The organism is Nocardioides iriomotensis, from assembly GCF_004168035.1.
In the GTDB taxonomy this organism is placed as follows: Bacteria; Actinomycetota; Actinomycetes; order Propionibacteriales; family Nocardioidaceae; genus Nocardioides_B; species Nocardioides_B iriomotensis.
The window spans coordinates 1-56,159 of sequence record NZ_SDPU01000030.1 but is presented as its reverse complement, the minus strand read 5'-3'; the positions used below and the strand labels follow the sequence as shown (position 1 = coordinate 56,159).

At 72.4% G+C, this 56,159-nt stretch carries 55 protein-coding genes (1 of these 55 running past the window's edge); 33 read left to right on the top strand and 22 right to left on the bottom strand.

The annotated features are described in order from the left end of the window. The 3 genes in view from ETU37_RS17065 to ETU37_RS17055 are tightly spaced (at most 50 nt apart) and all read left to right on the top strand, a layout consistent with a single transcriptional unit that may run on beyond the window. Positions 1–1,640: the 3' portion of a SpoIIE family protein phosphatase gene (locus ETU37_RS17065; RefSeq protein WP_129988560.1), read on the top strand. 799 nt of this gene lie to the left of the window's left edge; 1,640 of the gene's 2,439 nt are visible here — the last part of the coding sequence; the start codon falls outside the window, past its left edge; the stop codon is at positions 1,638–1,640. A gap of 50 nt (positions 1,641–1,690) precedes the next feature. Further along, entirely contained in the window at positions 1,691–2,407 is a 717-nt protein-coding gene (locus ETU37_RS17060; protein WP_129988559.1) for an ABC transporter ATP-binding protein, read from the top strand. Next, on the top strand, positions 2,382–3,953 hold the full coding sequence (locus ETU37_RS17055; protein WP_129988558.1) for a hypothetical protein: 1,572 nt from the start codon (positions 2,382–2,384) through the stop codon (positions 3,951–3,953). Before ETU37_RS17060 ends, ETU37_RS17055 begins: the two co-directional genes overlap by 26 nt. Positions 3,954–3,969: 16 nt before the next feature. Here ETU37_RS17055 and ETU37_RS17050 read toward each other — a convergent pair whose 3' ends face one another. Beyond that, positions 3,970–4,497: a hypothetical protein gene (locus ETU37_RS17050; RefSeq protein WP_129988557.1), complete on the bottom strand. Its 528-nt coding sequence runs from the start codon at positions 4,495–4,497 to the stop codon at positions 3,970–3,972. 10 nt (positions 4,498–4,507) lie between these two features. Then, the gene (locus tag ETU37_RS17045) at positions 4,508–5,071 is read right to left on the bottom strand and encodes a TetR/AcrR family transcriptional regulator (RefSeq protein WP_129988556.1); all 564 of its coding nucleotides are present in this window, start codon (positions 5,069–5,071) and stop codon (positions 4,508–4,510) included. Between the two features lie 67 nt (positions 5,072–5,138). Here ETU37_RS17045 and ETU37_RS17040 point away from each other — a divergent pair, with 67 nt between their 5' ends. The 6 genes from ETU37_RS17040 to ETU37_RS17015 are packed head-to-tail and all read left to right on the top strand — an operon-like array spanning position 5,139 to position 10,037. Continuing rightward, positions 5,139–6,389 (top strand): acyl-CoA dehydrogenase family protein, encoded by a 1,251-nt coding sequence (locus tag ETU37_RS17040; RefSeq protein WP_129988555.1) that lies wholly within the window; start codon positions 5,139–5,141, stop codon positions 6,387–6,389. Then, positions 6,386–7,141 (top strand): SDR family NAD(P)-dependent oxidoreductase, encoded by a 756-nt coding sequence (locus ETU37_RS17035; RefSeq protein WP_129988554.1) that lies wholly within the window; start codon positions 6,386–6,388, stop codon positions 7,139–7,141. The genes ETU37_RS17040 and ETU37_RS17035 overlap by 4 nt, the downstream gene beginning before the upstream one ends. Beyond that, positions 7,138–8,229 (top strand): phosphotransferase family protein, encoded by a 1,092-nt coding sequence (locus tag ETU37_RS17030; protein ID WP_129988553.1) that lies wholly within the window; start codon positions 7,138–7,140, stop codon positions 8,227–8,229. The genes ETU37_RS17035 and ETU37_RS17030 overlap by 4 nt, the downstream gene beginning before the upstream one ends. After that, positions 8,229–8,888, top strand: coding sequence for a histidine phosphatase family protein (locus ETU37_RS17025; protein WP_129988552.1), 660 nt, complete (start codon positions 8,229–8,231; stop codon positions 8,886–8,888). The genes ETU37_RS17030 and ETU37_RS17025 overlap by 1 nt, the downstream gene beginning before the upstream one ends. A gap of 8 nt (positions 8,889–8,896) precedes the next feature. Continuing rightward, positions 8,897–9,646 (top strand): SDR family oxidoreductase, encoded by a 750-nt coding sequence (locus ETU37_RS17020; RefSeq protein ID WP_129988551.1) that lies wholly within the window; start codon positions 8,897–8,899, stop codon positions 9,644–9,646. Between the two features lie 7 nt (positions 9,647–9,653). Next, positions 9,654–10,037: a VOC family protein gene (locus tag ETU37_RS17015; RefSeq protein WP_129988550.1), complete on the top strand. Its 384-nt coding sequence runs from the start codon at positions 9,654–9,656 to the stop codon at positions 10,035–10,037. A gap of 93 nt (positions 10,038–10,130) precedes the next feature. Here the strand turns inward: ETU37_RS17015 and ETU37_RS17010 are convergent, their stop codons facing one another. Then, positions 10,131–11,684, bottom strand: a complete 1,554-nt coding sequence (locus ETU37_RS17010) for an amino acid permease (protein WP_129988549.1) — start codon at positions 11,682–11,684, stop codon at positions 10,131–10,133. A gap of 228 nt (positions 11,685–11,912) precedes the next feature. Between ETU37_RS17010 and ETU37_RS17005 the strand changes: the two genes are divergently transcribed. Genes ETU37_RS17005 through ETU37_RS16980 form a run of 6 tightly spaced genes read left to right on the top strand, consistent with a single transcriptional unit; the run spans position 11,913 to position 17,643 of the window. Beyond that, entirely contained in the window at positions 11,913–13,283 is a 1,371-nt protein-coding gene (locus ETU37_RS17005) for a glutamine synthetase family protein (RefSeq protein WP_129988548.1), read from the top strand. Next, a complete protein-coding gene (locus ETU37_RS17000; RefSeq protein WP_129988547.1) occupies positions 13,270–14,064 on the top strand; it encodes a gamma-glutamyl-gamma-aminobutyrate hydrolase family protein in 795 nt (264 codons plus the stop codon). The genes ETU37_RS17005 and ETU37_RS17000 overlap by 14 nt, the downstream gene beginning before the upstream one ends. Continuing rightward, positions 14,061–15,437, top strand: coding sequence for an aldehyde dehydrogenase family protein (locus ETU37_RS16995; RefSeq protein WP_129988546.1), 1,377 nt, complete (start codon positions 14,061–14,063; stop codon positions 15,435–15,437). Before ETU37_RS17000 ends, ETU37_RS16995 begins: the two co-directional genes overlap by 4 nt. Beyond that, the gene (locus tag ETU37_RS16990; protein ID WP_129988545.1) at positions 15,434–16,225 is read left to right on the top strand and encodes a 3-oxoacyl-ACP reductase; all 792 of its coding nucleotides are present in this window, start codon (positions 15,434–15,436) and stop codon (positions 16,223–16,225) included. Before ETU37_RS16995 ends, ETU37_RS16990 begins: the two co-directional genes overlap by 4 nt. Before the next feature lie 11 nt (positions 16,226–16,236). Next, a complete protein-coding gene (locus tag ETU37_RS16985) occupies positions 16,237–16,962 on the top strand; it encodes a FadR/GntR family transcriptional regulator (protein ID WP_129988544.1) in 726 nt (241 codons plus the stop codon). Between the two features lie 60 nt (positions 16,963–17,022). Then, on the top strand, positions 17,023–17,643 hold the full coding sequence (locus tag ETU37_RS16980) for a dihydrofolate reductase family protein (protein ID WP_129988543.1): 621 nt from the start codon (positions 17,023–17,025) through the stop codon (positions 17,641–17,643). Positions 17,644–17,646: 3 nt separating this feature from the next. Here ETU37_RS16980 and ETU37_RS16975 read toward each other — a convergent pair whose 3' ends face one another. After that, a complete protein-coding gene (locus tag ETU37_RS16975; protein ID WP_165372575.1) occupies positions 17,647–18,231 on the bottom strand; it encodes an acetoacetate decarboxylase family protein in 585 nt (194 codons plus the stop codon). Positions 18,232–18,277: 46 nt separating this feature from the next. On the opposite strand from ETU37_RS16975, the gene ETU37_RS16970 reads away from it, so the two are divergent. Next, positions 18,278–19,693, top strand: coding sequence for a flavin-containing monooxygenase (locus ETU37_RS16970; RefSeq protein WP_129988541.1), 1,416 nt, complete (start codon positions 18,278–18,280; stop codon positions 19,691–19,693). On the opposite strand, the gene ETU37_RS16965 is transcribed toward ETU37_RS16970, so the two are convergent. Both ETU37_RS16965 and ETU37_RS16960 read right to left on the bottom strand, forming a co-directional pair. Next, positions 19,644–21,071 carry an MFS transporter gene (locus ETU37_RS16965; protein WP_129988540.1) on the bottom strand — a complete coding sequence of 476 codons (1,428 nt, stop codon included), beginning with the start codon at positions 21,069–21,071 and terminating at the stop codon, positions 19,644–19,646. The genes ETU37_RS16970 and ETU37_RS16965 overlap by 50 nt on opposite strands. After that, complete coding sequence (locus tag ETU37_RS16960; RefSeq protein ID WP_165372574.1) at positions 21,068–21,565, bottom strand: GNAT family N-acetyltransferase; 498 nt, start codon at positions 21,563–21,565, stop codon at positions 21,068–21,070. Before ETU37_RS16960 ends, ETU37_RS16965 begins: the two co-directional genes overlap by 4 nt. A gap of 87 nt (positions 21,566–21,652) precedes the next feature. Here ETU37_RS16960 and ETU37_RS16955 point away from each other — a divergent pair, with 87 nt between their 5' ends. From ETU37_RS16955 to ETU37_RS16920, 8 genes are read left to right on the top strand one after another with little or no spacing between them, the layout of a single operon-like run. Beyond that, positions 21,653–22,291, top strand: a complete 639-nt coding sequence (locus ETU37_RS16955; protein ID WP_338068622.1) for a TetR/AcrR family transcriptional regulator — start codon at positions 21,653–21,655, stop codon at positions 22,289–22,291. After that, on the top strand, positions 22,288–23,085 hold the full coding sequence (locus ETU37_RS16950; RefSeq protein ID WP_129988538.1) for a TIGR03084 family metal-binding protein: 798 nt from the start codon (positions 22,288–22,290) through the stop codon (positions 23,083–23,085). The genes ETU37_RS16955 and ETU37_RS16950 overlap by 4 nt, the downstream gene beginning before the upstream one ends. Then, the gene (locus ETU37_RS16945) at positions 23,082–24,851 is read left to right on the top strand and encodes an acyclic terpene utilization AtuA family protein (protein ID WP_129988537.1); all 1,770 of its coding nucleotides are present in this window, start codon (positions 23,082–23,084) and stop codon (positions 24,849–24,851) included. The genes ETU37_RS16950 and ETU37_RS16945 overlap by 4 nt, the downstream gene beginning before the upstream one ends. Next, the gene (locus tag ETU37_RS16940) at positions 24,848–26,011 is read left to right on the top strand and encodes an acyl-CoA dehydrogenase family protein (protein WP_240755793.1); all 1,164 of its coding nucleotides are present in this window, start codon (positions 24,848–24,850) and stop codon (positions 26,009–26,011) included. The genes ETU37_RS16945 and ETU37_RS16940 overlap by 4 nt, the downstream gene beginning before the upstream one ends. Further along, the gene (locus ETU37_RS16935; protein WP_129988535.1) at positions 26,008–27,639 is read left to right on the top strand and encodes an acyl-CoA carboxylase subunit beta; all 1,632 of its coding nucleotides are present in this window, start codon (positions 26,008–26,010) and stop codon (positions 27,637–27,639) included. Before ETU37_RS16940 ends, ETU37_RS16935 begins: the two co-directional genes overlap by 4 nt. Positions 27,640–27,643: 4 nt before the next feature. After that, positions 27,644–29,545, top strand: a complete 1,902-nt coding sequence (locus ETU37_RS16930) for an acetyl/propionyl/methylcrotonyl-CoA carboxylase subunit alpha (RefSeq protein WP_129988534.1) — start codon at positions 27,644–27,646, stop codon at positions 29,543–29,545. Beyond that, on the top strand, positions 29,542–30,708 hold the full coding sequence (locus tag ETU37_RS16925) for an acyl-CoA dehydrogenase family protein (RefSeq protein ID WP_129988533.1): 1,167 nt from the start codon (positions 29,542–29,544) through the stop codon (positions 30,706–30,708). Before ETU37_RS16930 ends, ETU37_RS16925 begins: the two co-directional genes overlap by 4 nt. A 15-nt stretch (positions 30,709–30,723) precedes the next feature. Beyond that, positions 30,724–31,473, top strand: coding sequence for an enoyl-CoA hydratase-related protein (locus tag ETU37_RS16920; protein ID WP_129988532.1), 750 nt, complete (start codon positions 30,724–30,726; stop codon positions 31,471–31,473). An 82-nt stretch (positions 31,474–31,555) separates the two neighbouring features. Here ETU37_RS16920 and ETU37_RS16915 read toward each other — a convergent pair whose 3' ends face one another. The 3 genes from ETU37_RS16915 to ETU37_RS16905 all read right to left on the bottom strand — a co-directional run bounded on the left by ETU37_RS16915 (position 31,556) and on the right by ETU37_RS16905 (position 34,204). Continuing rightward, positions 31,556–32,836 carry an Ig-like domain repeat protein gene (locus ETU37_RS16915; RefSeq protein ID WP_129988531.1) on the bottom strand — a complete coding sequence of 427 codons (1,281 nt, stop codon included), beginning with the start codon at positions 32,834–32,836 and terminating at the stop codon, positions 31,556–31,558. A 142-nt stretch (positions 32,837–32,978) separates the two neighbouring features. Then, positions 32,979–33,947 (bottom strand): SPFH domain-containing protein, encoded by a 969-nt coding sequence (locus tag ETU37_RS16910; RefSeq protein WP_165372573.1) that lies wholly within the window; start codon positions 33,945–33,947, stop codon positions 32,979–32,981. After that, on the bottom strand, positions 33,944–34,204 hold the full coding sequence (locus tag ETU37_RS16905) for a hypothetical protein (RefSeq protein WP_129988529.1): 261 nt from the start codon (positions 34,202–34,204) through the stop codon (positions 33,944–33,946). The genes ETU37_RS16910 and ETU37_RS16905 overlap by 4 nt, the downstream gene beginning before the upstream one ends. 82 nt (positions 34,205–34,286) lie before the next feature. Here ETU37_RS16905 and ETU37_RS16900 point away from each other — a divergent pair, with 82 nt between their 5' ends. After that, positions 34,287–34,745, top strand: a complete 459-nt coding sequence (locus ETU37_RS16900; protein WP_129988528.1) for a DUF1801 domain-containing protein — start codon at positions 34,287–34,289, stop codon at positions 34,743–34,745. 123 nt (positions 34,746–34,868) lie between these two features. Next, positions 34,869–37,070: a HelD family protein gene (locus tag ETU37_RS16895; RefSeq protein WP_240755792.1), complete on the top strand. Its 2,202-nt coding sequence runs from the start codon at positions 34,869–34,871 to the stop codon at positions 37,068–37,070. Here the strand turns inward: ETU37_RS16895 and ETU37_RS16890 are convergent. Then, positions 37,048–37,629 carry a DUF6226 family protein gene (locus tag ETU37_RS16890; protein WP_129988527.1) on the bottom strand — a complete coding sequence of 194 codons (582 nt, stop codon included), beginning with the start codon at positions 37,627–37,629 and terminating at the stop codon, positions 37,048–37,050. The genes ETU37_RS16895 and ETU37_RS16890 overlap by 23 nt on opposite strands. Positions 37,630–37,726: 97 nt before the next feature. Here ETU37_RS16890 and ETU37_RS16885 point away from each other — a divergent pair, with 97 nt between their 5' ends. Genes ETU37_RS16885 through ETU37_RS16875 form a run of 3 tightly spaced genes read left to right on the top strand, consistent with a single transcriptional unit; the run spans position 37,727 to position 41,527 of the window. Then, positions 37,727–39,682, top strand: coding sequence for an anthranilate synthase family protein (locus tag ETU37_RS16885; RefSeq protein ID WP_129988526.1), 1,956 nt, complete (start codon positions 37,727–37,729; stop codon positions 39,680–39,682). A gap of 7 nt (positions 39,683–39,689) precedes the next feature. Continuing rightward, positions 39,690–40,271, top strand: coding sequence for an anthranilate synthase component II (locus tag ETU37_RS16880; RefSeq protein WP_129988525.1), 582 nt, complete (start codon positions 39,690–39,692; stop codon positions 40,269–40,271). After that, positions 40,268–41,527: an anthranilate synthase component I family protein gene (locus ETU37_RS16875; RefSeq protein ID WP_240755791.1), complete on the top strand. Its 1,260-nt coding sequence runs from the start codon at positions 40,268–40,270 to the stop codon at positions 41,525–41,527. Before ETU37_RS16880 ends, ETU37_RS16875 begins: the two co-directional genes overlap by 4 nt. A 143-nt stretch (positions 41,528–41,670) precedes the next feature. On the opposite strand, the gene ETU37_RS16870 is transcribed toward ETU37_RS16875, so the two are convergent. The 7 genes from ETU37_RS16870 to ETU37_RS16840 form a co-directional block, all read right to left on the bottom strand. Then, on the bottom strand, positions 41,671–42,999 hold the full coding sequence (locus ETU37_RS16870) for a S1C family serine protease (protein ID WP_129988524.1): 1,329 nt from the start codon (positions 42,997–42,999) through the stop codon (positions 41,671–41,673). A gap of 98 nt (positions 43,000–43,097) precedes the next feature. Beyond that, positions 43,098–44,519: a sensor histidine kinase gene (locus ETU37_RS16865; protein WP_129988523.1), complete on the bottom strand. Its 1,422-nt coding sequence runs from the start codon at positions 44,517–44,519 to the stop codon at positions 43,098–43,100. Further along, on the bottom strand, positions 44,519–45,232 hold the full coding sequence (locus ETU37_RS16860; RefSeq protein WP_129988522.1) for a response regulator transcription factor: 714 nt from the start codon (positions 45,230–45,232) through the stop codon (positions 44,519–44,521). The genes ETU37_RS16865 and ETU37_RS16860 overlap by 1 nt, the downstream gene beginning before the upstream one ends. A 41-nt stretch (positions 45,233–45,273) precedes the next feature. Then, entirely contained in the window at positions 45,274–46,311 is a 1,038-nt protein-coding gene (locus tag ETU37_RS16855) for an EAL domain-containing protein (protein ID WP_129988521.1), read from the bottom strand. Positions 46,312–46,460: 149 nt separating this feature from the next. Further along, the gene (locus ETU37_RS16850; protein ID WP_338068621.1) at positions 46,461–47,327 is read right to left on the bottom strand and encodes a fructosamine kinase family protein; all 867 of its coding nucleotides are present in this window, start codon (positions 47,325–47,327) and stop codon (positions 46,461–46,463) included. 10 nt (positions 47,328–47,337) lie between these two features. Next, positions 47,338–47,868, bottom strand: coding sequence for a low molecular weight protein-tyrosine-phosphatase (locus ETU37_RS16845; RefSeq protein ID WP_240755790.1), 531 nt, complete (start codon positions 47,866–47,868; stop codon positions 47,338–47,340). A gap of 2 nt (positions 47,869–47,870) precedes the next feature. Further along, entirely contained in the window at positions 47,871–48,245 is a 375-nt protein-coding gene (locus ETU37_RS16840) for a phage holin family protein (protein ID WP_129988519.1), read from the bottom strand. A 96-nt stretch (positions 48,246–48,341) separates the two neighbouring features. Here ETU37_RS16840 and ETU37_RS16835 point away from each other — a divergent pair, with 96 nt between their 5' ends. Together ETU37_RS16835 and ETU37_RS16830 are read left to right on the top strand one after the other, a co-directional pair. After that, positions 48,342–49,361 carry a PIG-L deacetylase family protein gene (locus ETU37_RS16835; RefSeq protein WP_129988518.1) on the top strand — a complete coding sequence of 340 codons (1,020 nt, stop codon included), beginning with the start codon at positions 48,342–48,344 and terminating at the stop codon, positions 49,359–49,361. After that, the gene (locus ETU37_RS16830) at positions 49,358–50,101 is read left to right on the top strand and encodes a sensor histidine kinase (RefSeq protein ID WP_165372572.1); all 744 of its coding nucleotides are present in this window, start codon (positions 49,358–49,360) and stop codon (positions 50,099–50,101) included. The genes ETU37_RS16835 and ETU37_RS16830 overlap by 4 nt, the downstream gene beginning before the upstream one ends. Before the next feature lie 238 nt (positions 50,102–50,339). Here ETU37_RS16830 and csrA read toward each other — a convergent pair whose 3' ends face one another. From csrA to ETU37_RS16805, 5 genes are all read right to left on the bottom strand, one after another. Next, positions 50,340–50,615, bottom strand: a complete 276-nt coding sequence (csrA, locus tag ETU37_RS23870) for a carbon storage regulator CsrA (protein ID WP_129988516.1) — start codon at positions 50,613–50,615, stop codon at positions 50,340–50,342. 109 nt (positions 50,616–50,724) lie between these two features. Continuing rightward, a complete protein-coding gene (gene fliW / locus ETU37_RS16820; protein ID WP_240755789.1) occupies positions 50,725–51,123 on the bottom strand; it encodes a flagellar assembly protein FliW in 399 nt (132 codons plus the stop codon). 59 nt (positions 51,124–51,182) lie between these two features. Beyond that, positions 51,183–52,055, bottom strand: a complete 873-nt coding sequence (flgL, locus tag ETU37_RS16815; RefSeq protein WP_165372571.1) for a flagellar hook-associated protein FlgL — start codon at positions 52,053–52,055, stop codon at positions 51,183–51,185. Between the two features lie 14 nt (positions 52,056–52,069). Continuing rightward, positions 52,070–53,440 carry a flagellar hook-associated protein FlgK gene (gene flgK, locus ETU37_RS16810; RefSeq protein ID WP_129988514.1) on the bottom strand — a complete coding sequence of 457 codons (1,371 nt, stop codon included), beginning with the start codon at positions 53,438–53,440 and terminating at the stop codon, positions 52,070–52,072. A 4-nt stretch (positions 53,441–53,444) separates the two neighbouring features. Next, positions 53,445–53,936 (bottom strand): flagellar protein FlgN, encoded by a 492-nt coding sequence (locus tag ETU37_RS16805; protein ID WP_129988513.1) that lies wholly within the window; start codon positions 53,934–53,936, stop codon positions 53,445–53,447. 302 nt (positions 53,937–54,238) lie between these two features. Here ETU37_RS16805 and ETU37_RS16800 point away from each other — a divergent pair, with 302 nt between their 5' ends. Both ETU37_RS16800 and ETU37_RS16795 read left to right on the top strand, forming a co-directional pair. Continuing rightward, positions 54,239–55,132, top strand: coding sequence for a sigma-70 family RNA polymerase sigma factor (locus ETU37_RS16800; protein WP_129988512.1), 894 nt, complete (start codon positions 54,239–54,241; stop codon positions 55,130–55,132). 216 nt (positions 55,133–55,348) lie between these two features. Beyond that, positions 55,349–56,159: flagellin N-terminal helical domain-containing protein (locus ETU37_RS16795; protein WP_129988511.1), on the top strand; the 811-nt coding region annotated here is incomplete at its 3' end.

Below are 56,159 nucleotides of genomic sequence, written 5' to 3'. Positions count from 1 at the left end.
CCTCCGACCCGGTCGGGCTGCGGGACGAGGCGCTGACCCAGCTCGGGCTCGACGACTACCTCGACCTCGCGGTCGAGCGCTGCCGCGACGTGGTCGGGGCCGACGCGACGTACCTGCTGCTCGCCCGCGACTTCGACACCGAGCTCGAGATCGTGGCTGTGAGCGGCCTCGACGCCCGGCTGCGCGGGCTCCGGACGGACCGCGACGCGCGCGGGACCCTGAACCGGTCCGACCCCCGGCTGCCGCTGGTCGAGCTCGACCTCGCCGAGGGGGAGGTGCCCCTCCTTGAGGGCACCCGCTGCCGCTCGCTGCTGGTCGTGCCCGTGGTGGTGGAGGGTCGCGTGGTCGGCGCGCTCGGCGCGGGCCTGGCGCACCCGGCGGGCCCCGACGACGGGCAGGCGGCGCTGCTGGTCCGGGCCGCCGCCTCGCTGGCGATGGCCACCGACCGGGCGCGGCTGCGCGCCGCGAACCTGGAGCGGCGGCACTGGCTCGGGCTGATCGACGAGGCGGGCGTGCTGCTCGCCGGCTCCCTGGACCAGGAGATGACGATGGCGCTGGCCGGGCAGGTCGTCGTACCCCAGCTGGCGTCCTGGTGCGCGATCCACCTCCGCGACGAGCGGGGTCATCTCGCGCTGGCACAGGTCTGGCACGAGGACGAGCTGCAGGTCGGTCTGCTGCGCGAGGTGCTGGAGGTGACCGAGGCCGAGAAGCTCCAGAGCTCCCGCGAGGAGGCGCTCCGGGGACCGTTGCAGACCCTTCCCCTGACGGTGCGTGGGCGCGAGATCGGCTGGCTGACCCTCGGCCGGCCCGACGCCGCGCCGCTGACCGGCGAGATCCTCCAGGTGGCCGAGTCGCTGGCCCGCCGGGCGGCGATGGCGATCGACAACGCCCGCGCGCACGGCGAGCTGCAGGCGTCCGGCCAGGCGCTGCAGCGCAGCCTGCTGCCCCCGTCGATCGAGGTCCCGCCAGGGATCGACGTCGGCGTGGTCTACGAGCCGGCGGGGGAGAGCGCCACCGCCGGCGGCGACTTCTACGACCTGTTCCCGCTCGGCGACGGCCGCTGGTGCTGGGTGGTCGGCGACGTCTGCGGCACCGGCGCCGAGGCCGCGGCCGTCACCGGGCTGGCCCGGCACACGATCCGCGCGCTCGCGCTGGCCGGCTTCCCGACGGGCGTGACCCTGGAGCGGCTCAACTCCGCCATCCTCGACGAGGGGGAGCGGGCGCGGTTCCTCACCCTCGTCTGCGGCGTGATCGAGCCGGTGCGCGACGGCCGGGCCCGGCTCGACCTGGTCGTCGCCGGGCACCCGCCGCCGTTCCTGGTGCGCGACGGGCGGGTCGAGCAGGTCGGCCGCCCGCAGTCGCTGCTCGGCGTCGAGGAGCGGGTGGCGTACGCCGAGGACCACCTCGAGCTGCGCCGCGGCGACCTCCTCGTCGCCGTCACCGACGGCGTGCTGGAGCGTCGCGACGGCACCCGGATGCTCGGCGAGGAGGGCGTGATGGAGGCCGAGCTCGTGGCGGCCGCCGGCTGGCCGGCCCAGGCGGTCGCCGACCGGGTGCTCCGCCTGGTCCTGGACTTCGTGCCGGGCGCGCACCGCGACGACATGGCGATCCTCGCCCTCCGCGTGCCGGACGGCTCCTGATTCCCGCGAATCCGGGGCGCGGCAGTAACGCAACAGGGACAATGAGCCAGGTGAGCAGCACCGCCCCCCTCGTCGACGTCGACGCCCTCTGGGTCCGCTTCGGGCCCGTGGACGCCGTCCAGGGCATCGACCTGTCCGTCCCCGCCGGTACGGCGACCGCCCTCCTCGGCCGCAACGGCGCCGGCAAGTCGACCACGATGCGCGTGCTCGCCGGTGTCATCCCGCCGACCGGAGGCCTGGTGCGCGTCGCCGGGCTCGACATCCGGCAGGACACCCTCGCGGTGAAGCGGCTCACCGGCTACTGCCCCGACGTCGGCGGCCTCGTTCCGCGCGCGACGCCGTGGGAGCACCTCCAGCTCGCCGCCCGGCTGCGCCGCATGGAGGTCGGCTGGGAGGCCCGCGCCCGCGACATGCTCGAGCGCTTCGACCTCGGCGCCGCCACGCACCGCGTCACCGCCGGCTTCTCCCACGGCATGGGCCGCCGCATGTCGGTGATCCTCGCCGCGTTCCACAAGCCCAAGGTCCTGCTCCTCGACGAGCCCTTCGACGGCGTCGACCCGCTCGGTGTCGAGGCGACGATGGAGGTCATCGCCGACGCGCGCGCCGAGGGTGCCGCCGTCCTCGTCTCCACCCACCTGCGCGAGCTCGCGGTCGAGGCGTGCCAGGACACCTACGTCCTGCGCGGCGGCCAGGCCGTGGCGCAGCTTCCCGCCGCCCAGATGTCCGGGGAGGAAGGTGCGCGTGCCTACCGCAGTCTCCTCGACTGAGGCGCCGCCCTCCGCGAGCCGCCGCACGTCATGGCTGCGCGAGCAGCGCCGTGCCGTCGGCGACGTCGGCCCGCTGCTGCGCTTCCGGGCCGCGTCCGTGCGCGGCCGGTCGCGCACCGCGCTGGTCCTGGTCACCTCGACCATGCTGGCGCTGACCGTCGTCGCCGCGTGGTTCCCGGCGTTCCTGCCCGAGGGTGACGAGCGCCGGTCCGACGTGCTGCTCCTGCTGCCCTCCGGCTACGTCGGCGTCCTCGTCATCGCCATGATCTCCGCCGCCGCCTCCGGGGGCGGGCGCGAGCTGCTCCCGCGCGAGCAGGGCGTCGCGTACCCGGTCAGCGCGACCACCGACCACCTCGGCGCGCTGCTCATGGCGCCGCTCAACATCGCCTGGATCGTCCAGGCGTGGACCCTGCTGGGCGCGACGGCGTACGTCGTCGGCCCCCGCTGGACGCTGCCGCTCGCCCTGGCGCCCACGCTCATCTGGCTCGCCGCGGCGACCGCGATCGCCCAGGTAGCGGCCTGGACCATCGAGTGGATCCGTCGTGGCTACCGCGGTGTCCTCACCGTGCGGCTGATCACGATCGCGCTGGCCCTCGGCCTCGGCCTGCTCATCGTCACCGACAACCTGGTCAAGGTCCTCGACAAGAGCCCGACCGTACGGATCCTGTTCGGCGTCCTGTACGGCGCTGACGCGCAGGTCTGGCCGTGGCTCCAGGTCGTGGCTGCCCTGCTCGCGATCACCCTCGTGGCGGTCTCCCTGGGTGCGATCGCGGCCGGAGCGGTGGTGCGCCGACCCGCGCGCGACGAGCTGCGCGAGGAGAGCTCCGTCCGGGAGGCGAGGGGCAACCCCACCTCCGACTTCGTCGCGCTGCTGCGCACCGACCGCGTGGCGATCTGGCGGTCCGTGCCGCTGCGCCGCGGTCTCGCGGTGCTGGCCCTTCTGCCGGGGCTGGTCGCCCTCGCCGGCGGCCTGGACTGGCTGATGCTCAGCATCCTGCCCGGGCTGGTCGCGTCCGGCGGTGCACTGCTCTTCGGCGTCAACGCCTGGTGCCTCGACGGCCGCGGAGCGCTCTGGCGCGACAGCGTGCCGGTCTCGCCCCGGCTCGGGTTCGCGTCCCGCGCGGTGGTGCTGATGGAGGTGCTCCTCCTCGTCACCACCCTCACGCTGCTGATGGGTGCGGTGCGCGCGGGTGAGCCGACCCTGTCCCGGGTGCTCGCGGTGGTCTGCTGCGGGATCGTCGTGACGATCCAGGTGGTCGCGACCGCGCTGCGGTGGTCGGTGAAGGCGCCGTTCGCCGTCGACCTGCGCAGCGCCCGCGCGACCCCGGCCCCGCCGGTCGTGATGGTCGGCTACTCGGCGCGCCTGGCTTTCTCGACCACGCTCACCGGGATGGTCTTCGGGGTCGCGACCTTCGCCCCGTGGTACTGGTCGCTGCTGCTCTCGGTCCCGTTCGTGCTGTTCTCGACACGCAAGCTGATCTCCACGTCGAACGCGTGGGCCGACCCCGAGACCCGAAGCCGGGTCGTCGCGACGGTCGCCAGCTAGCCCCGGTCAGTCCCGGCTAGTCCTGCGGCTGAAGGCCGGCGGTCGCGCACTCCGTGAGCGGCTGGATGACCTCCTGGTTGGCCTTCTCCTGCTCGCCGCTGAACATCAGCGTGAACATCGACTTCAGCTTGTCCTCGGTCAGCACCTTGTCGAGGCAGGCCTTCGTCTTCTCGTCCATCTGACCCCCGGAGGCCAGCGCCTCGTTCATCAGGGCCGGGACGTCGGCGCACTCGAACAGCACGTCCGTGGCCGCCTCGGCGTCGTCGGGCTCCATCACGACGTTGGTCATCGGCTTGGCCTTGAGGTTCTCGTCGAGGAACTTGTACTCCTTCAGCTTGTCGACGCCGATCTCGTCGACGAAGCCCTCGCCGATGCAGTCGGCCTCCTCGCGCTTCATCGTGAACACGCTCTGCTGCGCGCCCTCCTGCTCCTTCATGATCGAGTCGGAGATCGCCTTCGAGGCGGCCTCGTCGTCGCCACCCCCGCAGGCGGTCAGGGACAGGAGCAGTCCGGCGAGCACGGCGAGGCGGGGAGCGGGAGACATGCCTTCGACCCTAGCGACGGCCGACCGCGAGGAGCGCGGCGAGGGCGTCGGTGCAGTGCGCGACCAGCGCCGCCTCGGACGTCGTACGGCGGGCCGGCGGCTCTGCCGACCAGGTCAGGGCGTGGTCCTCGACGTACGCCCACCAGGCGTGCACCACCCGCGCCTGCTCCGGCGCGACGCCGAGCGCGGCGACCACCCGGTCGGTGGCCTCCGCCCAGATCGCGTCGTACACCTCGACCAGCGACACGTCCGCGGACCCGGTGCCGTGCACGAGGGACAGGTAGAAGTCGCGGCGCCGGTCGATCTGCTCGACGAACAGCCGCACCATCTCCGCCACCTGGGCGTCGGGGGCGAGTGCGTCGTCGGCCCGCGTGTTGCGCAGGATGCGCCGGCCGGCGGCCTCGATGCACGCGCGGTGGAAGTCACGCTTGGTCGGGAAGTAGTGGAACAGCAGCCCGCGCGAGATCCCGGCCTCGGCGGCGACCTCGTCGAGGGACAGGTCCTGGATCGGCTTCTCGACCAGCTTGGACAGTCCGATGCCGAGCAGCTGGCGACGACGGTCGTCTCGCGACATCCGTGTCCTCGTCGTCCCGACCGTCACGCTGTTGAGCATTGCTCAACAAGGCTCTAGGGTCAACCGCATGGACTTCAGCCCCTCGCCCCGGGCCGCCGACCTCGCCGCGCGCGTCCGCACCTTCGTCGACACCGAGATCGCGCCGATCGAGCACGACTACCACCGCGAGATCACGCGGCTCCGCGAGTCCGGCGGCGACCCGTGGCAGCCGCTGCCGGTGCTCGATGAGCTCAAGACCAAGGCCCGGGCGCAGGGCCTCTGGAACCTCTTCCTCCCGGCCGGTCACGAGGGCGACTACGCCGAGCGGTTCGGCACCGACGGCGGCACCGGCCTGAGCAACGTCGACTACGCCTCGGTCGCGGAGGAGACCGGCCGGTCGTTCATCGCGCCGCTCGTCCTCAACTGCAACGCGCCCGACACCGGCAACATGGAGGTGCTGCTCAAGTACGGCACCCCCGAGCAGCGCGAGCGGTGGCTCGAGCCGCTGCTGGACGGGCGGATCCGGTCGGCGTTCACGATGACCGAGCCCGACGTCGCCTCCTCCGACGCCACCAACATGGCCGCGACGGCGGTGCTCGACGGCGACGAGGTCGTGGTCAACGGCCGCAAGTGGTGGTCGACCGGTGCGGGCAACCCCGACTGCAAGATCTTCGTGTTCATGGGCCTGACGGACCCCGACGCCGATCGGCACAGCCGGCACACGATGGTGCTCGTGCCGCGCGACACCCCGGGCGTCACGATCGAGCGCCGGCTCACGGCCATGGGGCTGTACGACGAGCCGCTCGGCCACGCCGAGATCTCCTTCGACGACGTCCGGGTCCCGGCGAGCAACATCCTGCTCGGCCCAGGCCGTGCCTTCGAGATCGCGCAGGGCCGGCTCGGGCCCGGCCGCGTGCACCACTGCATGCGCCTGATCGGCCTCGCCGAGCAGGCCCTCGAGCTGGCCTGCCGCCGGGCGACCGAGCGGGTCGCGTTCGGCCGCCCGCTCGCCAAGCTCGGCGGCAACGCCGAGCGCATCGCCGACGCCCGGATCGCCATCGACCAGGCCCGGCTGCTGGTCCTGCACGCCGCCTGGAAGCTCGACACCCAGGGCAGCCGCGCCGCGCTCTCGGAGGTCAGCCAGATCAAGGTCGCGGTCCCGCTGATGGCCCAGCAGGTGATCGACATGGCGATCCAGCTGCACGGCGCCGGCGGCGTCTCCGACGACTTCCCGCTCGCCGCGGCCTGGACCAGCGCCCGCACCCTGCGGCTCGCCGACGGTCCCGACGAGGTGCACCGCGGCGTCGTGGCGAAGCTCGAGCTCGCGAAGTACCGATGAGGGTCCTCGTCACCGGCGCCGCCTCCGGGCTCGGCGCGGCACTCACCGCGGCCTTCCGAGCCCGCGGCGACGACGTGCTGGCCACCGACCGCACGCCGCCCGAGGGCGGCCTCGCCCTCGACGTCACCCACGACGCCGACTGGGCGGTCGCCCTCGAGCGCGTCGAAGGCGACTGGGGCGGTCTGGACGTGCTGGTCAACAACGCCGGCATCGCCGGCGGCGGTCGGGTCGACGTCTGCACGATCGAGGAGTGGCAGCGGCTCGTCGACGTGAACCTGCTCGGCGTCGTTCGCGGCAGCCGCGCCTTCGCGCCGCTGCTCAAGCGGCAGGGCAGCGGCCGGATCGTCAACATCGCCTCGCTGGCGGGGCTCGTGCACCCGCCCGGCATGGGCTCCTACAACGCCGTCAAGGCCGCGGTCGTCGCGTTCTCCGAGACGCTGTCGCACGAGCTGGCGCCGTACGGCGTGGGCTGCACCGCCGTGTGCCCGTCGTACTTCCGCACCGACCTGATGCGGCACGGCGCCGGCTCCGACACCGACGTCGCCGCCAAGGTCGCGCAGCTCGTCGAGCAGTCGCCGATCACCGCCGACGACATCGCCGCCGCGGTGCTGCGGGGCATCGATGAGGGAGCGGACCTCGTGGTCCCGGACGAGCCCGCCCGCCAGGCGGTCGCCCTCAAGCAGCACGACCGGGCGGCCTACGACGCCGAGATGCGGCGGACCGCCGCGCGGCTCAAGGAGAGAAAGGCATGACGACCGAGCACAACCCGGCCGGTGCGGTCAGGGACGAGGACGCCTTCGACGTCGACGCGGTGGCCTCGTGGCTGCGTGAGCACGCCGACGACGCGACCGGGCTCGACGGCACCCCGGACGTCACGCAGTTCGCCGGCGGTGCCTCCAACCTCACCTACCGGCTCGACTGGCCGAGCGGGCGCTCGCTGATCCTGCGCCGCCCGCCGGCGGGCGTGAAGGCCAAGGGCGCCCACGACATGGGCCGCGAGCACACCATCCAGTCCCGGCTCGCCCCGGTCTTCCCCTACGTCCCCGCGATGGTCGCGTTCTGCCAGGACGAGGCCGTCATCGGCTCGGACTTCTACGTCATGGAGCGGTTGCCCGGCACGATCGTCCGCGCCGACCTGCCGCGTGACGTCGCGCTGGACGAGGCGGCCGCCCGCGCCCTGTGCGAGACCTTCCTCGACGTGCTCGCCGAGCTGCACCAGGTCGACGTGCACGCCGCCGGTCTCGACGACCTCGGCAAGGGCGAGGGGTACGTCGCCCGCCAGGTCGGCGGCTGGTCCGAGCGCTACCGGCGCGCCCGCACCGACGACGTCGGCGACCTCGAGGCCGTGATGGCGTGGCTCGACGCGCAGCAGCCGGCCGACGTCGCGACGACCGTGATCCACAACGACTACCGCCTCGACAACGTGGTGCTCGACGGGCTCGGCACCGGTGCCGCCCGCATCACCGGCGTCCTCGACTGGGAGATGGCCACCCTCGGCGACCCGCTGATGGACCTCGGCGGCGCGATGGCCTACTGGATCCAGGCCGACGACGAACCGGCGTACCTCGCCATCCGCCGCCAGCCCAGCCACCTCCCGGGCATGCTCACGCGTGCGGAGATGGTGGCCGGCTACGCCGCGCGCACCGGTCACGAGGTGCCGCCGGAGCGGTGGCGCTTCTACGAGGTGTTCGGGCTCTTCCGGCTGGCGGTGATCGCCCAGCAGATCTACTACCGCTTCCACCACGGGCAGACCACCAACCCGGCGTACGGCGAGTTCCTGCAGGTGGTCCGCTACCTCGACACCCGCTGCACGCGGCTCGTCCAGGAGGCGGGCGGCTGATGGGTGTGCTGTTGCTGGTCCGGCACGGCCAGGCGTCGTTCGAGGCCGACGACTACGACGTGCTCTCCGACACCGGGCACGCGCAGGGACGCGCGTTGGGCCGGGCGCTGGCCGCGCGCGGGGTCCGGCCCGACCTCGTCGTGCGCGGGGCGCTGCGCCGGCACCGCGAGACCGCCGACGCCACGATCGAGGCCGCCGGCTGGACCGCGGCCGTCGAGGAGGACGACGGCTGGGACGAGTTCGACCACGTCACCACGATCGCCGGGATGCCCGACTTCGCCTTCGTCCCCGGCGAGACCTACGAGCAACGCGTTGCCCGCGCCGACGACCTCATCTCCCGGTGGGCGTCGGGCGAGCACGACGCGGACTACCACGAGGACTTCCCGACGTTCTGCTCCCGGATCGACGCGGCCCTGGCCCGTGCGCTCGCCCGGGTCGACGCGTCCGGAACCGCTGTCGTGTTCACCTCCGGCGGGCCGGTGTCCTGGGTCACCGCGTCGCTGCTCGACGGCGGCGTGCCCGTCTGGGCGCGGCTCTCCCGCGTCGTCGTGAACTCCTCGGTCACCAAGGTGGTCCACGGCCGCCGCGGCGCCTCCCTCGTGACTTTCAACGACCACAGCCACCTGGAGGCCGAGCCGAGCCTCCTCACCTACCGCTAGGACCTCCCATGGCGAAGACGACCCTGATCACCGGCGCGTCCTCGGGCCTCGGCGCCGAGATGGCCCGCCAGCTCGCGGCGCGCGGCCACGACCTCGCGCTCTGCGCCCGCCGTACCGAACGGCTCGACGAGCTCAAGGCGGAGATCGCCGCGGCCCACCCGGACGTCCGGGTCGAGGTGCGCGCGCTGGACGTCGACGACCACGACGCGGTGTTCGAGGTGTTCCGGGCGTTCCGCGCGGACTTCGGCACGCTCGACCGCGTCGTCGTCAACGCCGGTCTCGGCAAGGGCGCCCCGCTCGGCACCGGTGGCTTCGAGGCCAACCGCGCCACCGCCGTCACCAACTTCGTCGGCGCGCTGGCCCAGACCGAGGCGGCCCTGGAGGCGTTCCGTGCCCAGGGGTTCGGGCATCTCGTGATGATCTCCTCGATGTCCGCGGCGCGCGGCCTGCCCAAGAACGGCACGACGTACGCCGCCACCAAGGCCGGCGTCGCGCACCTGGCCGAGGGCGTCCGCGCCGAGATGTACGGCTCGCGGATCAAGGTGTCGGTGATCTACCCCGGCTACATCCGCTCGGAGATGAACGAGCGGGTCCGGCGCGTCCCGTTCATCGTCTCGACGGAGAAGGGCGTCGCCGCGATCGTGGACGCCGTCGAGAAGGAGAAGCCGCGCGCGCAGGTGCCCGCCTGGCCGTGGGTGCCGGTCGGGTTCGCGCTACGTCATCTGCCCCTGCCGCTGGCCCGCCGCTTCATGGGATAGTCCGGCCATGAGCGGACGCGTCGTTCACTTCGAGATCCCGTTCGACGACGGGGAGCGCGCCAGGACCTTCTACCAGGAGGCCTTCGGCTGGGACCTCGCCGAGGTGCCCGGCATGGACTACACGATGGTCTCGACCGGCCCGGCCACGGAGACCGGACCGACCGAGCCCGGCTTCATCAACGGCGGGATGGCCGAGCGCAGCGAGGCGTTGCCGGCGCCCAACGTGGTGCTCGACGTCCCCGACATCGACACCGCGCTGGCCCGGATCGCCGACCTCGGCGGCAGCACGGTCCTCGGCCGGACCCCCGTCGGCGACATGGGCTTCTCGGCCGTCTTCCGGGACTCCGAGGGCAACGTCCTCGGCCTGTGGGAGAGCCCGCCCGGCTCCTGACGCCGACCCGGCTCGAACCTCCCGCGCTGCGTCGCCGACCGGCTCGAACCTCCCGCGCTGCGTCGCCGAACCGGCTCGAACCTCCCGCCGGGACTACTCCGTGTGGCCCTTGAGGATCTCGTCCTCGATCGTGCCGCCGAGGCCCTCCTTGTCGGGGTCGTAGCCGTGCAGGCCGCCGGTGACGGCGTACTCCTCCTCGGGCGAGAGCACCAGCCGGTGCCGGCCGACGAAGCCGAACAGCAGCAGGCCGATCGCGTACACCACCGCGATCGCGATGATCGCCGGACGGAAGTCGGGGTTGATGAAGACGCCGATGAACGTGATCGCGGCGATCACCCCGGCCACCACGGCGCCGGCGACGCCGGTCGGGCTCACGTACGGGCGGCGGGCCGTCGGGAACTTCCGCCGGAGCAGGACGAACGACACCATCTGCAGCAGGTAGGCGAGCACCGCGCCCCACACCGCGATGTTCAGCACGATCGCGTTGGCGTTCTCGGCGAGCTGGCCACCGCGCCGGGCGAGGAAGTCGACGACCAGCAGCACCACGAAGCCGAAGACGGCGCCGGCGAGCAGCGACACCCAGGGGGTACGGCGGGCGCCGGTGACCGACAGGAACTTCGGGTAGTAGCCGGCGCGGCTCAGGGAGTACATGTTGCGGCCGTAGGCGAACATGATGCCCTGCAGCGAGGCCAGCAGGCCGATCAGCGCGAACAGCGAGAGCAGCGCCGCCAGGTCGGCGGAGAGGAACTCCCGGAAGCCGTCGAGCAGCGGCTCGCCCGAGCCGCCCAGTGCGGCGGAGCCGGTCACGGCGGGGTTCAGGAAGAACACCAGCGCGCCGCAGCCGACCAGCGTGAGCAGGCCGATGATCCCGGCGCGCGGAATGTCGCGCTGCGGGTCGTGCGCCTCCTCGGCGGCCAGCGGCAGCTCCTCGATGCCGAGGAAGAACCACATCGCGAACGGCAGCGCGTAGAGCACCCCGGCCCAGCCGAACGGCAGGAACGTGCTGTTGCCCGCCTCGGGCTCGATGTCCAGGAGCTGGCCGAAGTCGACGGCGCCGTTGGCGAACGCCAGGACACCGAACAGCACGAGGATGCCGATGGAGAGGATCGACACGACGATCGCGAACTTGAAGGAGATCTCGGCTCCGGCGGCGTTCAGCCCGACGAAGATCGCGTAGAGGACGATCCACCAGATCCACATCTGGCCGTCGCTCAGGTCGAGGCCGACCAGCTCGTCGGTGACCGCGTTGAGGTAGCCGGCGGAGAAGAGCACGATCACGCCGGTGGTGAAGACGTACTCGATCGTCTCGGCGAGCCCGGTGACGAAGCCGCCCCACGGCCCCATCGCCGCGCGGGCGAAGGAGTAGGCGCCACCGGTGTGCGGCATCGCCGCCGACATCTCACCGATGGAGAACAGCATGCCGAAGTACATGATGACGATGACCACGCTGGCGACGGCGAGGCCGCCCCAGCCCGCCTCGCCGATGCCGAGGTTCCACCCGGAGAAGTCGCCCGAGATGACGGCGGCGACACCGATGCCCCACAACCCCCAGAAGCCGGCGGCCCGCTGGAGCTGCCGCTTCTCGAAGTAGTCGTCGGCGGCGTGGCTGTACTGCACACCCGAGACGTTGAGGGATTCCTTGCTCATCGGAGTCGCTCCTCACCTGAGTCGTGCGGCGTGACAAGCCGCCTGCGCCGGAGCCTAGACCGATCAAAGGCAGGAGGGCTATACCTTTGGAGATGTCGAGCAGGCCATCTTCCCCCACAAGTGGAGCCCGGGAACTGACCCGAGCGTCGACGTACAAAGTCTCCAATGGTTGACTCTGCCCCAGTTAGCGACGGATCGGCTCCCACCCGGAGCCCCGCAGGAGGTCCGATGAGCACACCCCGCGCCGGCAACCTCACGGTCGAGGAGCTGAAGGCCCTGATCGCCCAGGACGAGATCGACACCGTCATCGTCGCCTTCGCCGACATGCAGGGCCGGCTCGTCGGCAAGCGGGTGTCGTCCCGGCTGTTCCTCGAGGAGGTGCTCGCGCACGGCGCCGAGTGCTGCAACTACCTCCTCGCCGTCGACGTCGAGATGAACACCGTCTCCGGCTACGCGATGTCGGCGTGGGAGAAGGGCTACGGCGACATGGTGATGACGCCCGACCTCGCGACGCTGCGCCGCCTGCCGTGGCTGCCGGGCACCGCGATGGTCACCGCCGACCTCGGCTGGGACGACGGCAGCCCGGTCGTCGCCTCGCCACGGCAGATCCTGGCCCGCCAGGTCGAGCGCCTCGCCGAGCGCGGGCTGGTCCCGTACGTCGGCACCGAGCTGGAGTTCGTGGTCTTCGACGACAGCTTCCGCGAGGCCTTCGCCAAGGGGTACGACGGGCTGCGCGCGGCGAGCGACTACAACATCGACTACGCCATGCTCGCGTCCACCCGCATGGAGCCGCTGCTGCGCGAGATCCGCCGCGGCATGGAGGGCGCCGGGATGTACTGCGAGGGCTCCAAGGGCGAGTGCAACCTCGGCCAGCAGGAGATCGCGTTCCGCTACGACCACGCGATGGTCACCTGCGACAACCACACGATCTACAAGAACGGCGCCAAGGAGATCGCCGACCAGCACGGCAAGAGCGTCTCGTTCATGGCGAAGTTCGACGAGCGCGAGGGCAACAGCTGCCACATCCACATCTCGCTGCGCGGCGACGACGGCAGCGCGGTGTTCGCCGACGAGGACCAGCCGCACGGCATGTCCACGCTGTTCCAGCAGTTCGTCGCCGGCCAGCTCGCCCACATGCGCGAGCTGACGATGATGTTCGCGCCGCAGGTCAACTCCTACAAGCGCTTCGTCGACGGCAGCTTCGCGCCGACCGCGATCGCCTGGGGCATGGACAACCGCACGTGTGCGGTGCGCGTCGTCGGGCACGGGCACTCGATGCGCATGGAGAACCGCGTCCCCGGTGGCGACGTGAACCCCTACCTCGCCGTGGCCGCGCTGATCGCCGCCGGGCTCGACGGCATCGACAACGAGCTGTCGCTCGAGGACCCGCAGCCCGGCAACGCCTACGTCTCCGGTGTCGACCGGCTGCCGACCACGCTGCGCGACGCTCGCGACCTGTTCGACGACTCGGCTCTCGCGCGGAAGGCGTTCGGCGACGACGTCGTCGACCACTACCTCAACCACGCCCGCGTCGAGCTCCAGGCGTTCGACGCCGCGGTGACCGACTGGGAGAGGGTGCGCGGCTTTGAGCGCTTCTGACCGCCCTGTCGTCGTCGGGCTGACGACGTACGTCGAGCGGGCGCAGCAGGGCGTGTGGGACGTGCCCGCGGCGTACCTCCAGTACCAGTACGTCGAGTCCGTGACCCGCGTCGGCGCGGTTGCGACCCTGCTGCCGCCGCAGCCGGTCAGCGCGGCAGCCGTCGACGCCGTTCTCGACCGGGTCGACGCGCTCGTGCTCACCGGCGGCAAGGACGTCGACGCCCGGCTGTACGGCGAGCAGCCGCACGCCGAGGCCGACGAGCCGCGCACCGAGCGCGACGCCTGGGAGCTCGGGCTGCTCCGCGGCGCCCTCGACCGCGGGATGCCCGTGCTCGGCATCTGCCGAGGCGCCCAGGTGCTCAACGTCGCGCTGGGCGGCACGCTCGAGCAGCACCTGCCCGACGCCATGGGTGGTGCCGACGACCACCGGGCCGGCCTCGGGAAGTTCGCCGGCCGCACCGTGCGCACGGTGCCCGGCAGCCGGCTCGCGTCGATCCTCGGCGAGGAGGCCGGCGCGTCCTGCTACCACCACCAGGCCATCGCGAAGCTCGCACCGGACCTGGTGGCGAGCGGGCACGCCGAGGACGGCATCGTGGAGGCGGTCGAGCTGCCGGGGGAGCGGTTCGTGCTGGCGGTGCAGTGGCACCCGGAGGAGACCCTCGACGACGTGCGGCTCTTCCACGCGCTGACCGAAGCGGCCGCGCCGGGTGGTCGAGCCGATCGACAGGCTCAGGAACCGCCCGGTCGAGACCACGACGACAAGGAGAGAGAAGCATCGTGAGCGTGTTCGAGGTGGTCAACCCCGCCGACGAGTCGGTGGTGACCACGGTCGAGGAGCTGGAGGCGGAGGAGGTCGACGCCGCCGTCGCGAAGGCCCAGGCGGCCCAGCGGACGTGGGCGGCGCTCGCCCCCGCCGACCGCGCCGGCGCGCTCCGCGACTTCGCCGCCCACGTCGACGCGCACGTCGAGGAGCTCGCCGCGCTCGAGGTCGCCAACGCCGGCCACCCGATCGGCCAGGCCCGCTGGGAGGCGGGCAACGTGCGCGACGTGCTGACCTACTACTCCGCGGCGCCGGAACGCCTGCTGGGCAAGCAGATCCCTGTCGCCGGTGGCCTCGACATCACCTTCGAGGAGCCGATGGGCGTGGTCGGCATCATCACGCCCTGGAACTTCCCGATGCCGATCCTCGGCTGGGGGCTCGGTCCCGCGCTCGCCGCCGGCAACGCCGTGCTCGTGAAGCCGGCCGAGTGGACGCCGCTGACCGCGATGCGGATCGCCGAGCTCGGCGCCGAGGCCGGCCTGCCCGCCGGCCTGTTCCAGGTGCTGCCCGGCAAGGGCTCCGTCGTCGGCGAGGCGCTCGTCGACCACCCCGACGTGCGCAAGATCGTGTTCACCGGGTCCACCGAGACCGGCACCCGGGTGATGGCCCGCGCCGCCGCACACGTCAAGCGCGTGACGCTCGAGCTGGGCGGCAAGAGCGCCAACATCGTCTTCGCCGACAGCGACCTCGAGCAGGCGGCCGCCTCCGCGCCGTACGGCATCTTCGACAACGCCGGCCAGGACTGCTGCGCCCGCAGCCGGATCCTCGTGCAGCGCAGCGTCTACGACCGGTTCATGGAGCTCTTCGAGCCGGCCGTGTCCGGCGTCGCGGTCGGCGACCCCAACGACGAAGGCACCGAGATGGGCCCGCTCGTCTCCGAGGCGCACCGGGAGAAGGTCGCCTCCTACGTGCCCGACGACGCACCCGTCGCCTTCCGGGGTACGGCGCCCGACGGACCCGGCTGGTGGTTCCCGCCGACCGTGCTGACCCCGTCGCGCGACGACGCGGTGGTGCGCGAGGAGGTGTTCGGGCCGGTCGTCGCGGTCCTGCCGTTCGACGACGAGGCCGACGCGATCACGCTGGCCAACGACTCGGCGTACGGCCTGTCCGGCTCGATCTGGACCCGTGACCTCTCCCGCGCCGTCCGGGTCTCGCGCGCGGTCGAGGCCGGCAACCTGTCGGTCAACTCGCACTCCTCGGTGCGCTACTCGACGCCTTTCGGCGGCTTCAAGCAGTCCGGCATCGGCCGCGAGCTCGGTCCCGACGCGCCGCTCCAGTTCACGGAGACCAAGAACGTCTTCCTCGCCATCGACAGCACGGAGTCCCCGTCATGACCAGCCTGCCCACCGTCGACCTCACCCAGCGCCTGGCCGGCCGCGTCGCCGTCGTCACCGGCGGCGCGAGCGGCATCGGCCTCGCTTCCGCGCACCGCCTGGCGGCCGAGGGCGCGCACGTCGTCGTCGCCGACCTCGACCCGACCACCGGCAAGGCCGCGGCCGATGAGGTGGGCGGCTCGTTCGTCGCCGTCGACGTCGCCAGCCAGGAGCAGGTCGATGCGTTGTTCGACGGCGTCGCCCGCGAGCACGGCCGGCTCGACATCGCGTTCAACAACGCGGGCATCTCCCCGCCGGAGGACGACCTCATCGAGGACACCGGCATCGAGGCCTGGGACCGCGTGCAGCAGGTCAACCTGACCTCGGTCTTCCTGTGCTGCAAGGCCGCCCTGCGGCACATGGTCCCGCAGGGCCGCGGCTCGATCATCAACACCGCCTCGTTCGTCGCCGTGATGGGCTCCGCCACGTCGCAGATCTCCTACACCGCGTCCAAGGGCGGCGTGCTCGCGATGTCCCGCGAGCTCGGCGTGCAGTACGCCCGGCAGGGCATCCGGGTCAACGCGCTCTGCCCCGGCCCGGTCAACACCCCGCTGTTGCGCGAGCTCTTCGCCAAGGACCCCGAGCGAGCCGCCCGGCGGCTCGTGCACGTGCCGGTCGGCCGGTTCGCTGAGCCCGAGGAGCTCGCGGCGGCGGTGGCGTTCCTCGCCAGCGACGACGCGTCGTTCATCACCGCCTCCAGCTTCATCGTCGACGGCGGCATCCACGCGGCGTACGTGACGCCGCTGTGACGGTCCGACCCATGACAGACCGCATCGAGCAGACGTTCTTCCGGCCGGTCCGGCCCGGAAACGCGTTCGAGGAGACCGTGCAGCGGCTCCTGCAGACGATCCGGCTCGGCGTCGTCGCGCCGGGGGAGCAGCTCCCGTCGGAGCGCGAGCTCGCGCTGCGGTTCTCGGTCAGCCGCGACACCGTCCGCGACGCGATCCGCTCACTCGCCGACGCGGGGTACCTGCTCTCGCGGCGCGGGCGGTACGGCGGAACGTTCGTCGTCGACGAGCTGCCCACCGGTCCGGCGGCCGTCGTGGCCGGGGGCCACGAGGAGCCGCCCGACGCGGCCGACCTCGAGGACGCGCTCGCGCTGCGCGAGGTGCTGGAGGTGGGCGCCTGCCGCCTCGCCGCTCAGCGCACGCTCAGCGCACCCGAGCGGGAGCGGCTCTGGACCGCGCTGCGGGAGACCAGCCAGGCCGGGCCGGAGGACTACCGGCGGCTCGACTCGCGGCTGCACCTCACGATCGCCGAGCTGTCCGGCGTGCGGTCGTTGGTCCCGCTGGTCGCGGACAACCGGATGGCGGTGAACCACTTCCTCGACGACATCCCGCTGCTGCCGCGCAACATCGCGCACTCCAACGAGCAGCACGAGGCGGTCGTCAGCGCGATCCTGGCCGGGGTGGTCGGCGACGCCGCCGCCGCGATGGAGGAGCACCTGGCGGGCTCGGCCTCCCTGCTGCGCGGCTTCCTCGCCTGACCGATGAGTTCCCGGGCGGGTCCGAGTCGGTACGAGTGACCGACCACCCAGGAGGACCTCATGACCAGCAAGGCGACCGTCGCAGCCGGACTGACCGTCTCCGTCGACGGCTACTTCGCCGGCCCCGACGACGGGCCCGGCTGCGGGCTGGGCAAGGGCGGCGAACGGCTGCACTACTGGGTCTTCGGCGGTCCCTGGACTTATGAGCAGGACGCTGCCGGCGAGACCGTCGGCGAGGCGGACGGTGCCGACGAAGAGTTCCTCGGCGCGTTCGGCAACCGCCAGGGCGCGGTCATCTGCGGCCGCAACACCTACGAGTCGGCCGAGGCCTGGGGCGGCAGCAACCCGTGGGAGATCCCGCTCTTCGTCGTCACCAGCCGAGTGGACGACCAGCCCGATCCCAGCGCCGGCTTCCGGTTCGTGCCGAGCTTCGAGGCGGCGCTCGCCCAGGCCACCGAGGCCGCGGGCGACAAGTACGTCAACGTGATGGGCGGCGGGTCGCTGGTCCGGCAGGCGCTCGACGCCGGGGTCGTCGACCGGCTCGTCATCTCCACCGCGCCGGTCGTGCTCGGCGGCGGCAAGCGGCTGTTCGACGGGTTCACCTCGGACCTCACGCTCCGCAAGGTGCAGGTGTGGGACTCCCCGCACGCCACGCACGTGGAGTACGAGGTCGTCCGGTAGGACTCAGCCGAACACCATCCGCACGTCGGTCAGCCGGAACGACACCAGCGGCCGCCGGCCGTGCAGGAACGCGAGCGGCCCGGTCGGGTCGAAGTCCCAGAAGCCGAGTGCAGGAAGGGATTTCGCGGACCCGCGCCACGACGTGAGCACCTCTGCGCCGTCGCGCTCCTGCGAGATCGTCGCGGAGAACGGGGCCCGCAGCAGGGCCGCGCCCGGCGCCGCCGCGAACTCTGCCGACGCGACGGCCGCGCCGTCGACCCGCGCCGCCAGCGCGGTGTGCGACGTCGGGCCGACCCGGGTCTCCTCCAGGTCGAGCTCGGCCAGCTCCTTCGGGATCGCCCACAGCACCCGGCCGCCCTCGCGCGAGGTCTCGTTGTCGACCCAGATGTCGGTGATCCGCACCCGGCGCCGGCGGGTGTCGAGCAGGCGCGCGACGAGCAGCTCGCGGTAGCTCAGCACGCCCGGTGGTTCGTAGGAGACGAACGCGGCGCCGTACACGCCCGGCTCGACGCCGGCGCCGCCCGGAACGCGGAAGACCGACAGCCACATCTGCGCGGACAGGTGCCACGGCGGGGAGGGAAAAGCCACGCCGCCACCCTTCAACACCAGAACGTGTTCTGCCAAGGTGGAGCCCATGTCTTCCCGCGTCTGCGTCATCGGTGCCGGGTCGTCGGGGATCTCGGCGGCGCAGGTCCTGCTCGAGCGCGGGGTGGAGGTGGACGTCTTCGAGCTCGGCAGCGAGGTCGGCGGCAACTGGCGCTACGGCAACGACAACGGCCTCTCGTCGGCGTACAGGTCCCTGCACATCAACACCTCGCGGCAGCTGATGGAGTACGCCGCCTACCCGATGCCCGAGGACCTGCCGGAGTACCCGAGCCACTGGCAGATCGCGCAGTACTTCGACGACTTCGTCGACCACTTCGGCCTCCGCGAGCACATCCGGTTCCGCACCGAGGTGGTCAAGGTGGAGCCGGTCGGCGACGGGCGCGACGGGTACGACGTGACCGTGCGCGGCCGCAACGAGCACGGGGAGCCCGACGAGCCCGAGACCAGCCGCTACCGGCACGTGGTCGTCGCGAACGGGCACCACTGGGACCCGCGCTGGCCGGAGCCGTCGTTCCCGGGCGCCGAGGACTTCCCCGGCACGCAGATCCACGCCCACTACTACAAGACGCCCGACCTGCTCGAGGGCAAGCGCGTGCTGGTGCTGGGCATTGGCAACTCCGCCACCGACATCGCGGTCGAGTCCTCGCGGGTCGCCGAGCGCACCTACCTCACCATGCGCCGCGGCGCGCACATCGTCCCGAAGTTCGTGTTCGGCGTGCCGACCGACCACCTCACCGACGGGGTCATCGCCCGCACGCCGACGCTGGTGCAGCAGACCGCGATGGGGGCGCTGCTGCGGGTGACTCAAGGCCGGCTGACCGACTACGGCCTGCCGCGGCCCGACCACCGCGTGCTGCACGCGCACCCCACCGTCAGCGACGACCTGCTCACCCGGCTCGGCCACGGCGACATCACGGTGCTGCCCAACATCGACCGCTTCGAGGGGTCCAAGGTCTTCTTCGTCGACGGGTCGGCCTACGAGGTGGACGTCGTCGTCTACTGCACCGGCTACAAGGTCAGTTTCCCGTTCCTCGACGACCGGGTCGTCCGGGCCGGCGACAACCACGTCGACCTGTACCGCCGCGTCGTCGACCCCGACCACCCCGGCCTCTACTTCGTCGGACTGATCCAGCCGCTCGGCGCGATCATGCCGCTGGCCGAGGCGCAGTCGCACTGGGTCGCCGACCTGGTCACCGGGGAGGCGGCGCTCCCGTCGTACGACGACATGCGGCGGCAGATCCGTGAGTACGACGAGGCGCTGCGCAAGCGCTACGTCGCGTCGAAGCGGCACACGATCCAGGTCGACTTCCACAAGTACCGGGCCGAGCTCGTCCGCGAGCGTCGGGCCGGCCGGGCCCGGGTCGCCGGTGAGCCGACGGGCGCACGCGGGAGGCTCAGCGCCCTGCGGCGGAAGGCGGCCGCCGCGGCAGCCCGACGAAGCTGACCGCGCCGCCCACCAGCAGCAGCACGCCGCAGATGGTCAGGGCGCGCTCGTAGCCGGCGTCGAACACGTCCGGCCGCGCGTAGTCCGCGCCCGCCAGCCCGACCAGGGCCGGCAGCGCGGCGACCGCGAGCAGCGATCCGGTCCGGGCGACCGCGTTGTTGATCCCGCTGGCCACGCCGCTGAACCGGTCCGGCGCCGCCGCCATCACGCTGGTGGTCAGCGGCGCCACCAGGGAGGTGAGGCCGACGGAGAAGACGGTGAGGCCGGGTAGCACGTCGAGCCAGTAGGAGCTGCCGACGCCGACCGGCACCAGCAGGAACGCGCCGACGCCGCACAGCGCCGGGCCGACCGACATCTGCAGCCACGGCCCGATCCGCGCCGCCAGCGCGCCCGAGCGCGAGGAGCCGGCCAGCATCACCAGCGTCATCGGCAGCGTCGCGAGACCGGCCTGCCAGGGCGCGTAGCCGACCACGACCTGCAGCTGCAGCACGAGGAAGAACGACATCGCCCCGAGCGCTCCGTACACGAGCACCGTCATCGCGTTGGCGACGCTGAACGTGCGCGAGCGGAACAGGTGCAGCGGCATCAACGGGTGCGGGCTGCGCGCCTCGACCAGCAGGAACGCCACCAGCGCGAGGACGCCGACGACGCCGAACGGCACGGCGAACGGCGAGCTGACCTCGATCAGCGCGTAGGTGACGCCACCGAGGGCGAGCACGCCGAGGACCGATCCGGCCACGTCGTACCCGCGCGGCGCGTCCGGGTCGAGGCTCTCCGGGACGTGCCGGAGGCCGATCACGATGATCGCCAGCGCGAGGGGGACGTTGGCGAGGAAGATCCAGCGCCAGCTCGCCACCTCGATGACCCAGCCCCCGAGCGGCGGGCCGACCGCCGCGGCGACGCCGCCCAGCCCGGCCCACTGGCCGATCGCCTTGCCGCGGTCCTGCGGCCGGAACGAGCCCTGGATGATCGCCAGGCTGCCCGGGGTGAGGAGCGCGCCGCCGATGCCCTGCACGAGCCGGGCCAGCACCAGCTGGTCAGCGGTCTGGGCCGCCGCGCAGAGCAGGGACGCGACGCCGAACCAGGCGATGCCGACGAGGAAGACCCGGCGCCGGCCGTAGCGGTCGCCGAGGCCGCCGCCGACGAGGATCAGCGAGGCCAGGGTGAGCAGGTAGGCGTTGACCACCCACTGCAGCTCGGCGACGTCGGCGCCGAGATCGTCGCCGATCCGGGGCAGGGCGACGTTGACGACCGAGCCGTCGAGGAACGCCATCCCCGAGGCGAGCACGGCGGCGAGCAGCACCCACCGTCCGGCCGCCGTACCTGCACGGACGAAGGGTTCGCCCGTGCCCTGGCAGGCCGTGCGGGTCGGGCTCATCGGCCCGACGCGATGATCAGCCGCGTGTAGCGCATCTCGGTCGGGTGCGGCGGCCACGGCGCCTCCCGTCGGTCGCGCTCCGGGCGCCACCCGAGGTACTCGTAGAGCCGGCGGGCCCGGTGGTTCTCCTCCAGGCACCACAGCGACGCGATGGTGCTGCCACGCAGGTCCATGGCGTTCAGCGCGGTCTCGATCGCGTCGGACGCGAGCCCTTCGCCCCAGTGGTCGGGGTGGACGGCGAGGTGGCGCAGCGTCGTGGAGTCGTACGCCGCGTACGCGACGAGGTCCTTGTCGCCCTCCTCGTCCTCGGTTACGAGCACGGTGACGTCCGGGTCCTCGAGCACGATCTGCCAGCGCGCGAGGACGGCGTCGTCGGGGAACGGGAAACGGTCGGGCGGGAAGACGTGCCCGAGCGCGGCGAGGTTCGCCGTGCGCTCGAGGTCGCGCAGGGCCACGACGTCGTCGCGCGTGGCTTGCCGGAACCCCCTGGACACGCGCTCATCCTGCCACTCGCCGCCCCGTCGTCTCAGCAGAAAAAGTCAGGCTTGACTGTTTGTTCCGGTCGACGTCACGATGGCGGCGTGAGCGTCGAGCAGTCCGAGCGGAGCGCGCGCACCCGCGTGCCGCAGGAGGAGCGCACCCGCGTGATGCGGCAGCGCCTCCTCGACGCGACCGTCGAGTGCCTGGTGGAGCGCGGCTGGAGCGGTACGTCGACCACGCTGGTGTCCGAGAGGGCCGGCGTGAGCCGCGGGGCGCAGCTGCACCACTTCCCGAGCAAGAGCGCCCTCGTGCTCGCGGCGGTCGAGCACCTCGCCGACGTGCGCGGCGTGGAGCTGCGGGAGGCCGCCGCCGCGCTGCCGTCCGGCGACCGCCGTACCCGCGCGGTGCTCGGGGTGCTGGCCGACCACTTCACCAGCCCCGTGTTCACCGCGGCGCTCGAGCTGTGGGTCGCGGCACGCACCGACCCCGAGCTGCACGAGGCGGTCGGCCCGCTCGAGCAGCGGATCGGCCGGGAGACGCACCGGTGGGCCGTCGAGCTGCTCGGCGTCGACGAGGCGCGGCCCGGGGTGCGTGAGCTCGTGCAGGCCACCCTCGACCTGGTCCGCGGCCTCGGCCTCGCCACCACGATCACCGACGACACCCGGCGCCGCGCGCGGATCCTCGACGAGTGGGCCCGCGTCCTCGACGACCGCTTCCAGGCAGGAGCCGACCGCCCATGACCAGCACCGCCGACCTCGTCCTCACCGACCTCGACGCCGAGTGCGCGCAGCTCGACGCGCTGGTGGCGAACCTTCCCGACGACGAGACCGGCTGGCGGAAGCCGACCCCGGCCGCCGGCTGGGACGTCGCGCACCAGGTCGCGCACCTCGCCTGGACCGACGAGGTGGCGCTGAAGGCGGCGACGGACAAGCAGGCCTGGGACGCCGCGGTGCTGGAGGCGATCGCCGACCCCGACGGGCACGTCGACACGGCCGCCGCCGAGGGCGCCGCGGCCCCGGGCCTGGAGGTCCTTGCGCGCTGGCGGGCGTCCCGGTCCGCGCTGGTCAAGGCGCTGCGCGACTACCCGACGGGGGAGCGGATCCCCTGGTACGGCCCGCCGATGAGCCCCACCTCGATGGCCACCGCCCGGTTCATGGAGACCTGGGCGCACGCGCGCGACGTCGCCGACGCGCTGGGCGTCACGTTCGACCGGGACGACCGGGTGCGGCACGTGGTGCACCTCGGCATCCGCACCCGTGGCTACGCGTTCGCCGGGCGCGGCCTCGACGCGCCGGCCGACCCGATCCACGTCTCGCTCGTCCTCCCGAGCGGCGATCTCCACGAGGACGGTCCGGCCGACGCAGACCAGAGCGTCCGCGGTTCGGCGTACGACTTCGCGCTGCTCGTCACCCAGCGCGTGCACCGCGCCGACACCGACCTGGTTGCCACAGGCCCCGACGCCGACCGGTGGCTCGACGTCGCGCAGGCGTTCGCCGGCCCGGCCGGCGACGGACGGGAGCCGCGCGCGTCATGACCCTGCGGATCGGCAACGCCAGCGGCTTCTACGGCGACCGGCTCTCCGCGATGCGGGAGATGCTGGAGGGCTCGCCGCGCCTCGACGTGCTGACCGGCGACTACCTCGCCGAGCTGACCATGCTGATCCTCGGCAAGGACCAGCTCAAGGACCCGTCGCTCGGCTACGCCCGGACGTTCGTGCGGCAGGCCGAGGACTGCCTCGGCCTCGCGCTGGAGCGGGGCGTGCGGATCGTCAGCAACGCCGGCGGCCTCAACCCGCGCGGCCTCGGCGAGAAGCTGGTCGAGGTCGCCCGCGGTCTCGGGCTCGACGCGTCGGTGGCGTACGTCGACGGCGACGACGTCCGGGACCGGATCGACGAGCTCGGCCTGCTCGACGAGCGGTTCGGGAAGCCGCTCACCGCCAACGCCTACCTCGGCGCCGCCGGCATCGCCGACGCGCTGCGGCAGGGCGCGGACGTCGTGGTCACCGGTCGGGTCACCGACGCGTCGCTCGTGGTCGGCGCCGGGATGGCCGTCTACGACTGGGACCCCGCGCGTCCCGAGGACCATGACGCCCTGGCCGGAGCGACCGTCGCGGGTCACGTGATCGAGTGCGGCACGCAGGCGACCGGCGGCAACTTCTCGGGCTTCCTCGACCTGGTCTCGTCAGGCTCGACCAGCCGGAGCCTGGGGTTCCCGCTCGCCGAGCTCGAGGCCGACGGGTCGTCGGTGATCACCAAGCAGGACGGCACCGGCGGCGCGGTCACGGTCGACACCGTCACCGCGCAGCTGATGTACGAGATCCAGACGCCTCGCTACCTCGGCCCCGACGTCACCACCCACCTCGACAGCGTCCGGCTCTCCGACGACGGTCCCGACCGGGTGCGCATCGACGGGGTCCGCGGGTCCGCCCCGCCCGACACGCTCAAGGTCTGCCTGAACTTCCTCGGCGGTCACCGCAACGCCGCCGAGCTGGTCCTCGTCGGTCTCGACGTCGAGCAGAAGGCGGCCTGGGTCCGCGCCCAGCTCGAGGCCGCGCTCGACGCCGGCCCCGGCCGTCCCGCCGAGGTCGAGTGGACCCTCGCCCGCACCGACCACGACGACCCCGCCACCGAGGAGGCCGCGTCCTCCCGGCTGCGCGTCACGGTCCGCGACCCCGACCCGAACAAGGTCGGCAAGGCGTTCACCGCCCCGCTCGTCGAGCTCGCGCTGGGCTCGTACCCGGGCTTCACGCTCACCGCCCCGCCCGCCCCCGCCACGCCCTACGGGGTCTACCGCCCCGCGTTCATCCCCGCCACCGGCCCCTCCGCCCCCGCCTCGCATGCCCACCTCCTGACCACCTCGCGCGAGAGGCCACTTCCCCACCGTGATTCGCGGCGTGTCGTGCGCGAACTGGCCTCTCGCGAGTCCCCGTCGACGCCGGTCGCGAAGCTCGACGGTCCCACCCGGCGCGTCCCTCTCGGCCTGGTCGCGCACGCGCGCTCCGGCGACAAGGGCGGCGACGCCAACCTCGGGCTCTGGGCCCGCGACGCGCAGGCACGGCCCGACCGGGTGGCCTGGCTGATCTCGACGATCACGACGGACGCGGTACGCCGGCTCGTGCCCGAGGCCGCCGACCTCGACGTCGAGGTGCACCCGCTGCCGAACCTCGGCGGCGTCAACGTCGTGCTGCACGGCCTGCTCGGCGACGGCGTGGCCGCGTCCGGCCGGTTCGACCCGCAGGCGAAGGCGCTCGGGGAATGGGTGCGCGCGCGGCACGTCGACGTACCGGAGGTGCTGCTGTGACGGTCTCGACCACCCGAGGCGGTTTCTGGACCGACGAGCAGGAGGCGCTGCGCGAGACCGCGCGGGCGTTCGTGCGCGGCGAGGTCGTGCCGAACCTGCAGGACTGGGAGGACGCGGGCGAGGTGCCGCGCGAGCTGCACGCGAAGGCCGCGAAGCTCGGCCTGCTCGGCCTCGGTGTGCCGGAGGACCTGGGCGGCAGTGGCGGGACGTTCCTCGACGCCCTTGCCGTGTCGGAGGCGTTCACCGACGCCGGCGCGTCGAGCGGCCTGCTCGCCGCGCTGTTCACCAGCGGCATCGCGCTGCCCCACCTCGTCGCGTCCGGCAACCCGGATCAGGTGGACCGGTTCGTCCGGCCGACGCTGGCCGGCGAGACGATCGGCGCGCTGGCGATCACCGAGCCGGGCGGCGGGTCCGACGTCGCGCGGCTGCGCACCACGGCCCGGCGCGACGGCGACCACTACGTCGTCGACGGCGCGAAGACGTTCATCACCTCGGGCGTGCGTGCGGACTTCGTGACCACGGCCGTGCGCACCGGCGGGCCCGGCCACGCCGGCATCAGCCTGCTGGTGGTCGAGAAGGGCACGCCCGGCTTCGAGGTGACCCGCTCGCTGTCGAAGCTGGGCTGGCACTGCTCCGACACGGCCGAGCTGTCGTTCACCGGTGCGCGGGTGCCCGTCGCGAACCTGGTCGGTGCGGAGAACGCCGGCTTCGCGCAGATCGCCGACGCCTTCGTCGTCGAGCGGCTCGCGCTGGCCGCGCACGGCTACGGCATCGCGCAGCGCTCGCTCGACCTCGCGGCGGCGTACTCCCGCGAGCGCGAGACGTTCGGCCGCCCGCTCGTCGCCAACCAGGTCGTCCGACACCGGCTCGTCGAGATGCACCGGCAGGTCGACGTCGCGCGCACCTACACGCGCGAGGTCGCCCGCCGGTACGTCGCCGGCGACGACGTGCTCGTCGAGGCGCTGCACGCGAAGGCGACAGCCGTCGCGTGCGCCGAGTGGGTCGTCAGCCAGGCCGTGCAGCTCTTCGGCGGCACCGGCTACATGCACGGGACCGAGGTGGAGCGGCACTACCGCGACGCCCGGATCCTCGGAATCGGAGGAGGAGCCACCGAGGTGCTCACCGACCTGAACGCCCGGCTGCTGGGGTACGCCCCATGACGGTCACGACAGGCCCGACCAACCGGGACGCGATGCTCGAGAAGCTGACCGCCCTCGACGCCGAGCACGCCAAGGCCGTGGCCGGCGGTGGCGAGAAGTACGTCGAACGCCACCGCAGGCGCGGCAAGCTCACCGCCCGCGAACGCATCGAGCTGCTCCTCGACGAGGGCTCGGCGTTCCTCGAGCTCTCGCCGCTGGCCGGCTGGGGCAGCGACTTCGCCGTCGGCGCGTCGGTCGTCACGGGCCTGGGTGTCGTGTCCGGCGTCGAATGCATGGTGATCGCCAACGACCCGACCGTGCGCGGCGGCGCGAGCAACCCGTGGACGCTGAAGAAGGTGCAGCGCGCCGCCCAGATCGCCCGCGAGAACCGCCTCCCCACGGTCAACCTCGTCGAGTCCGGCGGCGCCGACCTGCCGACGCAGAAGGAGATCTTCATCCCGGGTGGCGGGATGTTCCGCGGCCTGACCCGGGCCTCGGCGGCCAAGACGCCGACCGTCGCGCTGGTCTTCGGCAACTCGACGGCCGGCGGCGCGTACGTCCCCGGGATGAGCGACTACGTCGTCATGGTCAAGGAGGGCGCCAAGGTCTTCCTCGGCGGCCCGCCGCTGGTGAAGATGGCGACCGGCGAGGAGTCCGACGACGAGTCGCTCGGCGGCGCCGAGATGCACGCGCGCACCTCGGGTCTCGCCGACTACCTCGCCGTCGACGAGCACGACGCGATCCGGATCGGGCGGCGCGTCGTGGCGCGGCTCCACCACCGCAAGCCCCACCCCGATTCGTCCGCGGTCGCTCCGCGTGGGACGGACGCAGTTTCGCGGACGAATCGGGGTTGGGCGGAGCCGGACGCCGATCCCGAGGACCTGCTCGACCTCGTGCCCGCGGACCTCAAGGAGCCGTTCGACCCGCGCGAGGTGATCGCGCGGATCTGTGACGGCGCGGGTCCGGGCAACGAGGTCGCGTTCGACGAGTTCAAGCCCCTGTACGGCCCGTCGCTCGTGACCGGCTGGGCGCGGCTGCACGGCCGACAGATCGGCATCCTCGCCAACGCGCAGGGCGTGCTGTTCAGCGAGGAGTCGCAGAAGGCGGCCCAGTTCATCCAGCTCGCCAACCAGATCGACGTACCGCTGCTGTTCCTGCACAACACCACCGGCTACATGGTCGGCGCGGAGTACGAGCAGGGCGGCATCATCAAGCACGGCGCGATGATGATCAACGCGGTCAGCAACAGCACCGTGCCGCACCTGTCGATCATGATGGGCGCGTCGTACGGCGCCGGGAACTACGGCATGTGCGGCCGCGCCTACGACCCACGGTTCCTGTTCACCTGGCCGTCCGCCAAGTCCGCCGTGATGGGTCCCGCGCAGCTCGCCGGTGTCCTGTCGATCGTCGCGCGGCAGGCCGCGGAGGCGAAGGGCCAGCCGTACGACGAGGACGGCGACGCGCAGATGCGTGCGTTCATCGAGCAGTCCGTCGAGGAGCAGAGCCTGCCGTTCTTCCTGTCCGGGATGGTCTACGACGACGGCGTCATCGACCCGCGCGACACCCGCACCGTGCTCGGCATCTGCCTGTCCGTGATCGAGAACGCCCCGATCGAGGGCACCGACCGCTTCGGCGTCTTCAGGATGTGACCGGATGATCCAGACCTTGCTCGTCGCGAACCGTGCCGAGATCGCCTCGCGCGTGTTCGCGACCTGCCGCCGGCTCGGCATCTCGACCGTCGCCGTGCACTCCGACGCCGACGCCAGGCTGCCGTACGTCGTCGAGGCCGACGTCGCCGTACGCCTCCCGGGCGACAGCCCGAGCGACACCTACCTCCGCGCCGACCTGCTGGTCGCGGCGGCGGAGGCGGCCGGCGCCGACGCCGTCCACCCCGGCTACGGCTTCCTCTCGGAGAACGCCGACTTCGCCCGGGCCGTGATCGCCGCCGGCCTGACCTGGGTCGGGCCGACGCCGGAGTCCATCGAGCAGATGGGCGACAAGGTCTCGGCCAAGAAGCTGATGGCCGACGCCGGGGTCCCCGTCCTCACGGACCTCGACCCTGCCGCGGTGACCGAGGCGGACCTGCCGGTCCTCGTGAAGGCCGCCGCCGGCGGCGGTGGCCGCGGCATGCGGATCGTGCGCACGCTCGACCGGCTGGCAGACGAGGTCCGGGCCGCGTCGGACGAGGCGGCGTCGGCGTTCGGCGACGGCACCGTCTTCGTGGAGACCTACGTCGAGCACGGACGGCACGTCGAGGTGCAGGTCGTCGGCACCTCCGTCCACGGTGAGCGGGACTGCTCGGTGCAGCGCCGCCACCAAAAGATCGTCGAGGAGACGCCTGCACCGCGCCTGCGTGACGAGGTCCGGACCGCGCTGCACGAGGCCGCCCGCGCCGCCGCCGAGGCGGTCGCCTACCGCGGCGCCGGCACGGTCGAATTCCTCTACGACCCGGACACGGAGCGGTTCTGGTTCCTGGAGATGAACACCCGGCTCCAGGTCGAGCACCCGGTCACCGAGCTGGTGCACTCGATCGACCTCGTCGCGCTGCAGATCGGCGAGGCGGAGCACTCCTGGACCATGGGAGCCTCCACCACGGAGGGACACGCCGTCGAGGTGCGCTTGTACGCCGAGGACCCGCAGCGGGAGTGGCAACCGCAGAGCGGCGTGCTGACCGCGTTCGAGGTGCCGGACCTGCCGGGGCTGCGGGTGGACGCCGGGTACGCCGCGGGCAGCACGGTGTCGACCCACTACGACGCGATGCTGGCGAAGGTGGTCGCTCACGCGCCGACCCGTGACGCGGCGATCCGGCTGCTGGTCAGCGCGCTCACCAACGCGCGGATCCACGGTGTGACGACCAACCGCGACCTGCTGCTGCGCGTGCTCCGGTCCGAGGCGTTCCGGGCCGGTGACGTGAGCACCGACTTCCTCGACCGGCACGGGATGCTGGCGGCGGCGGAGGTCGACCTGGACGTCAGCGCGTTCGCCGCCGCGGTCGCGCTCGCCGAGACGCAGGCCGCCGCCCGGCCGGTCCAGCGAGGCGTCCCGACGGCATGGCGAAACGTCGTGTCCGCCCCGCAGACCTCCCGCTTCACGCACCGTGACGACGACGTCGAGGTCGGCTGGTACGGCGGCCGCGACGGGTACGTCTCCGCCGACGGCACGATGCGTGCCGTCAACGCGTCCCAGACCGAAGTCGTCGTGGAGCGCGACGGCGTGCGCCACCGGTGCGAGGTCGCCGTCTCGGAGCAGGCCGTCGACGTCGACTCCGCCGCCGGGCACGTCGCGCTCCGCCGTACCCCGAGGTTCGTGGACCCGGCCGACCAGGTCGCCAGCGGCTCGCTGCTCGCGCCGATGCCCGGGTCCGTCGTGTCGATCGCCGTCGAGCCGGGAGCCGAGGTCGCCGCGGGCGCGGTGGTGCTCGTGCTCGAGGCGATGAAGATGCAGCACACCGTGTCCGCGCCGCACGCCGGCACGGTCACCGAGATCCCCGTCTCCGTCGGCGCGCAGGTCGCCGCCGGAGACGTGCTCGCCGTCGTCCAGCAGGAGGAAGCATGACCGAGACCGCGTTCACCGAGTCCGAGGAGCGCCTGGCGCTGCGGGCGGCGGTGAGGAAGCTCGCCGGCGGCTACGGCCGCGACTACTTCGTGCAGCAGGCACGGTCCGGCGGCAAGACCACCGACCTGTGGCTGGAGATCGGGAAGCACGGCTACCTCGGGATCAACATCCCCGAGGAGTACGGCGGGGGCGGGGGCGGCATCGGCGACGTCGCCGCGGTGTGCGAGGAGCTCGCCGCGCAGGGCTGCCCGCTGCTGATGATGGTCGTGTCGCCGGCGATCTGCGGCACCGTGATCAGCCGGTTCGGCACCGACGAGCAGAAGCGGCGCTGGCTGCCCGGCATCGCCGACGGCACGCAGACGATGGCCTTCGCGATCACCGAGCCCGACGCCGGCACCAACTCGCACAACATCACCACCACCGCGCGTCGTGACGCGGACGGCTGGGTGCTCAACGGCCGCAAGATCTACATCTCCGGCGTCGACGAGGCGGCCCACGTCCTCGTCGTCGCGCGCACCGAGGACGCCCGCACCGGCAAGCTCAAGCCCTGCCTGTTCGTGGTGCCGACCGATGCCGACGGCTTCGAGTACTCCCCGATCCCGATGGAGATCGTCAGCCCCGAACAGCAGTTCTCGGTGTTCATCGACGACGTGCGGCTGCCCGCCGACGCGCTCGTGGGCGACGAGGACGCCGGGCTGGTGCAGCTCTTCGCCGGGCTCAACCCGGAGCGGATCATGGCCGCGTCGTTCTCGACGGGGCTCGCGAGGTTCGCGCTCGACAAGGCGGTCGCCTACGTCAAGGAGCGCGAGGTCTTCGGCGCCCCGATCGGCAGCCACCAGGGTCTGGCGCACCCGCTCGCCGAGTCCAAGATCGAGATCGAGCTCGCCCGGCTGATGACCCAGAAGGCGGCCGCGCTGTACGACGCCGGCGACGACATGGGCGCGGGCGAGGCCGCGAACATGGCGAAGTACGCCGCCGCCGAGGCCGCCTGCGACGCCGCCGACCGGGCCGTCCAGGCACACGGCGGCAACGGGATCACCCAGGAGTACGGTGTCGCCGGACTCCTCGTCGCGGCCCGCGCCGGCCGGATCGCGCCGGTGTCGCGCGAGATGATCCTGAACTTCGTGGGCATGCACTCGCTGGGCCTGCCCAAGTCCTACTGAGCACAGGGAGCCGCTGTGACGGAGCTGGTCCACTACGCCGCCGCCGACGGCGTGGCGACGCTGACACTTGACTCGCCGCACAACCGCAACGCGCTGTCCCGGCAGCTCGTCGGCGAGCTGTACGACGGGCTCGGCCGCGCCGAGGACGACCCGGACGTCAAGGTGGTGCTGGTCCGGGCCGAGGGCCGCACGTTCTGCTCCGGCGCCGACCTGTCCGAGGCCGCCGGCGAGGGCATGGAGAAGGCGGCCGGTGTGCTGGTCGACCTCCAGCGCCGCATCGTCACGCTGGCCAAGCCGGTCGTGACCCGCGTGCACGGCAACGTCCGCGCGGGCGGCATCGGGATCGTCGCCGCCTCCGACATCGCGATCAGCGCCGCCGACGCGACGTACGCCTTCACCGAGGTGCGCCTCGGCCTCACCCCCGCCGCGATCTCGCTCACCGTCGTGCCACGGATGACCGACCGCTCGGTGGCGCTGACGTTCCTGGGCGGCGAGGTCTTCGACGGTACGGCGGCCGCGGCGACCGGCCTGGTCACCGAGGCGGTGCCCGAGGACGGTCTCGACGCCCGTGTCGCCGAGGTGTGCGCATCGCTCGCGAAGGGCAACCCGCAGGGCCTCCGCGAGACCAAGCAGCTCGTCGGCCGGCATCTCGTGCAGCGCATCGACGAGCAGGGCGCCGACCTGGCCGCGCTGTCCGCCCGGCTGTTCGGGTCGGACGAGGCCAAGCAGGCGATGCTGGCGTTCCTCAACCGCGCCAAGAAGTAACCGCCCCCGACACCGACATCGGTAGCCCGAGCGTGACCCCTGGGTCGCTGCCGGACTACCGATATCGGTATCTGTGCTCAGGTCAGCGGACGACCTTGACCTTCACCTTGTCCGTCGCGCCGTTGGTCACGGTGTTGCCGAGGTACTCGACCTTGAGCTTGTGCTTGCCGAGCTCGAGGTTCTTCACCTTGATGGTCAGCTTGCCGCCGTCCGTGGTGTCGAGCACGCCCTTGGCGACCTTGTCCTTGCCCTCGAACACCTTCACCATGCCCGTCGGCGAGGCCACGCCGGGGACCGAGACGCCGACCTTGAGCTTGGCCTTCTTGCCCAGCTCGACCTTCTTCTTGGCCTTGGCAGTCACGGCCGAGACCAGCTTGGCGACCGCGGCGTCACCGGTGCGAGCGTTGCCGGTGGCCGTGTAGGCCTGGGTGGCCGCCACCGTGAAGGCCAGCGTGCCTCCGGCGTCGGCCACGGTCGGGACGTACGTCGTACTCGTGGCGCCCGGGATGGCGACGCCGTTGCGCAGCCACTGGAAGGCCAGGCTGGGCGTCTCGGTCCAGGCACCCGGCGTGGCGGTGATCGGCACGCCGACCGCGGCCGTCGCCGGGATGGCCGGCGCGGTCGTGGCCACGGGTGCCGGCGCCGGGCCGTCGAAGTTGAAGTTCTTCACGAGGTCGCTGCTACCGACGGAAAACACCCCGGACCCGCTGGGCGCGGTGGGCATGGCCGCGTTGCCGCCCAGCCACTTCTCCTCGCCCATGGCCGTGCCGTCGGGGCGCTCGAACTCCATCGTGTAGGTGCCCGCCGGGACGTGATCGAACGAGTAGCTCCCGTTGTAGCGCGTGTCGTCCCACTCGAAGTACTCGAAGCTGTTGTGGCTCGGCTCCCAGCGCAGCAGCCTCGCCTCGCTCTCGCCGGCGCGCGCTCCCGACACCGTCCCGCTGACGGTGTACATGGTCGGGTAGGACACGTCGGCCCGGACCGTGCCGCCGTCCGTCACCTCGATGACGCCGGCGTGGCTGAGGGTCTCCGGGAGCGCCCAGGCGTCCCCGACAGAGTTGTCCGGTAGGCGTGAGCCGTAGACCTCGACGGCGTACTTGCCCGGGGCGACGGTGAAGCTGAACGTCTTGTCGGGCGACGCCGCCGAGATGAAGTCATACGTGACGTACGCAAAGCGCTTGCCGACCGCGTCCCACTTGTACAGGTCCGCGTAGCCGTACGTGATGGGCCGGTTCGCAGCCGTGATGGTGCCGGTGATGGTGCCGTCGGCGGCGTGGGCCGTGGTGCTGCCGACCATGACGGCTCCCGAGGTGATCAGGAGCAGGGCGGTGGTGCGTCCCACCAGCGTGCGAGCACGCGTCATGAAGGTTTCCCCCTTGTGTCCAGGCGCAGAGTGTCTGCGCGGCGTGGGGAACGTAACGGGAAAACCGGACCAAGCGGGCCGAAATTTCGCGGATCGTCCCGACTGGCAACAAGCAGTCCCGTCAGCCGGGTCGGACCGGGCGTCAGTTGCCGGTGATGATCCCGTTGGTCGACGGCTGGTACGGGTTCAGGCCGTGGTCGATGGAGTACTGCTTGAGGTAGCCCTCGCGGCCGAGCACCTTGATCCGCTCGTTGATCTTCGCGGCCTCGGCGCGCTCCACGGCGATCTGCGCCTCGGCAGCGGCCTCGCGGGCGGACGCCTCGGCCTCGGCGGCCTTCGCCTTCGCCACCGCCTCCTGCTGCTTGACCAGGGCGTCCTTGATCGCCTGCGGCGGCTCCGGCTTCTGCAGCGTGATCGCGAAGTTGAGGAAGAACTCCGTGTCGCCGTCGGTCTGCCGGTTGACGAGCGTGGGCAGCTGGTCGAGCACGTCCTGCTCCCAGTCGGCCTTCTTGGTCGGGTCGGTGTAGAGCTCGGTGTAGGTGTAGTTCTGGCCGGCCCGGTCGATCGCGGTGTCGAGCGGACGCGCGATGTAGACGTTGAGCATCTGCCGCCAGCCGTCCGAGCGCTGCCCGTCCTCGGTCATGTACGCCTGGTAGCGGTTGCCGATCAGCTCGTGGAAGCGCTGCAGTGTGCCGCCGGTGTACCGCGACTCACCGATCCTGATCGGCTCGCAAGCGGTGTTGAGCAGGAAGTTGGTGACGCCCTCGACCGCCATCTCGATGCCGTCGCGGGTGACGAACGTGATCTGCCGGCCGTCGCTGCCGGGGTCGGCGTCGAAGACGAAGTTGGTCTGCGACGACGGGTACGCGAAGTGCGAGTCGCCCGGACCGTCGAAGACGCGGTTGGAGGGCGCGATGCAGTCGGAGAACCGCTTGCTGGAGAAGGCGCCGCCCTTGTAGTGCAGCGCGACCTGGTCCGGCCCGGTCGACGCCGTCGACGGCCGCACGAACAGCAGCACGATCAGGGCTGCCACGATGACGCCGATTCCGGTGACGACCACCCGGGCCGCGCTCTTCGCGCCGGACCTCACCTTGGGCAGGTTGACGCTCACTCGAGCTCTTTTCGTTCGTAGGTGCGGATCTCGTCGACGATGATCGTGGCGAGCGTGCTGTCGAGCTCGCGGTGGTCCCAGGCGGTGTCCTTGATCCGGCCGACGAGCGCGCGCAGTCCGAGCACCTCGCGGCGTACCGCCTCGACCGCCTCGGCGTCGACCGTCGCCTGCCCGGCCGCACCCCGGCCGAGCGCGTAGCCCGCGACACCGGCGACGGCGGCGACCACGAGCAGCAGCACGAGAAAGATCGGCGTCATGGCCCGCCCCCTTCGCGACCGATCACCGGATGGTGCGGGAAGGCTATCCCAGCAGTCGGTCCCGGGCGCGATACTGACGCGCATGAGGTCGGACGCGTCCCTGGTCGAGGAGTACCTCGACGAGCTGCCGGACAACCGTCGCGAGGCGATCAGCACGATCCGCGACGTCGTCAACGAGCACCTGCCCGAGGGCTACGAGGAGTCGATGGGCTACGGGATGATCGGCTGGGGCATCCCACTCGACGTCTACCCCGACACCTACAACGGCCAGCCGCTGGCGCTCGCCGGCCTCGCCTCCCAGAAGCGCCACATGGCGCTCTACCTGATGTCGGTGTACGGCGACGCGGAGCTCGAGGCCTGGTTCCGCGCGCAGTACGCCGAGCGCGGGCTGAGGCTCGACATGGGCAAGTCCTGCGTGCGGTTCACCCGGCTCGAGCAGGTGCCGCTCGACGTGATCGGCGAGGTCGTCCGCCGGGTACCGCCCGCGGAGCTCATCGCACGCTACGAGGCCGCCCGGGCGTCGACCCGCACGGGTCGTTGACTCACGGACGAATCCCTGGAAACCCCGCGAATCATCGCCGGGGCCGCGGGTAGACTCTCGCTCTTGCCCGAATCCGCACGACGTTCGGGTATCGAGGCACACACGAGCACAACCAGGGGAAGCGTGAACCACGGGTCTGTCGACCAGATCGCTCCTCCCGTCGACGGCGACGTCGACGAGGCGGAGCGCGAGATCGCCCACGAGCAGGCGTTCGTCGACCGCGTCTACCGCCAGCTGGAGACGTCGACGAGGAACGCCGAGGCCCTGGCCCGCGAGGGCCACGGTCGCGGCACGCTCGGCCACGACGGTGGCCTCGTCGAGCGCGACGCGATGGTGTTCCAGGCGGCCAAGCGGATCGCCACGCTGAACGCCGCTCACGAGGGCCTGGTCTTCGGCCGGCTCGACCTCGACGAGACCAAGGTGCGCGCCGACGGACCGCGCTACATCGGCCGCATCGGCCTGCGCGACGAGAACCGCGACTCGCTCCTGATCGACTGGCGTGCGCCCGCGGCCGCTGTCTTCTACCAGGCCACCGCCGCCGACCCGCAGGGCGTCGTACGACGCCGCGTGCTGCGCTGCGCCGGTGCCCGCGTCACCGCCGTCGAGGACGACCTGCTCGACCCCGAGGCCGACGGCGCCGGCGACCTGCCGATCGTCGGCGAGGGCGCCCTGATGGCCCAGCTCTCCCGCGCCCGCGACCGCACGATGCACTCCATCGTCGCGACGATCCAGGCCGAGCAGGACAAGGCGATCCGCGCGCCCAGCAAGGGCGTCGTCACGATCAGCGGCGGTCCCGGCACCGGCAAGACCGTCGTCGCGCTGCACCGCGCGGCGTACCTCCTCTACTCCGACCGTCGCCGCTACGAGACCGGCGGCGTGCTCGTCGTCGGGCCGTCGGGCGTGTTCATGCGCTACATCGAGCGGGTGCTGCCGTCGCTGGGTGAGACCGCCGTCGCACTGCGCTCGCTGGGCGAGGTCGTCGACGGCGTGCGGTCCGGCCGCCACGACGCCCCGGCCGTGGCCGACGTGAAGGGTGCCGCCCGGATGGCCGAGCTGATGCGACGGCTGTCGCGGCAGGCCGTGCCGGGCGCTCCACACGAGTTCAGCGTGTTCTACCGCGACGACCGGCTCACGCTGAGCGGCCGCGACCTCAACCAGCTGCGCCGCCAGCTGCTGTCGCAGGGCAAGCGCAACCGCCAGCTCCCGCGCGTGGCCTCGACCCTGCTCGACGCGCTGTGGCGCCAGGTCACCGGCGAGCGCGGCCGGGCGCGCGGCAAGGACGAGTTCGTCGACACCATGCTGGGCGACCGGGCGTTCGTGGAGTTCGCGCTGACCTGGTGGCCGGCGCTCGACGCGACCCACGTGCTGCGCTGGCTGCGTGACGAGGAGCTGCTCGGCCGGGTCGGCGAGGGGGTGCTGTCCCCGGAGGACCGGGCGCTGCTCACCGCCTCGTGGACCGGCCGCGACGACCGAGACTGGTCGGTCGAGGACGTCGCGCTGCTCGACGAGCTGCGCTACCTGCTCGGCGACGCCCCCGAGAAGCCCCACGAGGACGACCCGCTCGCGCACCTCGTCGACGAGAACATGCCCGAGCTCACCACGATCACCGACCGTGAGTTCTCCCGCGGACCGGCCTCGACCACCCGCACCGAGGACGACGGCTACGCCCACGTGCTCGTCGACGAGGCGCAGGACCTCACCCCGATGCAGTGGCGCATGGTCGGCCGCCGCGGCCGGATGGCGACCTGGACCATCGTCGGCGACCCGGCGCAGTCGTCCTGGCCGGTGCCCGCCCACGCCGCCCGGGCCCGCGAGGAGGCGCTCGGCGACAAGCCTCGCCACGAGTTCCACCTGTCGACCAACTACCGCAACAGCAAGGAGGTCTACGACTTCGCCGCGCGGTACGCCGAGCGCGTGGGCCTCCACGCCGACCTGCCGCAGGCGGTCCGGTCGACCGGCGTCGGGCCGGAGGAGCGGGACGTCGACGACCTGCACGACGGCGTGCGCAAGGCTCTCTCCGAGCTGTCCGGCGCCGTCGAGGGCACGGTCGCGGTCGTGGTCCCGGTCGAGCGCCGGGCCGAGGTCGCCGGGTGGCTGGAGTCGTGGACCGAGCACGCCGACGACACCCGCGGCGACGCGCGCCACGAGGCACGGATCGCGGTGCTGACCGGTCTCGACACCAAGGGCCTGGAGTTCGACGGAATCCTCGTCGTGCAGCCCGAGGAGATCGAGCGCGAGTCGGCGACCGGCCGCGCCACGCTGTACGTCGTCTACACCCGGGCCACGCAGCGGATGCTGACGGTCACCACCACGCAGTCCCGCTGACGACGGGATAGCGGCTGCGGCCGACGCGGGCGTCCGCGATCAGCCGCTCGGTCTCGCCGTGACCCAGCACCCCGCTGCTGCTCCACCCGTCGCGGTGAGTGGTGATCGCCGCGCCGCCGAGGTCGATCCGGACGAAGCCGCCCTCGATCACGTGCCACACGGCGTCGTCGATCTCGCGCAGGAAGTCCGACGACCCGGAGTCGCAGGCGTCGCAGTAGCAGTCGACCTCGAGCGCCGCCACGGGTGGGTCGCCGGCGCGCACCTCGAGCGCCGCCGGGTGCGGGACCAGCAACATCGTGAGGGCACCGGGTGCACCCGGGACCAGCCGGATCCCCTCCGCCTCGTCGCTGCGCGCGGCCAGCCCGACCGTCACCAGCGCCCGCGCCCAGGCCTCGCCCCGGTCCCGACCGATCAGCCAGCGCTCCGGCTCGGTCACCCGCGAGTACGCCTCGTCCGGCACCTGCCGGTCCGGCCACGGGTCCGGCCAGTCCGCGTGCGTGCGGACGACCGCGAACTGCTCCTCCAGGTCGCGGGCCAGCTCCTTCCTCACGTCGGTCACGACCACGACGCTAGGCCGCGGACGCCCGCCGCGCCCGCGAGTTTCCGCGGTGATACGGGCCGGGTCGGTGCGGCCGAGGACCCGTAGGCTTCCGGCCATGGACGACGCCACCACCCCCGCCCGGGCCGCGCTCGACGCGATCATGGGGCACGAGGCGTGGGCGATCATCCGCCGCTCCACCCGCGTGGGCGACCGCGACACCGTCGGCCTCGTCGGCGGCCGCCGCTGGGTGGCCGAGAGCATCGCGGACATCCCGCTCGAGCAGGGCGTGCCGGCGCCGGGACGCCGGTGCGACCGCCTCGTGGCCGTCCCGTTCCGGCAGGTCGCCGAGCGCCGCTTCGAGGCGCACGACGACGGCACGCCGCTGGTCGTGGTGGACGTCGAGGACGAGTTCGAGTGCACGGTCGCCGACGCGCTCGCGATGTTGCCCGACGTACCCGTCGAGTTCACCGACCGCGGCGGCTTCGAGATCGACGACGACGCCTACGCCAAGATCGTCGCCGCGATCATCGGCGACGAGATCGGCTGCGGCGAGGGCGCCAACCTCGTGATCGGCCGGCACTACCGCGCGGTGCTCGCCGACTGGAGCGCCGACGTCGCGCTGACGGTGTTCCGCCGGCTGCTGGAGCGCGAGCGCGGGTCGTACTGGACGTTCTGCTTCTTCACCGGCGACCGCTACCTCGTCGGCGCCAGCCCCGAGCGGCACGTCAGCGTGCACGGCGGCCCCGACGGCGGGGACGTCCGGATGAACCCGATCAGCGGCACGTTCCGGCTGCCCACCTCGCCGGTCGCCGCGGCCGACGGCGAGCCCACGCCCGACCTCAAGCGCAACCTCCTGTCGTTCCTCAAGGACGAGAAGGAGATCTACGAGCTCTTCATGGTGGTCGACGAGGAGCTCAAGATGATGTGCGACATCTGCCACGAGGGCGGCCAGGTGCTCGGTCCGTTCCTCAAGCCGATGTCGCACCTGGTGCACACCGAGTACCTCCTGGCCGGCCGCACCCGCCGCGACGTGCGCGAGGTGCTCCGCGACACGATGTACGCCGCGACCGTGACCGGCAGCCCCGTCGAGAACGCCTGCCGGCTGATCAAGCAGTACGAGCCCGGTGGCCGCGGCTACTACGGCGCCGCGCTGGCGATCTTCGGGCGCGACCCCGAGGGCTACCCGGTCGTCGACAGCCCGATCGTGATCCGCACCGCCGACGTCGACCTCGACGGCCGGCTCACCGTGACGGCCGGCGCGACGCTGGTGCGTGACTCCGACCCGGCGTACGAGGTCGCCGAGACGCACGCGAAGGCCGGCGGCATCCTCAGCGCCTTCGGGCTGCGCCCGGCCGCGCCGACCCCGTCCGCCGACGTCGCGCAGCTGGTCAACGACGAGGACGTCCTGGTCGCGCTCAACGCGCGCAACCGGAGGCTGTCGACGTTCTGGCTGACCGACCAGGCGGGCGCCCCGCCGGACCCGCGGCTGCGCGGCAAGCGGGTGGTCATCCTCGACGGCGAGGACGACTTCGTGAACATGCTGCGGCACGTCCTGTCCGTGCTCGGCATGTCCAGCGACGTGGTCCGGCACGAGGAGTACGCCGCCGGGGCGCTCGACGGCTACGACCTGGTCGTGGTGGGTCCGGGGCCGGGCGACCCGCGCGACGACGACGACCCCAAGATGGTGCGCCTGCGCGCGGCCGTCGCGGAGCTGATGGAGCAGGGCCGGCCGTTCCTCGCGGTGTGCCTCGGCCACCAGGCGCTCTGCCACCACCTGGGCATCCCGTTGACGTTCAAGGACATCGTCTTCCAGGGCACCCAGTCCACGGTCGAGATCGACGGCCGGGCCGAACGGGTCGGCTTCTACAACACGTTCGTCGGGCGGGTCGGCGGCGTGGACGGCGCCACGTCGCTGCCCGACGGGGTGAGCGTCGAGACCGACCCGGACACCGGAGACGTGCACGTCGTGCGCGGCCCGCACTTCCGCGGCATCCAGTTCCACGCCGAGTCGATCCTCACGGAGCGCGGCTACGACCTTCTGCATGACCTCGTGCGCGACCTGTTGGCATGATCTGCAGGTGACCAGGCGCGTGCTCGTGGTGGACCACCACGACTCGTACACCTGGAACCTCGTCCACCTGGTCGCCCAGGTCGCGGGCGCCGTACCGGACGTGGTCGAGCACGACGACGTCACCGCCGACGCCGTCCTCGCCGGCGGCTGGACCCACCTCGTCCTCTCACCCGGGCCCGGCACCCCCGACGACGCGCGGGACTTCTCGGTCGGCCGCCGGCTGCTGCTCGAGGCGACCGTGCCGGTGCTCGGGGTGTGCCTCGGGATGCAGGGCCTGGTCTCCGCGTACGGCGGTCGGGTCGGCCGCGCGACCCCCGCCCACGGCGACGTCGCGGCGGTGCGCCACGACGGGACCGGAGCGTTCGCCGGCCTGCCGTCGCCGTTCGACGCGGTGCGCTACCACTCGCTCGCCGCGCTCGAGGTGCCCGGCGTGCTGGCCGAGAACGCCTGGTGCGACGGCCCGGACGGGCCGGTCGTCATGGGCGTGGCCCATCGCGCGAAACCCTTGTGGGGCGTGCAGTTCCACCCCGAGTCGGTGCTGACCGAGCACGGCGCCGCGCTGGTCGCGAACTTCCTGGAGCTGTCGTGACTGCCGAGCACACCGACCCGGTCGAGGCCTTCCTCGCCGGCGCCGCCACGCACGACCGGATGTTCTGGCTCGACGGCGGCGGCGCCCGCCCGTGGTCCGGGCACCGGTCGCTGCTCGGCTTCCTCGACGAGGACGACGTGTCCCTCACCTACGACGCCGGGGCCCGCGAGGTGCGGCGGCACCAGCGCGGCCGGTCCGTCGTGGTCGGCGACGACGTCTTCACGGTCCTGGCCGGGGAGATCGCCCGGGACGGTGGCGCCCCGGACGTGTCGTGGGTGGGCTACCTCGGCTACGCGTCGCGGCCCGACCTCCCGGCGCGCCCCGCGGCCGACGTACCGGACGCGGTGTGGATGCGCGTGCGCGACCCGCTCGTGATCGAGCACCAGCTGACGGCGGAACCCACCGGTGCGGTCGACGCGGGCGACGAGCCGACGCCCGGCTGGTACGCCGAGGCGTTCGCCGCCGTCCAGGAGGAGCTGCACGCCGGCAACTCCTACGAGGTCAACCTGACCTACCGGGAGGAGCGGGCGTCGTCGGTCGACCCGGTGACGGCGTACCTCGCGCTGCGCGCCGCCAACCCGGCGCCGTACGCCGGCTTCCTGCGCCACGGTGACGTCGCGCTGCTGAGCTCGAGCCCCGAGCGGTACGCCGTCGTCGACCGCCAGCGGTGGCTCGAGACCAAGCCGATCAAGGGCACCACTCCGCGCGGGACGGACGCGGCCGACGACGCGGAGCAGGCGACGCGGCTCGCGGCCGACCCGAAGTTCCGGGCCGAGAACCTGATGATCGTCGACCTGCTCCGCAACGACCTCTCGATCGTGTGCGAGCCGGGCTCGGTCGAGGTGCCCGCGCTGATGCAGGTCGAGTCGTACCCGTCCGTCCACCAGCTCGTCTCGACCGTCCGAGGACATCTCCGCGACGACGTCACGACCGTCGAGGCGCTGCGGGCGCTGTTCCCGGCGGGGTCGATGACAGGCGCGCCGAAGCTGCGGACGATGGAGATCATCGACCGGGTCGAGGAGTCGCCGCGCGGGGTGTACGCCGGGGCGTTCGGCTGGATCTCCGGCGACGGCCGCGCCGACCTCGGTGTGGTGATCCGGAGCCTGGTCGCCCGCCGCACGAGCGACCGGGACGGCGGAGAGTGGGCCTACACGTGGGGGACCGGCGGCGGCATCACGGTGCGCTCCGACGGCGACGAGGAGTGGGCCGAGACCCGCTGGAAGGCCGCCCGGCTCCGCGCCCCCCTGATTCCGTGAGGGGTCGGCTTCTTCCGCCTCGTGGCACCCCACACGCCGACGCACAGCGGCCGGCCCTCGCGCGGGGATCGCGCGAGGACCGGCCGGCCGAGATGGCGAGGAGTCAGTCCTGGTGGGGGTCCTGAAAACTGACTCCTCGCGGATCAGCTGGCGGCCTGGCCGCCGTCGCTGTCGAGGGCCGCGTGCAGGGTGATCGGCTTGGTGTTGCTGGTGTCGTTGCCGCTGCCGCGCACCACGGTGAGCGTGACCTGGTCGCCGGGGCGGTAGCCGCGGATGGTGGCGACGAGCGACTCGCTGTCGGAGATCACCTGGTTGTCGACCTTGGTGATGACGTCGCCGCGCTCCAGGCCGGCCGCCTCGGCCGCCGAGCCGCCGGACACCGACTGCACGCCGGCGCCGGTGAGCAGGCCGTCGTTGCTGGACGCGTCGGCCACGGAGACACCGAGCCGGGCGTGGGTGGGCGTCTCGCCGTTGCGGAGCTGGTCGACGATCGGCATCACCTTGTCGATCGGGATCGCGAAGCCGAGCCCGATGGAGCCGGCCTCGCTCCCGGTCATCCCGGAGGACGCCGTACGGATCGACGAGTTGATGCCGACCACGTCGCCGCGCATGTTGACCAGCGGGCCTCCCGAGTTGCCGGGGTTGATGGCGGCGTCGGTCTGGACGGCCGGGTACGTCGTGTCGGTGCCGCCCGTCTCGCCGGCGGACACCGGTCGGTTGAGCGCGCTGACGATGCCGGACGTCACCGTGGCCTCGAGGCCGAAGGGGGAGCCGATCGCGACGACGTTCTCGCCGACGGCGAGCTGTCCGGAGCTGCCGATGGTGGCGGGGGTGAGACCGGAGACGCCCTCGGCCTTGATCACCGCGATGTCGGTGAGCGGGTCGGTGCCGACGACCTCGGCCTTGGCGGTGCTGCCGTCGTTGAAGTTCACCGAGATGGTGCCGCCGTCGCCGGCCACCTCGACGACGTGGTTGTTGGTGAGGATCTCACCGTCCGCGCTCAGGATGATGCCGGAGCCGGAGCCGGCGCCCTGCTGCCCGGTCACGTTGATCTTCACGACCGACGGGAGGACGGAGGCGGCGACCTTCTCGACGGAGCCGTCGGCCGCGGTGGAACCGGTGGACCCGGCCGAGTCCGTGGAGCCGGTGGAGCCGGTGATCGCGGTGCGGGTGTTCCCCGCCGAAGATGGCGCCTGCTGCGCGCCACCTCCGGCGAGGTCGTCCACGGCGGAGTACCCGGCGGCGCCAGCCAGCCCGGCGAGTCCTCCGACGACGAGAGAAGCCGCGAGGATCCCCGCGACGACTCCCTTGGTCGGGCGAGAACCTCCCCGCGCCGGCGGCGCGGCAAACCCCGGGAGCTCGTACCGATGGGTGGTCGTGTCCGGCCCCTGCGGGGGAGACTGCATCTGGAGCGTGTCGCCGGTCTCGGGTCCGGCGTCGGGGCCCGGCTGCGGGCGGGGGGTCTCGGTCATGGTTCGAGGATGACGAGCCGACCTGAATCCGCGCTGAGAGGCGGCTTTGACGTTGGTTTGATGTCACAACCAGCGTCGATCCACCCGGGGTACGGCGGTCAGGGCGTGGTGACGACGTCGCTCGGCGCGCTGTCGGGCGCGGTCGTCGAGCCCGGGAGCGACAGCCAGAACGCCGCCCCGCCCTCGGGCTCGGCGCGGCCCGCGCGGACCGACCCACCGTGCCGTTCGGCGATCTGCCGGACGATCGCGAGGCCGAGCCCGGAGCCGGGCAGGGTGCGTGACTCCTTCGACCGGTAGAAGCGGTCGAACACGTGCGGCAGGTCCTCGTCGGTGATGCCGTGGCCCTGGTCGGCGACCCGCAGCACGCCGTGGTCGAGGGTGACCGTGACGGCGCCGAGCGGCGGGCTCCACTTCGCCGCGTTGTCGAGGAGGTTGGTGACGGCGCGTTCGAGCGCGGGCGCCTCGCCGGTGACCCACCACGACTGGGCGTGCACGTCGAAGTGCAGGCTCGACGCCCGGCGGCGCACCCGCTCGACGGCCCGGGTCACGACGTCGGCCAGGTCGACCGGTTCGACGGCGGCCGGCGTGCTGTCCTCGCGGGCGAGCTCGGTGAGGTCGCCGATCAGGTTGGTGAGCTCGGCGATCTGGAAGCGCACGTCGTCCATCAGCTCGACGCGGGACTCCGGCGACAGGCCGCCGCGCTGGTCGGCCTGGGCGAGCAGGTCGAGGTTGGTGCGCAGCGAGGTGAGCGGGGTGCGCAGCTCGTGCCCGGCGTCGGCGACGAGCTGGCGCTGCCGGTCGCGGGAGGCGGACAGCGCGGCCAGCATGGCGTTGAACGCCGAGGCGAGCCGGGCGATCTCGTCGTTCCCCTCGACCTCGATCGGGTCGAGCTGCTCGGTGCGGGCGATCTCCTCGGCCTTGGCGGTCAGCCGTCGTACCGGCCGCAGGCCGTTGCGGGCGACCGCCCAACCCGCGAGCGTCGCGGCGATCACGCCGAGCGCGCCGAAGACGAACAGCACGAAGCCGAGCTTCTCCAGCGTGTAGTGGTTGCTCTCCAGCGACTGCGCGAGCACCAGCGCGACACCCGGCTCGTTGCTGGGCACGGCCGCGACCCGGAAGTCGCCGTCGGCGGTGGTGATCGTGCGGCAGGTCCAGGTCTGCTCGCCCCGCGCGACCGAGAGCTCGGGGCCGCCGAGCGTGATCGGCGCGCCGCCCTGGGACCGGGTGCCGTCGATCTCGCCGGAGGCGCTGATCGTGCCGATCCGGATGTCGGCGGCACCGACGACCCAGGACGGCACCTCCTCGCGGGTGAGCCGGTTGATCGCGCTCGACTGCGCGGCGGCCAGCGCGCGGCTCTTCAGCGAGTGGTCGAGCGTGTCGAGGAGCTGGTGCCGGACGGTGACGTACGCCGCGACGGCGAGCGCGGCGACGGCGAGGCCGACGGCCATGGTGGCGAGCAGCGTGACGCGGCTGGCCAGCGACCGCCGGTAGTGCCACGACCGGGGGCCGGGGACCACCATCAGGTCTCCTTGAGGACGTACCCGACGCCGCGGACGGTGTGGATCAGCCGGGGCTCGCCCTCGGCCTCGGTCTTGCGGCGCAGGTAGCCGACGTAGACCTCGAGGGAGTTGGCGGTGGTGGGGAAGTCGTAGCCCCACACCTCCTCGAGGATGAACGCCCGCTCCAGCACGCGGCGCGGCCGCTTGAGGAACATCTCGAGCAGCGCGAACTCCGTACGGGTCAGCTCGATCGGCCGGTCGCCGCGGCGCACCTCGCGGGTGGCGACGTTGAGGGTGAGGTCGGAGAACGACAGCCGGGCGTCGTCGAGGTCGTCCTCGCCCTCGGGCGCGTGCGCCCGGCGCAGCAGCGCGCGCAGCCGGGCGAGCAGCTCCTCGAGCGCGAACGGCTTGGTCAGGTAGTCGTCGGCCCCGGCGTCGAGACCCTCGACCCGGTCGCCGACGGAGTCGCGGGCGGTGAGCACGAGGATCGGCAGGTCGTTGCCGGCGGTACGAAGCGCGCGGGTCGTCTCGATGCCGTCGAGCCGCGGCATCATCACGTCGATGACCAGGGCGTCGGGGGTCCGGCCGGCGATGCTGGCCAGCGCCTCGGCTCCGTCGCTGGCGAGCGTGACGTCGTACCCGTTGAACTCGAGGGAGCGGCGCAGCGACTCGCGGACGGCGCGGTCGTCGTCGACGACGAGCACGCGCGCGAGGGACTCGGAACCGGTCGGCACGCCCCCACTGTGCCACCCCGACCTGAGTCGGCGCTGAGAAGTCAGGAGCCCGTCGTGGCGGCGACGGCGAGCTGCTCGACGAGGCGTTCCATGCGGACGACACCCACGAAACGACCCTGGCCGTCGAGGCAGAGCACGGGGTCCCAGCGCTGCGCGGCGGCGCGGTTGAGCGCGCGGTGCGCGGCCTCGGCGACGGGGGTGTCGACGTCGATCCGCAGCAGGTGGTCGGCTGCGGTGGCGTCGGACGTGCCGGGCACCGGCGGCTCCGGCTCGACCAGCAGCCGCAGCGTGTCACCGGTGCGCGCGCGCTGGAGCGTGCGGAGGTGGTCGCGGGCCTCGGCGGAGACGTCGGACCAGCCGGGCGTGGGCCGGCCGAGGAGGTAGCCCTGGGCGAGCGGTACGCCGATCTGCCGGAGCGTGCCGAGCTCGCCGGTCGTCTCGACGCCCTCGGCGAGCACCCAGGCGTCGAAGCGGTTGGCGAAGGCGCCGAACATCTCGACGAGCGCGCGGCGGGGCCGGTCGCGGTCGATGCCGGCGACCAGGGTGCGGTCGAGCTTGATGATCTCGGGACGCACGCTGATCAAGTGGTGCAGGCCGGCGTACCCGGCGCCGGTGTCGTCCACGGCGATGACGCCGCCCGCGGAGCGCAGCCGCTCCAGCTCCGCCGCGAGGACCCCGTAGTGCTCGACGCGGGAGTGCTCGGTCAGCTCGACGACGACGCCGTCGAGGGCGGCGGCGTCGGCGAACGCGTCCCGGACCGCCGGGTGCGGCAGCACGGCGGGGGCGACGTTGACGGAGAGGAAGGTGCCGGCGGGCAGCTCGCGGCGCGCGTCGAGCGCCAGCCGGATGGCGAGCGCCTCGAGCTCGGCGCCGCAGCCGTGGGCGTGCGCCGCGTCGACCCACTCGGCGGGCGAGTTGACCGCGTGGCCCGGGAAGCGCAGCAGCGCCTCGTGGCCGACGACCTGGCCGCGCTCCAGGTCGACGATCGGCTGGAAGTGGATCGCCACGCCCTCGCCGCGCAGCGCCCGCGCGAGCATGCGCACCCAGTCGGTGGCGTACCGCGGCGCGAGCACGGACATCGGGTGCCCCCTGCTTCCGGGTGGGCGGGAAGGCACGTCGCGCGCTCCCTCGGTCCCGACCATGGTCCCAACTTCCGAGGCGGTGCGGACGCTTTTCGGACCAAATGTCCAGTTTCGTGGACCGATGGTCCGCCGGCGTCGCGGACGGTTCAGAGGAGCGACCGGGCGGCCTCGCCGGCGCGGGGTCCGTAGCCGCCGCCGAAGAGGCAGGCGTGCACGAGCAGCGGGAAGAGCTGGTGCAGGGCGACCCGGTCGTGCCAGCCCTCGGCGAGCGGAGCCGCCTCGTCGTAGGCGTCGAGCACCCGGGGCAGCTGGGGCACGCCGAACAGCGCCAGCATGGCGAGGTCGGTCTCGCGGTGGCCGCCGTGGGCGGCGGGGTCGATGAGCCAGACCCGGTTGTCGCCGGACCAGAGCACGTTGCCGCCCCACAGGTCGCCGTGCAGCCGGGCGGGAGGCTCGTCGGGGCCGGCGAGGTCGACGATCCGGCGGACCACCGACTCGACCGCGCCGGCGTCCTCCGGGCTGACGTGGCCGCGGTCGCGGCCGAGCTTGAGGTAGGGGAGCAGCCGGCGGGTGGCGTAGAACTCGGGCCAGGTCGGCGCGCTGCGCTGCGGCAGCGGGAGGGTCCCGATGTAGCCGTCGCCGCCGGACTCGGTGCCGAACACCGGGCTCCCGGCGGCGTGCGTGGCGGCCAGCGACCGGCCGAACCGCTCGGCCGCCTCGAGGGTGGGCCGGGTGCTCTCGACCCAGGCCAGGACGAGGCAGTCCTCCTCGGCGGCGAGCACCTCGGGTACGTCGACGCCTCCGCCGGCCGTGGCCTCGCCGAGCCAGCGGAGCCCGGCCGCCTCGGTGGTGAAGAAGTCGGCCGGGGCGTGCGGCCGGGTCTTCATCAGGGCGCTGCGGCCGTCGGAGAGCCGCAGCCGGGTGGACGTGCAGATGTCGCCGCCGGCGACCGGCGACGTCGCGGCGACCGCCGTACCGAGGAGGGCCTCGGCGCGCTGCGCGATCGCGCCCATCCGCGCCACGTCAGCCGCCCACCACGCGGATCAGGTCGGCGACGATCGCGTCGCTGGTGCGTTCGACCATGGCGAGCACGGCCTCGAAGCCGTCGTCGCCGCCGTAGTAGGGGTCGGGTACCTCGCGGTCGTGGTCGCCGCCGCTGCGGGGGTCGAAGTCGCGGAACATCAGCAGCCGGCCCTGGTCGTGGTCGACCGGCCGCAGCGCCTCGAGGTCCGCGAGGTTGTCGGCGTCCATCGCCAGCACGACGTCGGCCTCGGTGAACCAGGTCTTCTCGAACTGCTGCGCACTGTGCCGGCTCGCGTCGTAACCGTGCGCGGTGAGCAGCGAGGCGGCCCGCCGGTCCATCGGGTTGCCGACGTGCCAGTTGCCGGTGCCGGCGCTGACCACCTCGACGACCCGCTCGAGGCCGGCGTCGGTCACCCGGTCGGTGAGCACGACGTCGGCCATCGGGGAGCGGCAGATGTTGCCGAGGCAGACCACGGCGACCCGGTACGGCGTACCGGACCCGTCCGGCCGTGGTGGGGGCAGCGACGTCACGGTCAGCCCTTGTCCGGCAGGACCAGCTCGAGCACCCAGGTCGCGATCGTGATGATGATGGCGCCGAGCACGGCCGTCCAGAACCCGTCGACGTGGAAGCCGAGGCCGAACGCCTGGGCCAGCCACTCGGTGAGCAGCAGCATGAGGGCGTTGATCACGAAGAGCAGCAGGCCGAGCGTCAGGATGATGAACGGCAGCGACAGCAGCTTGACCACGGGGCTGATGATCGCGTTGACGACGCCGAAGATCAGCGCGACGAGCACCAGGGTGATCACCTGGTCCTGTCGGGTGTCGCCGGTCACGCTCATCCCCGAGAGCAGGGCGGTGGCGGCCGCCAGCGCGAGCGCGTTGACGGTGACCCAGATCAAGAACCTCACAGTGGCGATACTGCCAGGTCGGTGCGCGAGCGCTACTGCTGAAGCAATCGATACCCTGACGGCTCGGAGACCTTTCGAGAGGCGGGAGGAGTCGCCGTGGCCGACCTCGGGGCGCCGCGCGTGCTCGTCGTGGAGGACGACGCCGACATGCGGCGGCTGGTCGTCGACGTGTTGCGGCACCTGCTCGGTGCTGACGTGGTCGAGGCGCCCGATGCCGAGACCGGGCTCGCGCAGGCCCGGGCCGACCTGGACCTCGTCGTCACCGACATCGACCTCGACCCGCAGGGCATGAACGGCCTCGCGCTCGCCGCCGAGGTCACCGCGCGGCATCCGCTGGTGCCGGTGCTGGTGCTCAGCGGGCACACCAGCTTCGACAACGCGGTCACCGCGCTGCGGTCGGGCGCCGCGGAGTTCCTGGCCAAGCCGGTCGACCCGCGCCGGCTCGCCGAGGTCGCGCGCACGCTCGTCGACCGCCGCCGTGCCGCGCTGGCGGCCGCCGCGCCGCTGAAGGTGCTCGCGATCTCCGCGCACCCCGACGACGCCGAGCTGGGCGTGGGCGCCACGCTCGCCCAACACGGTCGCTCCGGCCACTTGGTGACGATGCTGGTCCTGTCCGGAGGAGAGGTCGGCGGCGTCCCGACCGCCCGCGCGGCCGAGGCCGCCGCCGCGGCTCACGTGCTGGGCGCGACCCTCGTCCACGAGAACCTCCCCGACACCGCCATCAGCGACGGCCAGCCCACGGTCGGCGTCATCGAGACGGTGGTGAAGGAGCTCGAGCCCGACGTGGTCTACCTGCACGCCGCCGAGGACACCCACCAGGACCACCGGGCCGTGCACCGGGCCGGCCTCGTCGCCAGCCGCGGCGTGCCGACGGTGCTGTGCTTCCAGAGCCCGTCGGCGACGGTCGACTACCGACCGGGGCGCTTCGCCGACGTGACCGCCACGATCGACCTCAAGCTCGAGGCGCTCCGCTGCCACGAGACGCAGTCCCACGCGAGGTACATGGACCCGGAGCTCGTCCTCGCGACCGCCCGCTACTGGGGACGCTTCGCAGGAACGCGGTACGCCGAACCGCTGGTCGTGACCCGCGACGTCGCCCGGGCCGCGCGCTCGTGACCTCACCGGCCGACCCCGACCGGGAGCGCGAGGACGCGCTGCTCGACGCGGTCGGCGCGCTGCTGCGCAGCAACGATGACCTGGCCTCCTTCGCCGCCCGGGTCGCGCACGACCTCCGTTCCCCGCTGGGCGCGATCATCGGCCAGCTCCAGCTCGCGGACGGCCTGCTCGACCCGGATGTCCCGGAGCGAACGCTGGCCGCGGTCCGGGCCGCGCTCGGCGCCGCGGAGCGGATGCGCAGGACCGTCGACGACGTGCTCGCCTACGCCACCCTCGACCTCCGGCCGCGCACCGAGCCGGTCGACGTCGCCGCCGTCGTGCGGCAGGTCGTCGGCGACCTCGAGGCCCGCATCCGTGAGGCCGGCGGGACCGTGGAGGCCCCAGCGTCCCTGGTCGTCGACTCGGACCCGACGCTGCTCGCGATGCTCGTCCAGAACCTTGTCCAGAACGCCCTCGTCCACGCGGGACCCGCTCCGCACGTCGTCGTCGACGTCGGCACGGTCGACGACGCCGGCTGGTGGCTCGAGGTGCACGACGACGGGCTGGGTGTGCCGGCCGACAAGCGCTCCTGGGTGTTCGAGCCGCTGGCCCGCGGGTCCGGTGCCTCCGGCTCGACCGGCACCGGCCTTGCCACGTGCGCCCGCGTCGCCGAAGCGCTCGGCGGCACGATCGCCGTCGGCGACTCCCACCTCGGTGGCGCGGCGTTCCGGGTCGCCGTACCGGCCGTCCTCCCGCGCTGACCCACCAACGGAGGACGGGCCCGCTCGACTCGATCGAGCGGGCCCGTCTGTGTTCCCGAGTCCCCCATTCCCCCCACCCTTGTGCCCCCACTGGTGGCCCGTCGGTCAGGTGTCCCCTCGCGACCGCCGGTAGAACCATGGTCGCCTCTTCGAGGCTCAGCGCAACGTACAAAACGTGCAAATCGGACAGTCGAGGAAAGGTCCGACCGTTCCGGCAGACCGGGGTGACCCGGTCGGGCTACGAGGACTGGCCCGGTCGCTCCGTCGGCGGCTGCTTCGGCGTGGCCGGCGAGCCCACCAGGCGGGACAGGTCCGCCACGGCCTGCGGCGACGGGGAGGCGGCCTGCTTGTTGGTCGCCGCGACCTCCTCGAGGAGCTCCTGCCGGCGGACCGGGACGCTGCGCGGGGCGTCGACGCCGATCCGGACCACGTCCCCGCGGACCTCGAGCACGGTGACCACGACGTCGTCGCCGATCACGACGCTCTCGCCGAGGCGACGGCTCAGCACCAGCATGGGTTGGTCCTCCTGGGCGCGGCAGGGGTGCGAGCCAGTAACGGTACCCGTCCGGAGGCGCCGGCGCGCGCGGACCGCCGCAGCGGCCGCGCCCGAGGTTCAGGCTGGGTCAGGCCGAGGCGCCGGCGAGCGGAGCCTTGATCGGCAGCTCGAGGTCGTCCAGCACGACCTGCGCAGCCCTGCGGGTGCGGTGGTTGACCAGCACCGGCGCGAGCAGGTTGGCGGTCGCGTCCTCGGCCGTCTCGCCGAGCGTGACCACGACCAGCGTGAGCAGGTCGTCCTCGCTCTCGACCCCGAGCATCGCGACGGTGCTGTCGTCGACCTCCGGGCCGTAGTCGGCGAAGAACACGTGCGGCGGGACCACCACGAAGCTCACGGCCGGGTCGTCGACCGAGCGCAGGTCGCAGACCGTGCCCTCGTCGTCGAGCCGGGCGAGCGCGAACCGGGTGTGGTCGGGGAACCCGACGAACGGGTGCACCATCTCCAGCACGGGGATCTCGCCAGACACGGTCGCGTCCTCCTGGGTCGTCTGCGTCGAAGTCGTCATCTCGACGGTTGCCACGGCCGTCACCGCAGGAAGTCCAGCAGCGAGGGCTGCAGCACGCGGGCGGTCGCGCCCAGTGCTGCCTGGTAGGCGACCTCCTGCATCTGGAGGTCGACCACCGCCTTGGCGATGTCGACGTTCTCCACCTCGGAGAGCGCCGCCGTGCTGGTGAGGTTGGCGTCGGTGAGCGTGCTCATCGCCGTCTCGACCCGACCATAGCGGGTGCCGACGTCGGCCAGCGCGGTGCGCATCGTGGTCGCGACGGCGTCGAGCTTGTCGAGGTCGCCACCGAGCTGGGTGGGGTCCCCGGTCAGGTTGCCGATCGCGCCGGTGAGGACGTTGAACAGGTTGTCCGCGCCGGTGCCGAAGGCGTCGGGGCCCGCGACGTTCACCTTCACGCTGATGCCCTGGCCGACCGTGCGGTCGACCTCGTTGGCGTCGCCGACGAACGAGCCGTCGGGCTGGTAGGCGACCGGGTTGTCCGACGTACCGCCGAACAGCGAGCGGCCCATGTGCTGGGTGTTGGCCATGGTGAGCAGCGACTCCCGGATCTGCGTCAGCTCGGTGGCGAGGGCGGTGCGCGCCTCGGGTCCGGCGGAGCCCGTGGACTTGCCCTGGAGGATGAGCTCGCGGGCCCGGCGGACCTGGTCGCTCATGGACTGCAGGGTGCTGTCGGCCTGGCCGAGCGCGGCCAGCCCGTCGGAGGCATTGCGCGAGTACTGCGTGTCGGCGGACATCTGGGCCCGCAGCCGCATCGCGTCGTTGGTGCCCGTCGGTGAGTCCGACGGCCGGTTGATCAGCCGGCCGGTGGACAGCTGCTCCTGGGTCCGGGCCAGGCGGCCCATCCCGGTGTTGAGCGCGGTGAGGGAGCGCTCCATCATCAGTCGCTGGGTCACACGTGGTGTCGTCGTCATCGCAGCAGGCCCGTCCGGTTGATCAGGGTGTCGAGGACGGAGTCGATCGTGGTGAGCACCCGCGACGCTCCTTCGTAGCCGCGCTGGGCGGCGAGCAGGTTGACCATCTCCTCGTCGATGCTGATGCCGGACAGCGCCTCACGGGAGGCGTCGACCTGGGAGACCAGCACCGACTGGTTGGCGGCCCCGCGGTTCGCGGAGGAGATGAGGACGCCGGTGGTCGTGATCAGCTCGCGGTACGACCGGCCGCCCATGTCGAGGCCGGCCAGGGCGGTGGCGTTGCTGCCGTCGAGCTTGCCCTTGGTCGGGTCGCCGGCCGCGACGTCCTTCGGGTCGATGATCGCGACGGTCAGCGTGGCGGCCGTCGTCCCCGCGAAGAACGGTGCGCCCGCGTCGCCGTCGAGGTCCCTGCCGAGCGCGTGCTGGGTGTTGGTGTCGCTGACCAGCTGCGCGACGAACGCGTCGAGCTTGGTGAGGTAGTTGGGCAGGTCGGTGTTCATCACGCTCTGGATGCCGCCGACCTCGCCGGCGGTCAGCGTCACCGCCGTACCGCCCACAAGGAGCTGCACCGGGCTTGCGGCAGCGTCGGCCAGCTCGGTCGCGCCGGTGACGGTGACCGCGGCGGCGACGTTGCCGGTGACCAGCGGCTGGCCCGCGACCGTGACGTCGACGGTGGTGTCCGGGTTGATCGTGATCTTGCTGCCGGTGAGCTCGGCGAGCCGCATCGTGAGCAGGTCGCGCTGGTCGAGCAGCACGCCGGCGTCGGTCTCGGCGACGTAGGAGCTGCGCAGGCCGTCGTTGACCTTGGCCAGCTCGGCTGCGACCTGGTTGACCTCCTCGGCGGCGGCGGAGAGCCGCGACCGCTGGTCGGCCCACTCGGTGCGGACCGCGCGGTCCTGGCCGGAGATGGCGGCGCGCAGGGTCTCGGCGCGGGCGAGGAGCTGGGCGCGGGCGGCGGAGTCGCCGGGGTTGTTGGCGACGTCGTGCCAGCCGGCCTGGTACGACGCCAGCGCGGCGGCGACGCCGTTCTCGCCCGGCTCGGCCAGCGCGGTCTCGAAGCGGTTCAGCGAGTCGACCCGGGCGTCCAGGAACGAGGACGCGGAGTGCTCCAGCCGCGCCCGCGCGTCGAGCAGCGGGTCGACCATGCGCTTGATGCCGCCGGGCTGGACGCCGTCGCCGCTGTTGAGGTCCCAGCGGGACCACATCGCGGGGACGGCCGGGGCGCCGGTCGCCTGACCGACGACCTGGCGACGGGCGTACCCCTCCGTGCCGGCGTTGGCGACGTTGCCGCTAGCCACGTCCATCGCGACGCGGTTGTAGCGCAGCGCGGACAGTGCCGTGTTGAAGGAGGAGAAGGTGCCGGACATGACGTCAGATGCTCCGGTCCAGGAGCGAGGCGCGGCGGGTGGCCGCGGTCGGCGTGGCCAGCGCGCCGTCGGCGCCGTACGTGCCGGCGCCGTCGGAGAGGGAGAGCAGGGTGGCCTGCGCGGCGTGGTAGCCGGCGGTCAGCAGCTCGCGGTTGGTCTCCGACATCGCGGAGATCTCCGTCGCGACGGTGGTGAAGGCCTCGCGGTGGTCGAGCCAGATGCTGCGCCACGGCTCGTCGCTGGCGGCGGCGATCTCGTGGAGGCTCGGGTTGGGCTCCAGGCCGAGCTGCTCGGCCACGGCGTCGAGCTCGAGGGCGCGCAGCACCTCGATCTCCCGGATGCGGTCGAGCACGCGCTCGACCTCGCGGGCGGCGGTGGCCAGCCAGTGGGTACGTCCCCCGGCCAGAACCAGCTGCTCGACCTCCAGCTTGTACAGGAGGGTCTCGAGAAGCTCACGCTCGCGCCAGAGAACCGAGGAGAGGTCTTCCATCGACATGGTGCAGGCCCTTCGGGCTGGTGATCCTGGTGAACAGAGTTGCGACGCCCCCTGCTGCTCCGAGCCCGTCGTGGTGACCGGGACAGGTGACGACCCAGTACCGATCGGCGCGCTGCGCGAGCCTCTGAGCATTTCCTGGCACCGAAATCCGTCCAGTTTCCTGAACGGCCGAGACCCGTATGGCCCACTAGGACTACTCCGGGGGTGACTCCGCCCGACCATTAAGCCAGCGACACGGACTAAAAGTTGAAGCTGCAGTAAAGCGGGGCACGCCGGACACCGAGAACCTCGTCGTGCTCCCGATGAACTCCCCTGCCGCTGCCGCTCCGGCCGCCGTGCTCGACCGTGACTCCCAGGTCACTGGCTCCGTCCAGGAGGTCGACACCGACGCGCTGGTCCGCCAGACCCTGCCCCTGGTCGGTCACATCGTCCGTGACATGGCCACCCGCGTCCCAGGCCACGTGGCCCGCGAGGACCTGATGTCCGCCGGCATGATGGCGCTGGCCCAGGCCGCCGCCGCCTACGACCCGGCCCGTGGCGTCAAGTTCTCCAGCTACGCCGCCACCCGCATTCGCGGTGCGATCGTGGACGAGCTGCGCAGCCTCGACTGGGCCTCCCGCTCGGTCCGCCGCCGCGCCCGCCAGGTCGACGAGGCCCGCAACACCCTGGCCGTCACTCTCGGCCGCGTCGCCACCGACGCCGAGGTCGCCGCCGCCCTGGGCATGGGCACCTCCGAGCTCGCCGCCCACCAGGACGACCTCTCCCGCGCCTCCGTGATGTCGCTGGACGGCTTCGAGGACGGCACCGCCGAGGACCTCCTGCCCTCCGCCGGGCCCACGCCGCTCGACGTACTCGAGGACCGTGAGCGTCTGGCCTACCTGCACGACGCCGTCGACCAGCTGCCCGAGCGGCTCCAGGTCGTCGTGCGTGGCTACTTCTTCGCCGAGCGCCCGATGGCCGAGATCGCCGCCGAGCTCGGGGTCACCGACTCGCGCATCTCACAGCTACGTGCCGAGGCCGTCCAGCTGCTCCGCGGTGCGCTCACCGCGAACCTCGACACCGAGCTCCACCAGGAGCCGGCCAAGGCGGGCTGCGCCGCCCGTCGCAAGGAGGCCTACTACGCCTCCGTCGCCGGGCACCGCTCGTTCGCGTCGCGGCTGACACAGACGGCCTCCGAGGTCGTCGCGACCGCCTGACCCCCGGCTGGTCGAGTCTGTCGAGACCACTCGACCCCGGCTGGTCGAGCCCGTCGAGACCACGACGTCCCCGCCTGAGCGCTGCTCCAGGAGCGCATCGGGCGAAACGGACAAAAAAACCACTCAGATCCCTTCAGGTCCGGGGCCACCCGGCCGAAGTCATCATCAGCGCGGCTCATGGAGGAGCCGCCGACCCGCTTCAAGGAGGAAAATCAAATGGGTCTTCGCATCAACCAGAACATCGACGCCTTCAACTCGTACCGCAACCTGTCGGTCACCCAGGGCCAGATGTCCAAGTCCCTGGAGAAGCTGTCCAGCGGCTTCCGCATCAACCGCGCTGCCGACGACGCTGCCGGCCTCGCGATCTCCGAGGGCCTGCGCTCGCAGGTTGGTGGCCTCAAGGTCGCGGCTCGCAACGCCCAGGACGGTGTCAGCCTCGTCCAGACCGCTGAGGGTGCGCTCACGGAGGTGCACTCGATGCTGCAGCGGATGAACGACCTGTCAGTTCAGTACGCCAACGGCACCCAGAACACGGAGTCCAAGCTGGCGCTGAAGCAGGAGTTCGACGCCCTCAAGACTGAGGTCGGCCGGATCGAGACCAACACCAAGTTCAACGGTGTCGCCCTGTTCGGCAACGCCACCGGGACCCCGGCCGGCACGGTTTCCTTCCAGGTCGGGTACGCCGGCGCGGACACCATCTCCGTCGACCTGTCCTACAAGCCCACGACCGACACAACCGCGCTTGACATCACGGCTGCGAACGCGAGCGACGCCGTGCAGGCTGCGGTCACCAAGGTCTCCTCGGCTCGTGCGAACCTGGGAGCGATCCAGAACCGGTTCGAGCACACCATCAACAACATCAACGTCGCGGTGGAGAACCTCTCGGCGTCGGAGAGCCGGATCCGCGACACCGACATGGCGTCGGAGATGGTCAGCTTCACCCGCGCGCAGATCCTGTCCCAGGCCGGCACCGCGATGCTGGCCCAGGCCAACCAGGCGCCGCAGGGCGTCCTGCGTCTGCTCCAGT

What these genes read in the sequence shown, in the direction of transcription:
- ETU37_RS17050 (WP_129988557.1), bottom strand. Translation starts at nt 4,497, where the DNA reads ATGTCTCCCGCTCCCCGCCTCGCCGTGCTCGCCGGACTGCTCCTGTCC.
- ETU37_RS17045 (WP_129988556.1), bottom strand. Translation starts at nt 5,071, where the DNA reads ATGTCGCGAGACGACCGTCGTCGCCAGCTGCTCGGCATCGGACTGTCC.
- ETU37_RS17040 (WP_129988555.1), top strand. Translation starts at nt 5,139, where the DNA reads ATGGACTTCAGCCCCTCGCCCCGGGCCGCCGACCTCGCCGCGCGCGTC.
- ETU37_RS17035 (WP_129988554.1), top strand. Translation starts at nt 6,386, where the DNA reads ATGAGGGTCCTCGTCACCGGCGCCGCCTCCGGGCTCGGCGCGGCACTC.
- ETU37_RS17030 (WP_129988553.1), top strand. Translation starts at nt 7,138, where the DNA reads ATGACGACCGAGCACAACCCGGCCGGTGCGGTCAGGGACGAGGACGCC.
- ETU37_RS17025 (WP_129988552.1), top strand. Translation starts at nt 8,229, where the DNA reads ATGGGTGTGCTGTTGCTGGTCCGGCACGGCCAGGCGTCGTTCGAGGCC.
- ETU37_RS17020 (WP_129988551.1), top strand. Translation starts at nt 8,897, where the DNA reads ATGGCGAAGACGACCCTGATCACCGGCGCGTCCTCGGGCCTCGGCGCC.
- ETU37_RS17015 (WP_129988550.1), top strand. Translation starts at nt 9,654, where the DNA reads ATGAGCGGACGCGTCGTTCACTTCGAGATCCCGTTCGACGACGGGGAG.
- ETU37_RS17010 (WP_129988549.1), bottom strand. Translation starts at nt 11,684, where the DNA reads ATGAGCAAGGAATCCCTCAACGTCTCGGGTGTGCAGTACAGCCACGCC.
- ETU37_RS17005 (WP_129988548.1), top strand. Translation starts at nt 11,913, where the DNA reads ATGAGCACACCCCGCGCCGGCAACCTCACGGTCGAGGAGCTGAAGGCC.
- ETU37_RS16990 (WP_129988545.1), top strand. Translation starts at nt 15,434, where the DNA reads ATGACCAGCCTGCCCACCGTCGACCTCACCCAGCGCCTGGCCGGCCGC.
- ETU37_RS16985 (WP_129988544.1), top strand. Translation starts at nt 16,237, where the DNA reads ATGACAGACCGCATCGAGCAGACGTTCTTCCGGCCGGTCCGGCCCGGA.
- ETU37_RS16980 (WP_129988543.1), top strand. Translation starts at nt 17,023, where the DNA reads ATGACCAGCAAGGCGACCGTCGCAGCCGGACTGACCGTCTCCGTCGAC.
- ETU37_RS16970 (WP_129988541.1), top strand. Translation starts at nt 18,278, where the DNA reads ATGTCTTCCCGCGTCTGCGTCATCGGTGCCGGGTCGTCGGGGATCTCG.
- ETU37_RS16965 (WP_129988540.1), bottom strand. Translation starts at nt 21,071, where the DNA reads ATGAGCCCGACCCGCACGGCCTGCCAGGGCACGGGCGAACCCTTCGTC.
- ETU37_RS16950 (WP_129988538.1), top strand. Translation starts at nt 22,288, where the DNA reads ATGACCAGCACCGCCGACCTCGTCCTCACCGACCTCGACGCCGAGTGC.
- ETU37_RS16945 (WP_129988537.1), top strand. Translation starts at nt 23,082, where the DNA reads ATGACCCTGCGGATCGGCAACGCCAGCGGCTTCTACGGCGACCGGCTC.
- ETU37_RS16935 (WP_129988535.1), top strand. Translation starts at nt 26,008, where the DNA reads ATGACGGTCACGACAGGCCCGACCAACCGGGACGCGATGCTCGAGAAG.
- ETU37_RS16930 (WP_129988534.1), top strand. Translation starts at nt 27,644, where the DNA reads ATGATCCAGACCTTGCTCGTCGCGAACCGTGCCGAGATCGCCTCGCGC.
- ETU37_RS16925 (WP_129988533.1), top strand. Translation starts at nt 29,542, where the DNA reads ATGACCGAGACCGCGTTCACCGAGTCCGAGGAGCGCCTGGCGCTGCGG.
- ETU37_RS16915 (WP_129988531.1), bottom strand. Translation starts at nt 32,836, where the DNA reads ATGACGCGTGCTCGCACGCTGGTGGGACGCACCACCGCCCTGCTCCTG.
- ETU37_RS16905 (WP_129988529.1), bottom strand. Translation starts at nt 34,204, where the DNA reads ATGACGCCGATCTTTCTCGTGCTGCTGCTCGTGGTCGCCGCCGTCGCC.
- ETU37_RS16900 (WP_129988528.1), top strand. Translation starts at nt 34,287, where the DNA reads ATGAGGTCGGACGCGTCCCTGGTCGAGGAGTACCTCGACGAGCTGCCG.
- ETU37_RS16885 (WP_129988526.1), top strand. Translation starts at nt 37,727, where the DNA reads ATGGACGACGCCACCACCCCCGCCCGGGCCGCGCTCGACGCGATCATG.
- ETU37_RS16870 (WP_129988524.1), bottom strand. Translation starts at nt 42,999, where the DNA reads ATGACCGAGACCCCCCGCCCGCAGCCGGGCCCCGACGCCGGACCCGAG.
- ETU37_RS16865 (WP_129988523.1), bottom strand. Translation starts at nt 44,519, where the DNA reads ATGGTGGTCCCCGGCCCCCGGTCGTGGCACTACCGGCGGTCGCTGGCC.
- ETU37_RS16855 (WP_129988521.1), bottom strand. Translation starts at nt 46,311, where the DNA reads ATGTCCGTGCTCGCGCCGCGGTACGCCACCGACTGGGTGCGCATGCTC.
- ETU37_RS16850 (WP_338068621.1), bottom strand. Translation starts at nt 47,327, where the DNA reads ATGGGCGCGATCGCGCAGCGCGCCGAGGCCCTCCTCGGTACGGCGGTC.
- csrA (WP_129988516.1), bottom strand. Translation starts at nt 50,615, where the DNA reads ATGCTGGTGCTGAGCCGTCGCCTCGGCGAGAGCGTCGTGATCGGCGAC.
- flgK (WP_129988514.1), bottom strand. Translation starts at nt 53,440, where the DNA reads ATGTCCGGCACCTTCTCCTCCTTCAACACGGCACTGTCCGCGCTGCGC.
- ETU37_RS16805 (WP_129988513.1), bottom strand. Translation starts at nt 53,936, where the DNA reads ATGTCGATGGAAGACCTCTCCTCGGTTCTCTGGCGCGAGCGTGAGCTT.
- ETU37_RS16800 (WP_129988512.1), top strand. Translation starts at nt 54,239, where the DNA reads ATGAACTCCCCTGCCGCTGCCGCTCCGGCCGCCGTGCTCGACCGTGAC.